General features: G+C 38.9%; 51 protein-coding genes (1 of these 51 cut by a window edge). 18 read left to right on the plus strand and 33 right to left on the minus strand.

The window, feature by feature from the left end; genetic code table 11:
• Nucleotides 1-206: 206 nt before the first annotated feature.
• The 4 genes from DTA23_RS01165 (at nucleotide 207) to nudK (ending at nucleotide 4,388) form a co-directional block, all read left to right on the plus strand.
• Entirely contained in the window at nucleotides 207-1,076 is an 870-nt protein-coding gene (locus tag DTA23_RS01165; RefSeq protein WP_112373590.1) for an SIR2 family protein, read from the plus strand.
• Between the two features lie 524 nt (nucleotides 1,077-1,600).
• Entirely contained in the window at nucleotides 1,601-2,830 is a 1,230-nt protein-coding gene (locus DTA23_RS01170; protein ID WP_112373591.1) for a hypothetical protein, read from the plus strand.
• A gap of 31 nt (nucleotides 2,831-2,861) precedes the next feature.
• The gene (locus tag DTA23_RS01175; protein ID WP_112373592.1) at nucleotides 2,862-3,701 is read left to right on the plus strand and encodes a helix-turn-helix domain-containing protein; all 840 of its coding nucleotides are present in this window, start codon (nucleotides 2,862-2,864) and stop codon (nucleotides 3,699-3,701) included.
• 105 nt (nucleotides 3,702-3,806) lie between these two features.
• Nucleotides 3,807-4,388, plus strand: coding sequence for a GDP-mannose pyrophosphatase NudK (nudK, locus tag DTA23_RS01180; protein WP_112373593.1), 582 nt, complete (start codon nucleotides 3,807-3,809; stop codon nucleotides 4,386-4,388).
• A gap of 24 nt (nucleotides 4,389-4,412) precedes the next feature.
• On the opposite strand, the gene DTA23_RS01185 is transcribed toward nudK, so the two are convergent.
• The 7 genes from DTA23_RS01185 to DTA23_RS01215 all read right to left on the minus strand — a co-directional run bounded on the left by DTA23_RS01185 (nucleotide 4,413) and on the right by DTA23_RS01215 (nucleotide 8,057).
• The gene (locus tag DTA23_RS01185; protein WP_146752990.1) at nucleotides 4,413-4,745 is read right to left on the minus strand and encodes a hypothetical protein; all 333 of its coding nucleotides are present in this window, start codon (nucleotides 4,743-4,745) and stop codon (nucleotides 4,413-4,415) included.
• A gap of 232 nt (nucleotides 4,746-4,977) precedes the next feature.
• Nucleotides 4,978-5,238, minus strand: coding sequence for an Ada metal-binding domain-containing protein (locus DTA23_RS01190; RefSeq protein WP_112373595.1), 261 nt, complete (start codon nucleotides 5,236-5,238; stop codon nucleotides 4,978-4,980).
• Nucleotides 5,239-5,248: 10 nt separating this feature from the next.
• Nucleotides 5,249-5,962, minus strand: coding sequence for a 2OG-Fe(II) oxygenase (locus DTA23_RS01195; protein ID WP_172462286.1), 714 nt, complete (start codon nucleotides 5,960-5,962; stop codon nucleotides 5,249-5,251).
• A gap of 169 nt (nucleotides 5,963-6,131) precedes the next feature.
• A complete protein-coding gene (locus DTA23_RS01200; protein ID WP_112373596.1) occupies nucleotides 6,132-6,563 on the minus strand; it encodes a MarR family winged helix-turn-helix transcriptional regulator in 432 nt (143 codons plus the stop codon).
• Nucleotides 6,564-6,611: 48 nt separating this feature from the next.
• Nucleotides 6,612-7,247 (minus strand): nitroreductase family protein, encoded by a 636-nt coding sequence (locus DTA23_RS01205; RefSeq protein WP_046671708.1) that lies wholly within the window; start codon nucleotides 7,245-7,247, stop codon nucleotides 6,612-6,614.
• Nucleotides 7,248-7,259: 12 nt separating this feature from the next.
• Nucleotides 7,260-7,628, minus strand: a complete 369-nt coding sequence (locus tag DTA23_RS01210) for a DUF1304 domain-containing protein (RefSeq protein WP_112373597.1) — start codon at nucleotides 7,626-7,628, stop codon at nucleotides 7,260-7,262.
• Nucleotides 7,629-7,631: 3 nt separating this feature from the next.
• Nucleotides 7,632-8,057 (minus strand): organic hydroperoxide resistance protein, encoded by a 426-nt coding sequence (locus tag DTA23_RS01215; RefSeq protein ID WP_112373598.1) that lies wholly within the window; start codon nucleotides 8,055-8,057, stop codon nucleotides 7,632-7,634.
• 166 nt (nucleotides 8,058-8,223) lie between these two features.
• On the opposite strand from DTA23_RS01215, the gene DTA23_RS01220 reads away from it, so the two are divergent.
• The 3 genes from DTA23_RS01220 (at nucleotide 8,224) to DTA23_RS01230 (ending at nucleotide 10,923) form a co-directional block, all read left to right on the plus strand.
• Nucleotides 8,224-9,138 carry a helix-turn-helix domain-containing protein gene (locus DTA23_RS01220; protein WP_112373599.1) on the plus strand — a complete coding sequence of 305 codons (915 nt, stop codon included), beginning with the start codon at nucleotides 8,224-8,226 and terminating at the stop codon, nucleotides 9,136-9,138.
• A 93-nt stretch (nucleotides 9,139-9,231) separates the two neighbouring features.
• Nucleotides 9,232-9,993, plus strand: coding sequence for an SDR family NAD(P)-dependent oxidoreductase (locus DTA23_RS01225; RefSeq protein WP_112373600.1), 762 nt, complete (start codon nucleotides 9,232-9,234; stop codon nucleotides 9,991-9,993).
• Between the two features lie 192 nt (nucleotides 9,994-10,185).
• Nucleotides 10,186-10,923: a metallophosphoesterase family protein gene (locus DTA23_RS01230; RefSeq protein ID WP_112373601.1), complete on the plus strand. Its 738-nt coding sequence runs from the start codon at nucleotides 10,186-10,188 to the stop codon at nucleotides 10,921-10,923.
• Between the two features lie 110 nt (nucleotides 10,924-11,033).
• Here DTA23_RS01230 and DTA23_RS01235 read toward each other — a convergent pair whose 3' ends face one another.
• The 13 genes from DTA23_RS01235 to DTA23_RS01290 form a co-directional block, all read right to left on the minus strand.
• Nucleotides 11,034-12,413 carry an IPT/TIG domain-containing protein gene (locus DTA23_RS01235; RefSeq protein WP_112373602.1) on the minus strand — a complete coding sequence of 460 codons (1,380 nt, stop codon included), beginning with the start codon at nucleotides 12,411-12,413 and terminating at the stop codon, nucleotides 11,034-11,036.
• Between the two features lie 65 nt (nucleotides 12,414-12,478).
• Nucleotides 12,479-12,937, minus strand: coding sequence for an IPT/TIG domain-containing protein (locus tag DTA23_RS01240; protein ID WP_172462287.1), 459 nt, complete (start codon nucleotides 12,935-12,937; stop codon nucleotides 12,479-12,481).
• Nucleotides 12,901-13,191, minus strand: a complete 291-nt coding sequence (locus DTA23_RS01245; RefSeq protein ID WP_112373604.1) for an IPT/TIG domain-containing protein — start codon at nucleotides 13,189-13,191, stop codon at nucleotides 12,901-12,903. Before DTA23_RS01245 ends, DTA23_RS01240 begins: the two co-directional genes overlap by 37 nt.
• A gap of 30 nt (nucleotides 13,192-13,221) precedes the next feature.
• Entirely contained in the window at nucleotides 13,222-14,028 is an 807-nt protein-coding gene (locus tag DTA23_RS28295) for a hypothetical protein (RefSeq protein WP_256602550.1), read from the minus strand.
• Nucleotides 13,979-16,477, minus strand: coding sequence for a TonB-dependent receptor (locus DTA23_RS01250; protein WP_256602551.1), 2,499 nt, complete (start codon nucleotides 16,475-16,477; stop codon nucleotides 13,979-13,981). The genes DTA23_RS28295 and DTA23_RS01250 overlap by 50 nt, the downstream gene beginning before the upstream one ends.
• Nucleotides 16,478-16,607: 130 nt before the next feature.
• Entirely contained in the window at nucleotides 16,608-17,606 is a 999-nt protein-coding gene (locus DTA23_RS01255; protein WP_112373605.1) for a fasciclin domain-containing protein, read from the minus strand.
• A 3-nt stretch (nucleotides 17,607-17,609) separates the two neighbouring features.
• A complete protein-coding gene (locus DTA23_RS01260; RefSeq protein ID WP_112373606.1) occupies nucleotides 17,610-18,953 on the minus strand; it encodes a fasciclin domain-containing protein in 1,344 nt (447 codons plus the stop codon).
• The gene (locus tag DTA23_RS01265) at nucleotides 18,943-20,064 is read right to left on the minus strand and encodes a fasciclin domain-containing protein (protein ID WP_112373607.1); all 1,122 of its coding nucleotides are present in this window, start codon (nucleotides 20,062-20,064) and stop codon (nucleotides 18,943-18,945) included. Before DTA23_RS01265 ends, DTA23_RS01260 begins: the two co-directional genes overlap by 11 nt.
• An 11-nt stretch (nucleotides 20,065-20,075) precedes the next feature.
• The gene (locus DTA23_RS01270; protein ID WP_112373608.1) at nucleotides 20,076-21,281 is read right to left on the minus strand and encodes a hypothetical protein; all 1,206 of its coding nucleotides are present in this window, start codon (nucleotides 21,279-21,281) and stop codon (nucleotides 20,076-20,078) included.
• Entirely contained in the window at nucleotides 21,281-22,915 is a 1,635-nt protein-coding gene (locus DTA23_RS01275) for a DUF4397 domain-containing protein (protein ID WP_146752991.1), read from the minus strand. Before DTA23_RS01275 ends, DTA23_RS01270 begins: the two co-directional genes overlap by 1 nt.
• A gap of 103 nt (nucleotides 22,916-23,018) precedes the next feature.
• Entirely contained in the window at nucleotides 23,019-26,483 is a 3,465-nt protein-coding gene (locus tag DTA23_RS01280; RefSeq protein WP_236560125.1) for a TonB-dependent receptor, read from the minus strand.
• Nucleotides 26,484-26,614: 131 nt separating this feature from the next.
• The gene (locus DTA23_RS01285) at nucleotides 26,615-27,808 is read right to left on the minus strand and encodes a FecR family protein (RefSeq protein ID WP_112373611.1); all 1,194 of its coding nucleotides are present in this window, start codon (nucleotides 27,806-27,808) and stop codon (nucleotides 26,615-26,617) included.
• Between the two features lie 60 nt (nucleotides 27,809-27,868).
• A complete protein-coding gene (locus DTA23_RS01290) occupies nucleotides 27,869-28,489 on the minus strand; it encodes an RNA polymerase sigma factor (RefSeq protein ID WP_112373612.1) in 621 nt (206 codons plus the stop codon).
• 217 nt (nucleotides 28,490-28,706) lie between these two features.
• On the opposite strand from DTA23_RS01290, the gene DTA23_RS01295 reads away from it, so the two are divergent.
• Nucleotides 28,707-29,162 carry a DinB family protein gene (locus tag DTA23_RS01295; RefSeq protein ID WP_218565289.1) on the plus strand — a complete coding sequence of 152 codons (456 nt, stop codon included), beginning with the start codon at nucleotides 28,707-28,709 and terminating at the stop codon, nucleotides 29,160-29,162.
• Nucleotides 29,163-29,166: 4 nt separating this feature from the next.
• Here DTA23_RS01295 and DTA23_RS01300 read toward each other — a convergent pair whose 3' ends face one another.
• Nucleotides 29,167-29,553: a winged helix-turn-helix transcriptional regulator gene (locus tag DTA23_RS01300; protein ID WP_112374037.1), complete on the minus strand. Its 387-nt coding sequence runs from the start codon at nucleotides 29,551-29,553 to the stop codon at nucleotides 29,167-29,169.
• Between the two features lie 167 nt (nucleotides 29,554-29,720).
• Between DTA23_RS01300 and DTA23_RS01305 the strand changes: the two genes are divergently transcribed.
• The 7 genes from DTA23_RS01305 to DTA23_RS01335 all read left to right on the plus strand — a co-directional run bounded on the left by DTA23_RS01305 (nucleotide 29,721) and on the right by DTA23_RS01335 (nucleotide 34,460).
• Nucleotides 29,721-29,939: a hypothetical protein gene (locus DTA23_RS01305; RefSeq protein ID WP_112373613.1), complete on the plus strand. Its 219-nt coding sequence runs from the start codon at nucleotides 29,721-29,723 to the stop codon at nucleotides 29,937-29,939.
• A 44-nt stretch (nucleotides 29,940-29,983) separates the two neighbouring features.
• Nucleotides 29,984-30,658: a quinone oxidoreductase family protein gene (locus DTA23_RS01310; RefSeq protein ID WP_112373614.1), complete on the plus strand. Its 675-nt coding sequence runs from the start codon at nucleotides 29,984-29,986 to the stop codon at nucleotides 30,656-30,658.
• A 49-nt stretch (nucleotides 30,659-30,707) separates the two neighbouring features.
• Complete coding sequence (locus DTA23_RS01315; RefSeq protein WP_112373615.1) at nucleotides 30,708-31,175, plus strand: cupin domain-containing protein; 468 nt, start codon at nucleotides 30,708-30,710, stop codon at nucleotides 31,173-31,175.
• Nucleotides 31,176-31,277: 102 nt separating this feature from the next.
• Nucleotides 31,278-31,844: a Crp/Fnr family transcriptional regulator gene (locus DTA23_RS01320; RefSeq protein WP_112373616.1), complete on the plus strand. Its 567-nt coding sequence runs from the start codon at nucleotides 31,278-31,280 to the stop codon at nucleotides 31,842-31,844.
• Between the two features lie 58 nt (nucleotides 31,845-31,902).
• Complete coding sequence (locus tag DTA23_RS01325) at nucleotides 31,903-32,484, plus strand: NAD(P)H-dependent oxidoreductase (RefSeq protein WP_112373617.1); 582 nt, start codon at nucleotides 31,903-31,905, stop codon at nucleotides 32,482-32,484.
• Between the two features lie 122 nt (nucleotides 32,485-32,606).
• A complete protein-coding gene (locus tag DTA23_RS01330) occupies nucleotides 32,607-33,881 on the plus strand; it encodes an adenylosuccinate synthase (RefSeq protein WP_112373618.1) in 1,275 nt (424 codons plus the stop codon).
• Nucleotides 33,882-33,893: 12 nt separating this feature from the next.
• Nucleotides 33,894-34,460, plus strand: coding sequence for a Crp/Fnr family transcriptional regulator (locus DTA23_RS01335; protein ID WP_112373619.1), 567 nt, complete (start codon nucleotides 33,894-33,896; stop codon nucleotides 34,458-34,460).
• Nucleotides 34,461-34,573: 113 nt separating this feature from the next.
• Here DTA23_RS01335 and DTA23_RS01340 read toward each other — a convergent pair whose 3' ends face one another.
• From DTA23_RS01340 to DTA23_RS01350, 3 genes are all read right to left on the minus strand, one after another.
• Nucleotides 34,574-35,809, minus strand: coding sequence for a porin (locus DTA23_RS01340; protein WP_112373620.1), 1,236 nt, complete (start codon nucleotides 35,807-35,809; stop codon nucleotides 34,574-34,576).
• Nucleotides 35,810-36,111: 302 nt separating this feature from the next.
• Nucleotides 36,112-37,647: a RagB/SusD family nutrient uptake outer membrane protein gene (locus DTA23_RS01345; protein ID WP_070565144.1), complete on the minus strand. Its 1,536-nt coding sequence runs from the start codon at nucleotides 37,645-37,647 to the stop codon at nucleotides 36,112-36,114.
• Between the two features lie 11 nt (nucleotides 37,648-37,658).
• Complete coding sequence (locus tag DTA23_RS01350) at nucleotides 37,659-40,901, minus strand: SusC/RagA family TonB-linked outer membrane protein (RefSeq protein ID WP_112373621.1); 3,243 nt, start codon at nucleotides 40,899-40,901, stop codon at nucleotides 37,659-37,661.
• 476 nt (nucleotides 40,902-41,377) lie between these two features.
• Here DTA23_RS01350 and DTA23_RS01355 point away from each other — a divergent pair, with 476 nt between their 5' ends.
• A complete protein-coding gene (locus DTA23_RS01355; protein WP_172462288.1) occupies nucleotides 41,378-41,740 on the plus strand; it encodes a VOC family protein in 363 nt (120 codons plus the stop codon).
• Between the two features lie 60 nt (nucleotides 41,741-41,800).
• On the opposite strand, the gene DTA23_RS01360 is transcribed toward DTA23_RS01355, so the two are convergent.
• From DTA23_RS01360 to DTA23_RS01385, 6 genes are all read right to left on the minus strand, one after another.
• Nucleotides 41,801-42,493 (minus strand): TonB family protein, encoded by a 693-nt coding sequence (locus DTA23_RS01360; protein WP_070565134.1) that lies wholly within the window; start codon nucleotides 42,491-42,493, stop codon nucleotides 41,801-41,803.
• A 68-nt stretch (nucleotides 42,494-42,561) separates the two neighbouring features.
• Nucleotides 42,562-43,425 (minus strand): DUF1735 domain-containing protein, encoded by an 864-nt coding sequence (locus tag DTA23_RS01365; protein ID WP_112373622.1) that lies wholly within the window; start codon nucleotides 43,423-43,425, stop codon nucleotides 42,562-42,564.
• 12 nt (nucleotides 43,426-43,437) lie between these two features.
• The gene (locus DTA23_RS01370) at nucleotides 43,438-44,946 is read right to left on the minus strand and encodes a SusD/RagB family nutrient-binding outer membrane lipoprotein (RefSeq protein WP_172462289.1); all 1,509 of its coding nucleotides are present in this window, start codon (nucleotides 44,944-44,946) and stop codon (nucleotides 43,438-43,440) included.
• A 78-nt stretch (nucleotides 44,947-45,024) separates the two neighbouring features.
• Complete coding sequence (locus tag DTA23_RS01375; RefSeq protein WP_070565125.1) at nucleotides 45,025-48,186, minus strand: SusC/RagA family TonB-linked outer membrane protein; 3,162 nt, start codon at nucleotides 48,184-48,186, stop codon at nucleotides 45,025-45,027.
• Between the two features lie 456 nt (nucleotides 48,187-48,642).
• Complete coding sequence (locus tag DTA23_RS01380; RefSeq protein ID WP_112373623.1) at nucleotides 48,643-49,896, minus strand: FecR domain-containing protein; 1,254 nt, start codon at nucleotides 49,894-49,896, stop codon at nucleotides 48,643-48,645.
• Between the two features lie 11 nt (nucleotides 49,897-49,907).
• On the minus strand, nucleotides 49,908-50,474 hold the full coding sequence (locus tag DTA23_RS01385) for a sigma-70 family RNA polymerase sigma factor (protein WP_112373624.1): 567 nt from the start codon (nucleotides 50,472-50,474) through the stop codon (nucleotides 49,908-49,910).
• A gap of 291 nt (nucleotides 50,475-50,765) precedes the next feature.
• On the opposite strand from DTA23_RS01385, the gene DTA23_RS01390 reads away from it, so the two are divergent.
• Nucleotides 50,766-51,323, plus strand: coding sequence for a MauE/DoxX family redox-associated membrane protein (locus DTA23_RS01390; protein ID WP_070565115.1), 558 nt, complete (start codon nucleotides 50,766-50,768; stop codon nucleotides 51,321-51,323).
• A gap of 167 nt (nucleotides 51,324-51,490) precedes the next feature.
• Nucleotides 51,491-51,904 carry a hypothetical protein gene (locus DTA23_RS01395; protein WP_070565113.1) on the plus strand — a complete coding sequence of 138 codons (414 nt, stop codon included), beginning with the start codon at nucleotides 51,491-51,493 and terminating at the stop codon, nucleotides 51,902-51,904.
• 72 nt (nucleotides 51,905-51,976) lie between these two features.
• Here DTA23_RS01395 and DTA23_RS01400 read toward each other — a convergent pair whose 3' ends face one another.
• The 3 genes in view from DTA23_RS01400 to DTA23_RS01410 are tightly spaced (at most 11 nt apart) and all read right to left on the minus strand, a layout consistent with a single transcriptional unit that may run on beyond the window.
• Complete coding sequence (locus tag DTA23_RS01400; RefSeq protein ID WP_112373625.1) at nucleotides 51,977-53,323, minus strand: RagB/SusD family nutrient uptake outer membrane protein; 1,347 nt, start codon at nucleotides 53,321-53,323, stop codon at nucleotides 51,977-51,979.
• 11 nt (nucleotides 53,324-53,334) lie between these two features.
• A complete protein-coding gene (locus tag DTA23_RS01405; protein WP_112373626.1) occupies nucleotides 53,335-56,556 on the minus strand; it encodes a SusC/RagA family TonB-linked outer membrane protein in 3,222 nt (1,073 codons plus the stop codon).
• On the minus strand, nucleotides 56,553-57,671 hold the 3' portion of the coding sequence (locus DTA23_RS01410; RefSeq protein WP_070565104.1) for a TlpA family protein disulfide reductase. Its footprint extends 255 nt past the window's final position; only the last 1,119 of its 1,374 coding nucleotides appear in the window; the start codon falls outside the window, past its right edge; its stop codon occupies nucleotides 56,553-56,555. The genes DTA23_RS01405 and DTA23_RS01410 overlap by 4 nt, the downstream gene beginning before the upstream one ends.

Raw genomic sequence — 57,671 nt, forward strand, 5'->3', positions numbered from 1 at the left:
TTCAATTTACATCACATTGTTTCCATGCGGTATATAATGAGATTAAGAACGCTTTCGTCGCTGTGGTCATGTACAAAATCCTTCGATTTTTTATTAAATTCGTATGGAAGAAATCTAAATTCAATCGATTAAATGTTATATCAAAAGATGCGATCGATTGACATCTTCATTTAACTTTACAGACGTAAATCTTGATTTACAATACAATGAACAAGTTTGCTTTATTAGTCGGGAACGACATTAATAATATTTCACCAGGGATAAACTGGAGTGATTTGCTACACAACATCAAAGAAAAGTATAAAGTTAGCTCATTGGAAAATGGACAAAAACCGTTCCCTATGTTGTATGAGGAAATATTCCTTAACGCAATTCGAGAAAAGCATATTAATGAAAGAGAACTTAAAAGCTATATATCGGATTGTGTCTCTCAAATCAATCAAAATGAAATCCACCAATTAATTCGGGATCTCTCGATCGAAAATATCATCACAACTAACTATGAATTCAGTTTAGAAGGAGAAACCGCAACAGCAAATGCTGGCCTTATCCGTGAAACAACCTACAGTGTATTTCGTAAACACCAAATCGGCAACACGAACTATTGGCACATCCACGGCGACTGCCTAAATCCCTCTTCCATTAACCTCGGTTATGAACATTACTGTGGTCAATTGCAAAAAATGAGGGATTATGTCGTTAATGGGACAAATTATAATTCGCAAACAGTCTACAAGGCTGCATTAATTAAAAGATTAAGTCGAAAAAAAGATACTAAACTCCAATCATGGATTGATTTATTTTTTACAAAGGATATCCATATCCTAGGCCTATCGCTTGATTTTGTAGAAATAGACCTTTGGTGGTTGCTAACCTACCGCGCCAGAAATAAGTTTTATAGACGAAGTACCTTTATTGAAAATAAACTCTTCTATTATACAACAAAAAAATGGTACGCGCTCTCCAAAGATAAAATGCAATTACTTCAAGCAAACGATGTTGAAATTGTTGTTATTGACGAAACCGATAAAACGAAATACTACAAGAAAGTCCTCGCCAGCATCAAAAAAATATAGGTTATCCAGCAAAATATTAAGTTGAACCTCAAAGCAATTTATAGATTTCTAGCTTGTTATCATGTCATTAATTGAAAAAGAATTTCGCGTTGCCAAACAAAATAAATTTACATTAAGCATTGAAAGCTTGGTGAATCGTCCAAAATCTGAACAGCAAGCTAATTAGGCACATTATCCACTAGTTTATTTCATCTAACGAGCCCCAAATAATGAGACATCCTTACGCAACCGTTATTTCATGCTGAAAACGATTGGCGACCAAAGTCAGTGAAACTACGCAATCAGGCCTTTACCAACTGATGGATCAAACAGGGGGATAAAGCCGGGAACAGCCTTCATCGACACAAGTCAAAAAGACACTTATAAATCAGAAAACCAAATATTTATAACATATAAAAGTATTTTATTAAATCGATTTTGAGAAATAAAAAAAATAAATCATTTTTGCTATCATTTAGCTAAGATTAATAGGAAAAGTCATACCGTAAGGGATTATCATTTATATTTTATTTTTATTGATCTATATGTCATTTAAGAGAATTACCTATTTCTTTTTAGGCTTTTTGTTATTTATTGGTTGTAAAAGAGATATTCATCCAGGAATTGTACCACCGGATCCAGAAGTCATTGAAAAAGATAAATTACCCATACCTACAGGTTTCACAACTGACCTCGGTTCAATAAAAATTAATACAACTGCCAATGCAAACCAACCTGGCGAAGAGTTGCCAGGCTGGATACGCGATATCTCTGGCAATAGTGCGAGTTATTGCCACCCAGATGTTGAATATTTCCCTGCCGGTTTTAAAGGATACAAATATTGGATGGTATTTACGCCATATTTTGGCATAATAGGGTCAGATCGTACCGCCTCACTCTATGAAAATCCGACTGTGGTAGTTTCTAATGATGGAAAAGAATGGATCACTCCGGCAGGATTAATAAATCCTATTCAACGACGTCCGGCACTAGAAGATTCTTTCATCCAAAAAGATGGTAGCCCCAATCAAGGTTATTGGTCCGATGTAGACTGGAATTTCAACGGTGAGGAATTCGAACTATATTATAGAGGTTGCTTTTTCTCAAGCAAAATTTTAAAAAAATGGGGTGCCAAAAGCGCAAACAACAATAAAAAATTAAATGAAGAAGCTGAACGTGTTATTGTAAGGCAGACATCAAAAAATGGGATTGACTGGACACCGCTGGAACTCGTGTATAATAGTAATGAACCAACATCTTTCCAAGATAACCACATCCTTTCTCCAACATTTGTGAGAAATTCGACAAATTTAACGACCAGTTACGAAGTGGATTTCATGCCTAGCTACAAAGCACCAATTATGACCAATATCCTATCGCGTATTTCTACAAATGGATTAGATTTTACAGCATATCGCGACAGTAAGAAAGTTGAATTTATGAACAAACCTTGGCTAGAATTCAGCAAGGGGTATTCGACTTGGCATCTGCAAGGTTCCTATATTGATGGATATTATTTTTTATGTCTGGCAATTGGAAACGTCGACCGATTTACCTCAGATATGAATTATCTCGCCTATTCAAAGGATGGTATACACTTTCGTGTATTCGAAAAACCTTTAGCTGCGGCCAATGTATACCGCTCTTCTGTATTCCCAAAGACATCTTCCTTAAAAAGCATTGAATTTGGCGCCGTAATTGGTTATAAATCCGGAGCCTTTGGCTATCGTGAATTCACCATCAGCAAACAGGTATTGGAAGATGGTTTAAAATAAAATAGTTATATTTAGGTTCAAAGTCATTTCGATGGAGTTATTTCCAACAATAGATATTCAAGAATTTAGAAAAGACCAGCTTGCGGGTAATCAAGGATATTTATACTCGGAATTACGTGGTGAACATCATATAGCGCGTCCACACCAGCATCATTTTTTTTTATTGGTACTTTTTGACCAAGCAGAAGGTGTTCATACGATTGATTTTAAAGATTACCATATTGATCGTCATCAAATCCATATCCTGTTTCCAAAGCAAGTTCATAGTTGGAAATTAGGGGCCAATACAACTGGTTTCCAATTGATGGTCGATAGGGAACACTTCGAGAAATTTTCGCCCAATTTCCATTTTTCATTTGCTTACTATCAACGTACTCCTGTTATCTCACTCTCTAGCGAAACATTTGCTCTGCTTTATTATGAATTTAATGCAATAAGAAAAGAACTTGAGGATCACAATTGCGTTCCTGCAATTATCTACTCTCGCACAGCTGTCGTCGCATCTATAATAAGCAAAGAGGTACAGAAAATAGTACAAAATGAACAAAATAATGACTCCAATCCACGTCTTTTAAAGTTGCAAGAGTTAATTGACATCCATTTTCAGCATGAGAAGTCGGTATCTTCCTATGCGAAACAACTTAATATATCCACTCCGCACCTTACTAAAATCTGCCGTCAAAAGCTCGAAGTATCTCCGAGCCAGCTCATTCAACAACGAACTATCTTGGAAGCAAAACGATTGTTAAAAGCAACCGACTTATCTATCAAAGAAATTTCGTTCAAACTTGGTTTCGTTGACTCCCCTTACTTCTCTAATTTCTTCAAACAACATACAGGTCTGAATCCAAAACAATTTAGAACGCACTGAGGTTCATCAATACTTCGTATAAATTCATCAAGGCTTCTTTTAGTTTTTCCTGCTTAGTTTGGATTGCAATTCTTATTTTTATCTTTTGACTTTAACGCGCTAAAAATGGCAATAAAAGATATTAAAATTGTAAAAACTGAAATTCTATCAGACAACTGGTACACTTTAAAAAAAGTGACTTATCAATACAGCAAACCCGATGGGACGATACAGCAACAAAGTCGAGAAGCTTATGATCGTGGCAATGGAGCCGTCATTTTACTCTATAATACCAGTGCTCAAACAGTCATATTAACAAGGCAATTTCGAATACCAACTTACATCAACGGGAATGAGTCAGGCATGCTTATCGAAGCTTGTGCAGGTCTACTTGATCAAGATTCTCCCCATGACTGTATACGAAGGGAAACAGAAGAAGAAACAGGCTATCAGATCAAGGAAGCAAAAAAGATCTTTGAAGCTTATATGTCTCCAGGTTCTGTAACTGAAATTCTACATTTTTTTATAGCAGAATACACCAATAACATGAAAGTTGGTGATGGCGGTGGTTTAGAAGAAGAGGAAGAGCATATTGAAATTCTAGAAATCAATATTGAAGAAGCACTACATATGATTGATACAGGTGAAATCATAGATGGAAAAACCATTATGCTACTACAATATATTCGATTAAAAAATATACTGTAGACCCCTAATTTAGATGATAAGAGGCTAGTGATTAACTTTCTCAAAGATAAACTTTGGGTCTTGGAAATTGATGGTTGAAGGTATATAATGTGGAATTCCCATATACACTTGCTCCGTACCTGTACCTAAAATATACAGAGACCCTTTTTTTAATAAAGCAAAGGGTCTTCTTTTTTTCTGTCCCCAGCCAAATGGCGTATAATAATAGTCCCCAAGTAAAGTGTCTTTTTGGATATTGCCGCGAATGTCTCCCGAATCAATCTCACCTCCAGGTCTATAAAAGAACAATTTACCATGAAAACGGCTCTCAAAAAGATTAAGATCCAAACGGGCACTGTCACGTTCACTATGAGCCATATAACTCAATACTTTAGTATCTCGCCTCCCCTCTTCACAGCTTATCAACAGCAGAGTCGAAAAAATAAAATAAACAGCAATCGAATATAAACGCATTTTTCTTTTGATCTACGATAATTAATCCCGTCTCAAGATAAACACAAAATTCAACAATATACAAGGAATTTGACATAAGATGCTTTTTCCAAATTTGATTTACTTAGATTCTCTATATAATCAAACTTAATGCGAACTACACTTTATCAAATCTTTTATTTTCTTCCTTCCATTCAACATAGTTCGCTTTTAAGCAGTGCCCACAAGGGCGATATTGATGTTTTAGCGCTTCTTGCTCAGTGGAAAAAAAGACCCTGTTCTCCCGCTTCATCCGTTTTCCCGAAATACAGCAAAGCAATCCATAAATTTTTAGCTTTTCATTGCCACCAAAGTGAATTTCTCCCGCTCGAATCTTGGCGCGCAATGAAGCATCTGTAATATTTTTATGCCATTCCATTGTGTGGGATTTATTTCTCGGCATCATGAAAAATAATACCCAACGCATGGCGTTCACCGGCTGTGACTTCACTCACCCCATGTTTCATATTAACCCTAAAATAACCCGTTCGTCCTTTCTCAGGCCTAAAATTTGTTGCGAATAAAACGAGATCACCTTTTTTAGGTTTCAAAACAATTGCCTTTGATTGAGCCCTCGGAACTTGTTGTGTTAATACAAATTCTCCGCCCATAAAATCGACTCCTGGCTCATTTAACATCAAAACCACCTGCATCGGAAAGTAAACCGCTCCATACAAGTCTTGATGTAGCGTATTGAAACCTCCTTGACCATATTTCAAAATCAATACTGTTGCTTTTTCTTGTCCTTTCAAACGGCAATCCGTCAAAAGGTCTTCATGTTTCAATGAAAATGATATATCGATTTTCAGCGCACGAAACCAGGCATTAGCAATGACGGTAAGATAGGGATAAAGTTGAGATCGAATCGTTTGAATCAACTCAGGTAGAGGGTAGTCAAAATATTTATACTCCCCTAATCCGAATCGATGCCTTTCCATAACGACAGTTTTACGGTAGAGCGTCGAATCGCTATACCCTTTTTTTAATAGATCGCATTGTAAAGCTGTCAACAGGTTTGGTATAACCACATAACCATGCTTATGCATCTCTTCTGTAATCAAAGGCCAATTTAGATCTTCTATCTTTTGAATGATATTTTCCATACCACGAATCTCCACATTACAGTCGTATGAAAAAATCCGAAATATGCTAATATGATGTATAATAAAAGGAACGAGAACATGTATCGCTCAAGACAATCCATAGCACAAAAAAAGGATTAAATACAGGCAGGTGTATTTAATCCTTTTTTGATTTCATATCGTATAAAAACTAGCTATTCCCAACATTATCCACGATTTTTTCTGCCAAAGCTTTAAGCTGAACCATATCAGTATAGTCGAGCTTAAGCGCTTCAAAAATCTGCATGGGAATACAGCTCGCCTTTTCCTTCAATTGCAATCCTTGTGCTGTAAGCTGTATCTTCACGACGCGTTCATCTTCTTTGCTTCGTGTTCGTGTAAGCAAAACTTTAGCCTCCAAGCGCTTCAATAGTGGTGTAAGCGTTCCATTATCTAGAAATAACTTAGCCCCCAATTGATTTACTGTCTGCTCATCATTCTCCCATAAAGCCATCATCGTGATATACTGTGGATAGGTCAAGTCAATCTCTTCAAGAATAGTTCGATATTGCTGCATAATTTCTCTATGTAGCACATACACGGAAAAACAGAGTTGTTTGTCTAATTTTAATAAATCATCCATCTTGCAAATATATTGAGTTTCTGAGGGATTGAAAAAGTTGTTTGCGGTTTATTTGAATTCAACAACAAACTCTTCCTTAGGAACCCGAACCTTCTTCATCGTCGAAATCCAATCTCTCGAAGAGTCCGCCACGCCAACATACATCAATGAAACGCTTTTTAGTCCATGCTTTTCTAATTGTAGAACCTCATCCACGACTTGGTTATCAAAACCCTCGGCGGGTGTGGAATCGACACGAAGTTCAGCTGCCTGAGCCAACGCCAAACCTAAAGCAATGTAAGTTTGTCTTGCAGTATGTGCAAAATTTCTTTCGGCAGCTTCACTCAAATAAATAGATTTCAACTTGTCCGTATAAGAACCAAAGCGTCCCCTTGGCAAATCCCGCTCATCCGTTGTAAAATCATAAACTTTATCAATACGTTCTTCCGTATAACGATCCCAGGCAGCGAAAACAAGCACATGTGAACATTCACGCATACAGTCTGGATTTAGTGCTCCTTTTGCCAGTTCTTCTTTCAATGCCTGATTTTCAACAATCAATATCTTAAATGGCTGTAAACCCGAAGAAGTAGGTGCAAAGCGTGCAGCCTCAACGATTTTATCTACATTTTCCTGACTAACTTTTTTTGTCGGGTCGTATGCTTTCACAGCATGACGCCATTGTAAATCTTCTATTAATGACATATAATTATAGTTTTATTTTAAGAGAATAACGGATAACCACGCCAACAATGCAGGAACTCCTTGTACAAAAAATATCTTTTTGCTCGCTGTAATTCCGCCAAAAACACCGGCAACAAGGACACATCCTAAAAAGAACAGGCGTACATTGTAACTCCAGATGGGGTCATTGATTAAAAAAGACCAGGCTAAACCTGCAACCAGAAAGCCATTGTAGAGCCCTTGATTTGCAGCAAGCCCCTTCGTTGGCTTAAATAATTCTGCCGGAAGAGCCTTTCCAAAACTACGTTTTCCCGCAGTTTCCCAAGCAAACATTTCCATCCATACAATGTATACATGTTCTAAAAGTACGAGTGCTGTAAGCACGTTGGCAATATAATTCATATATTATTCGTTAGTTGATACCGTCAATTTGACATCCATATTACCCCTTGTTGCATTTGAGTAGGGACAAACTTGATGTGCTTTTTCAATCAATTGTTGCGCTAATTCCAGGCTTACGCCAGGTATATTTGCATGTAATTCTGCAGCCAAACCAAAACCACCATTATCCAATTGTCCGATACTCACATGGGCTGTTACCGAAGTTTCGCCCGCTTTTACTTTTTCTGATCTAATCACTAAATTCAAGGCACTATCAAAACATGCCGCATAACCAGCCGCAAAAAGCATCTCTGGATTGGCATAATCATCATTGGCCCCTCCTAGACCTTTTGGCATACGAACAGCTAAATCCAATACACCATTTTCGCTTTTTACCTGACCATTTCGTCCTCCCCTGGCTGTCGCGCCGATGTTATATAACGTTTTCATATTTTAATTTGTTTTGTTTGTACAAATGTATGGCAAGAATTTATATTGTGCAAAATATAATTTTGCAATTTACATTAAAATGAGAATAGCAAAATCTCAAAAAAAGTACAGTGTTACCGAATGTAATCTAAAAGCACTACATTTGATTATTGCAAATAGGGCTTAAATGAAAACAACTTCCATCGAACAATTTTATCGGGAGATCAATGCGAGTATCCCAAAAGAGATCGCAAGAGAGATTGGTCATTTTAATGTGTTCAGTTATGAGGAACTTGCCGCTAAGTTGAAAGATAAACCGATCATGCCCTACAATAAGCGAACGTATTATAAAATCAGCTTAATCACAGGAAAAAACACGGCCGAATATGCCGACAAAGTAATCGAAATCGAGGAATCGGCACTTGTATTTGCTACTCCTAAGGTTCCTTACCATTGGATACCGAAAGATGAGCATCAAAAAGGTTATTTTTGCGTTTTCACCGATGAATTTCTGGCAAGGAATAAAAGTGGTGTGATCATAGATGATTTGCCGATCTTTCAACCAGGCGGCCTTCCTATTTTCCAACTATCAGAAGAACAACGCATTGAAATAGAGGGAATCTTCCTAAAAATGAATAAAGAGCTATCTTCGGATTACGTTTTTAAATACGATCTGTTGCGAAATTATGTGCTTGAAATCGTCCATTATGGCCAAAAGCTGCAACCCAAAAGTATAACAAATCCCACACATAACGCCTCCAATAGGATTACTTCATTATTTGTAGAATTGCTAGAAAGACAATTTCCACTTGAATCTCCGATGCAACGCCTACAACTACGAACAGCTAATGATTTTGCGGAACGACTGGCCATACATGTCAACCACCTGAATAAAATTTTAAAGGAAAATACTGGAAAAACAACCAGCCATGTCATCGCAGCCAGAGTCACACAGGAAGCAAAAATTTTACTGCGACAAACCGATTGGAATATATCTGAGATTGCTTATTCACTTGGCTTTGAGGAGATCGCCCATTTTTCCAATTTTTTCAAAAAGCAAACCAGCTTTGCCCCAAACATTTTTCGTTCCCAAACGTTATAATTTGAATTTCGCAAACATCCATTTGCATTTCGCAAGGAAAGGCTCAACTTTTCGGCGGATCTTTGTGCTATTGAATCTTTAAAACAAATTAAAATGGCTACAAACAAAATAGCATTGGTAACAGGCGGAAGCCGTGGTTTAGGTAGAAACATGGCTGTTAGCCTTGCAAAAAAAGGAATCGATATCATTTTAACCTACAATAGCAATCAGGAGGAAGCGGATCATGTGGTTGCTACGATACAATCTTTAGGGCAACATGCAGCTGCATTCCAATTGGATGCAGGAAATGTGCAGTCCTTTAATGGCTTTATTGAACGGGTTACGCAACATTTGCTACAACAAACGGGAAAGTCTAATTTTGATTTTTTGATCAATAATGCGGGCACTGCCTTATATGCACCCTTTATAGAAACCACAGAAGAACAATTTGATACAGTTTATAATATCCATTATAAAGGGGTATTTTTTCTCACGCAGAAAGCTCTTCCCTATTTGAATGATGGCGGACGTATTATCAATATTTCCTCTGGCCTCGCCCGTTTTGCATTTCCGGGATCATCTGCCTATGGCTCGATGAAAGGGGCAATCGAGGTACTCACGAGGTATCTTGCCAAAGAACTCGGTCCTCGAGGTATTGCAGCAAACGTCGTTGCTCCTGGCGCAATCGAGACTGATTTTGGTGGCGGGCATGTGCGGGATAACAAAGAAACAAATGCGCATATTGCAGCTGTTACAGCTTTAGGACGTGCTGGTGTACCCGATGATATCGGTGGAGTGGTGGCCTTCCTTTGTACAGAAGATGCAAGATGGATCAACGAACAACGCATTGAAGTATCGGGCGGGATGAATCTTTAGTAACGCATCACTTAAATAAGCACATATCTGAGGCTATTCGATATGTGCTTATTTAACAGTATTTCTTCACCAATCCCATCCAGTTCCTCCTCTTTTAGAATAAAAATTATAATGCTATTATCATTTTCTTCTTTACCTCTTAAAGTGTACGTTGACTGACTATCCGAATGATTATGTTTGTAGCATAAGAATATGATACAACTTGCCATAATAAGTGACATTCATGCCAATTTAATTGCATTGGATGCGGTATTAACAGATATCAAAAATAAAGGATTAACACAAATTTACTGCTTAGGTGATCTTGTTGATTTCGCTCCCTGGGGCAATGAAGTCATTGACAGAATACAAGAAAAAAACATTCCATGTCTACTGGGAAACCATGACCAAAGAATTGCTTTTGACGAAGCCATTATCCCTTTACCACACCATGATGTAATAGAGACTTCAAATCGAGAAATCGCCATCAAGCTAAGTAAGAAGGAGATATCGGCCCCTCATAAAAAATGGCTAGCAACATTACCCTACACCATTGAACTAACCTTCAAACTTGGAACGAGTTTTAGGAAAATACTTCTTGTCCATGCCAGCCTCCAAAGCAATGACGAATACATCCATGAATCAACCCAAAAATGTGCTCTATCAACTCAATTAAAGCAAAAAGCAATCGATATTCTGGTGATGGGACATACACACCATTCTTATATTCAACAGGATGGAGATGTCTTGTTTATCAATTGTGGTTCCGTCGGACGTAGTAAAGAAAAAGACAGAAAAGCAACTTACACAATAATAACCTTATCTGAAAAAGAAATTAATGCCGAGATCATTAAAGTAAACTACCCAATAACAGCTGTCGCAAATGCAATTTACGACAGCAATATCCCCGATTTCTACGGAGACTTTTTACTTGCGAATAATACACTTTAATCATTGTCAATTTGCTAGAATAGCTAAATCCCCGACATATACTCTGCATTATTTTCAAAGAGAGGGTCTCCTAAAAAACAATACGGTTGCATCGGGGATTTGTATAGTTATTATTTCAGAAACAGTTTCCGAATAGCTTTATTACCAACATCCAGAAGATAGATATTACCATCTTTATCTACGACTATGTCTTTTATCAGACCAAACCGCGCTGTAGACAAAGTTCCATCCACATATCCATTCGTTCCCTTTATCAAAGTAGTCACTTCCCGTGTTGACATATTGACCTCCCGAATAGCATAGTTGTAGTTATCAGCAACAATCAATCTGTTATTTAATCCTGCTGTGATACCGCCTATTCCGTTGAAATATGTGTTCGTTCCAATCCCATCTTGATAACCTGCATCCGAACCTCCTACCCAACGTTCCCCACGTGTAACACCCGGTCTTACAATTTCAATCCCGTTATTGCTGCTCGTATTCTGATCCGAATAATACAAAACTCCTTGACTATCTACAAAGGGCTTTGCCATTACCCAACTAGGTCCAGGTACCTTAGTATAACCTCCAGCCAGGTTGACTTTGTTTATTCCCTGCGCAAAACCAGCTACTGCCACATATAAATTCCCTGACAGATCTAAACACATTGCACCCGGAGAAAATCCTTTTGCGTGTATAGTGCGTTTGCCCGCAGCTGTAATTTTAAAAATCTGATTTGATCGCTGATCGCTGACATAAATATTATTTTGCGTGTCAACAACTATTCCTGTAGGATAGTCGAATACAGCATTGGCACCATCTACCTGCAAAATAGATACACTTCCAGTCGGAGATACCTTTTTAACTTGTTTATTCTCTGGATCTGCGACATATAAATTTCCCTGCGCATCTATCGCCATTCCAGCTAGGTTATTGCCGAATACTGTACTTCCTGGCCCCCCTACGAATGTCATTACACCTGCGCGACGGAACGGTTGCGGTGCTAAAGCATCCTGACCGCCAACGATTACCTTCACCTCGCCTGTTGCAACACCCTGTGGTGCCTCTATAACCAACTTATTCTCACTAGCACTTGTCACAGGGGCCGAAACACCGTTGAAATAAACCCTATTTTCGGCAGCATTTGTACTAAATCCAGTGCCCAATAACGTTACACTTGTTCCCGCCAAACCATTGTCCGGACTTATAGAACGAATACCAAGCGTCTGATCTTTAAACTGTGGTCCTTCCACGGATTGATCGTTGACTACAACCCTTACCTTTCCAGATCCAGTTCCGCCAGGAATGATCAACTTCAGCTGATTTTCACTACTTGAAGAAATAGCAACTTGCTTCCCATTTATAAAAACCTGATTTTCGTCAAGTTCTTTACTAAATAATAGCCCGCTTATTGTCATTTCAGCCCCTTTAGGGCCACTCAAAGGAGAGACAGCGCCGATTTCAGGCTTGCCTACAACCGTAAATTTTCGGACCCGAAATCTTCTGTTCATTGATATTCACGGATAGAGGTCCGGTACTGACACCAGCTGGAGCCACTACCACAATTTTTTCAGGACTAGACTCCAATACGACCGCGATCTTTCCATTGAAAATCAACGATATTCCCCGAACTGACTTTTTCGAAGCCTTCACCCATTAGGGTAACTTTGGTTCCCGCCCCACCTGTTAATGGTTTAATACTGCGGACGACCTGATAAGTAAAATTCTGTCCTTGAGACTTTTTACCATCCACACGAACTTCTACAGTACCATACCCCGCATCTTCTGGAATTTCTGCAACGATTAATTTATCTGTAACACTCACAACTAAAGCTTTTTTGCCATTAACATAGACTTCTGCAGGTTTATCTGTACTACCAAACCCCTCCCCATCAATCCGTAGCTGGGTGCCGCCTGTACCATTTGTCGGAAAAATTTTTGAGACTGAAAGATCTTGATAGGTATACGTACCGACATCAAAACTATTACTTCCATACTTCAAGACAATTCCGCCACTTTTGTCACCTTTTGGCACACGTAAAACAACCGATGTTGAAGTAGCGCTAATGACCTCTGCTGCCCCCCTGCAACTGTTGCAGAAAATTCTGTATTTGCCCCGCTGAAGCCCTGTCCTTCAATCGTAACTAGTGTGCCAGCTTTACCAGAATTAGGGTAATAACTATCCACTTTAACCGGAATTTTATCGACCAATTCTTCCTTTTTACTGCAACTGATCGTCGCAATAGCCATCCATATAGATATGATGACTAGATTAATTGTATTTTTCATTGGAATAAATTCTTTATAACTATATATCCGCTATCCTTTTAGGTTTTTGCCAAATGACCAAATTAGAATGTATATCGAACCCCACATTGTATTTGTGCTCTTGAGTTTAAAATAATCGATGCTATAAGGCTGCCCAGGATCACTAAAGGTAAATACGGGCCAGCTATCAGCATTTTGCCTCGGCGGAAATAATGATGGGGTAAGTCCCACACTACTCGTCGAATTAAATGTATTGGGCGAAAAATATTGAATACCCCATTTCTTGGAGATTAGATTAGTCAAGTTCATAACATCCACCGAAAATGTTATAAATCGTTTCTTTGACTTCTGAAGAAAGAGATCATGTGCAATTCGTAGATCTGCCTGTACATTCCATGGCGTACGTCCCATATTACGCTCTGTAAAATCTCCTCTACGAGAGCTTAGATAATCATTACCATCAATGAACCGATTAAAAGCATCTGCTTGCTGCTGAGCAGAAAGACCATTTGCAAGATCTTTAAAGTAATGAATTGTTTCCGTCTGTCTTGGAATATAAACCAAACTTACTTGTTGCGGCAAACCTTGTATGCTATTATTGACGATACCATAGGTAAATGGACTTCCAGATTGCGCACTGATATACAAGGTAAAATTCGTACGTCCTACATTACGCCAAATTTGTTCGTAATTTATACTCGAAACGATACGGTGACGGATATCGAAATTACTGTAAGCTAACTTTGGATTATTAGGAATAAGTGACTGATTTAGTTGCCAGTTACTTTCCATAGAATTACGTACGCCATTACTTAAATCCTTCGATTCTCCATAGGTATAACTCAGTGTAGCATTCATTTTTTCTTTGATCGTTTTTTCCAATGGTCCCTGTTATACTGTAGCGGTAGCCTTGATTGGTATTACTCAGAAGATATACATTCGAGAAACGATTATCCACAGTACCGCTATAAACAGGTTGTTGTTTGTTGACGTCATATCCATACCATAATGGGTTATCCTTGTTGTTCAGCTGCTGAAATAGAACATCTTTAATATTCTTTGTATAAATACCTTCAACCGTAAATTTCCAGCTTTCAACCTTGTAATCTATACCCAAGCTGGACCGCAGCACCTGCGGCAGTACAAAATTGTTATCGACCAGATCAACCTGCGTTTTTCCGGTACTTGGATCATTAATGACAGCGCCATTCTGCGCTATAAACTCACCTATTCCATTCGGACTTGGCTTTATAGGGTCAGACCCAGGTGCAAATGGTTTCTGATCTGCTTTTTGATCGAAAGCGCCGTAACTGTTCCCCGTATTATAGTATGCATAAGCCAGCCAAGCAAATGGTATACGCCCTGTAAACAAACCGGCACCACCCCGGACAGTCAGTTGTTTATTGTCCATTGCCTCCCATCGAAAGCCAATTCTCGGAGACAACTGTATCCTATTTAGAAACTCATTTCTTAACCGATTCGGCGGTGTATAGGTGTAGGTTGTACCAAAAGTGGGGTCAGACCACATGTCATTGACTTTATCACTTCGTGTCGGCATTGTTGGCAAAGCTGCCAAATCCGCACGGAGTCCAGGTATGATTTGAAAACGATCATTTATACGGATTTCATCCTGAATGTAGAGACTATACATATCAACGGAGAAGTTAGCCGCGGGATGATCCAAAATGTAAGAGTGTGAATTATCCTTATAGTTGTAACTTCCTCTTACGCGATACGGAACATTCGCGACGAAATCTGCAATACTATTGTAATCAACCCGGCCATTCCAGCTGTTAACAAACCCATACCGAATGCGATAAAGCTCATTATGTGTTCCAAATAACAATTTATGCCTGCCTTTTGTCCAATTTAGATTGGCCGTAATCTCCCAGGTACCTTGTCGCATGTTAAATATACTAGCTTCACGATCAGTTCCAAGATAAATTGTTGTGCCCGGTGTACGCCCTTGTATCTGTACTTGAGGTAAGGAGGGATCACTTAAAGGGTCACGTCGATCATTTACCTGTGTATATCCCAACACAATATTGGAAGAAAGATTATTACTGAATCTACTTTTCAATTCTGCAACGGTACTTGTTTGGTTGTTTTCTTGTTCAAAGGCCATACTACTGAACCGAAAATCCTGTTGATCCCGATCCATATGAGTTGCCTTACTAAAGATTGTATTGTTACGGATTGCCAACTGATGTTTGGCATTTATATTCCAGTCTAAACGATTGAAAAACTTGGTTGACCGGGACCAATTTGTATAATTACCTGCGGTTCCAATATTAAAAATATCACCATAGCGTGAACGAGCGGCTTCGGCTATTGCTTCTACATCGCGCTGCTCCAAAATATGAGCTGTTTCGATAGTCCCAACACGCAACTGCGTAGGATCTTGGCGCCTGGTAAACTCCTCATTACTGAAAAAGAATAATTTATCTTTTATTAAAGGAAACCCTATTCGGAAACCTGTTTGATAATCATAAAAATCTTTATTCATTTTCCCCAAAGTTCCCACCCGGTCCTTACCCGTTAACGCGGCATTCCGTCCATAGGCGTAAACCGATCCTTCAACTTGGTTTGTACCACTTCGCGTGACAGCATTGACCGAACCGCCTGTAAAATTTCCGATCTTGACATCGTAGGGAGCCAAATATACTTGCATATCCTGAATGGCGTCTATTGATATGGGGTTTGTTCTTGTACTGCTCCCCGCCATTCCTGAGGTCCCGGTTTGTCCGCCAAGAGAGGGGCTAAAACCTATTGCATCATTATTGATGGCACCGTCTATCGTGACATTATTATACCTAAAGTTTGTACCACCGAAACTATTATCGCGACTTCCTTGCGGTGTAAGCCGAGTTACATCGGTAATCGAACGGTTGACTGTAGGCATATTCCTTACTTGCGCGCCACTGAAATGATTTCCTGTCCCTACTGTCCCAGCCCTTGTATCACCTTTCCGGCCAGTCACAACGACCTCACTAAGTGTTTCATTACGCTGTTGCATAATAAAATCCGTCTGCAAGGTTTCTCCCAAACGCACAAATATATTTTCTTTACGTTCTGTTTGTAATCCAATGCTACTTACATCAACTGTATATGGACCGCCAATACGAATATTATTTAAAGTAAAACGTCCATCTTTATCAGTCGATTGCACATAACGGGTCCCTGTTGGTGTGTGTATCACAGTAACGGTCGCCTTCTCCACAAGAGTTCCACTGCTACTTTGCACCTTTCCGTTAATTGTACCCGAAGTTTCCTGCGCAAAAGAATTGAGCGCTTGCAAAAGAAACAAAAAGAGTAAAATTAGCTTTAGTATTGACATTATAGGGTAGAAAGTCATGGTTGGCCTTCCTATGCATATACTGTCATTTTGATATCTATTCATTGCTATGTTTCATTAATTCGTTAGATAAATCTTCTTATTACTGTGTTAGCCGGAGCCCCTGATCAACAATATGTAGTACCCCATCTCCGGTAAGGATATCCTGTTTCTGTAATAAGACATCATTTGTATTCCCCAAACCCCGAAGTGTTATGCCGCTGAAAGAGCCCGGAGAACTGGTATTTGGAACCAACTTAATGTCAACACTGTTACCATCTAGCATGGTTTGCTTAGACATATTTGTATTACCCGTACTCAAGATATAGTCGTACACAAAACGACGGTCATGGAGAATATGATAGCGGACTATTTTTTTCAGATCATCTAAATTGGCCAGCTCCACATCCTGCACGGATTGAAATCCCAGCAGATTCATAGCAGCATTATTCGGTGCAAAAACCGTATAGGCTCCCTGATTTGTTTTTTCGGATAAAATGCCGGTCCTTTTTATAGCACGAGCAAATATGCTGATACTCGCATCTGCGTTGATAGCATCGACAATCTTATCATGTACATAGGGAGTCATAACGCGGTCGAGCACTTGAATCAGTCCATTAGATGCAGGCAAATTTTGTGTCAATATACGTGCTCCATTCAGTGTCAGTACTGTATCGGCGCCTTTGACCCAGTGTGTGGCATAGACCTTACCGCGACGTGTTTTCAATTCTTGATTAAACAGAAAAGGAAGCTTATTGAGCTCATATTTTCCATCCAGTATGTGATAATTAGCGATATTAGAAACTATTGCTGCGCGTTCAGACAGCATGCTCACCACAGTTGGATAACCCGCCTTTCCAAAGGCATTGTCGGATGGAACAAGCAAAGTATAGGGACCTTCGCCCTTTTGCAGCTCTTTATCCATATTACTGACGCGCAATGCAGCATTAAATACCGATAAATTAAAATTATCGGCAACGACCAAGTTGACCTTATTATTGTCAAAATTCGTCGTGTTTTCTTCCTTTTTACAAGCAAATAATAGATTGATCGTCAGCAAAAATAGGCTACACTTGCTATAACTAAAATTATGTCGTCTCATCTTTTATTTAAGTTTAAATCCTTTTGGAAGCAGTAGGTTATCAACAACGTGGATCGGTCCATTAACCGTATTTATATCTGTCTCAATAATATTGATCGGTGCTTGCTCGGTTTCTTTGATTTTCATTTGGATCTGGTTTCCATTTTTAGAAAAAGCTAAAGGCATCTTATAAGCGTATTGAACCTGACTACTCCCCCCTATATTCACATAGTAATCGTTTAACAAGGCAGGATCCAGATCATTACTATAAAAGACTGTATTATTGGACATCGCTATGCCATAAGCAGGATCCTCAGTTGCAAACACTCTGCCCCAATTGCGATGAAAACTGAATAAAGTATCTGTCGGATATGATCCACGTGGTTCAAAATACAAGTCGTCGTATCTTACGTCTCCCCGTTTAGCATTAAAAGCTAGAATATCGGCCACGCTATTAAACCCTGCTTTTCGAAAGGCATCATCTGTTGGTGCAAATGTGGCTGTCAGGTTGAGATTAGGTAACTCATTGTAAAATGGATCCCTATCGATATCCCATCCTCGTTGATAGGAAACTCTGGCCTCTGGATAATAGCTCAAAAACTCCTCTTTACTCATACGATATCCCCATAGAGGCTCAATATCATCCAACATTTTTTCATAAAACATTTCCTCGGATAAACGTTGGGATTCCACAAAAAAAGTAAACCTTCCGTCGGCTATTAGCGCCTCCAATATGGTCATAGTAGGCTTTTCGATCACTTTTTCCAACATATAGATACCGCCATTTGTCGCGGGCTCATAAGCTAATTTTCCTTTAGACTTACCATTGACTAGCAAATCGCCATCTTTCACAGCGAGATAATGACGATAAGCATAGATGTCGTAACGTCTGCCGACTGGCTCGGTATTATCATAAAAAGGTACTCGATAATTTTGATTTTTTAACATCGATCGAACCATGAGACTATATTTACCAAGTTTAATTTGGTTAAGATCTCCTAAAAAACTGTAAAATTGAACGAAATCGGCAGCTTCCTCAGTAGTCATTTTTTGAATAGTCTCTAGTGTTATTCCAACTTGCTTTAACGCATTATCGGTTGGCGCCAATACGGTCACTTTTGTATTGACTCCAGCAGCCTTACTCAGTGCTACAATGTTACTTTTCTGCCATGCTGCTAAAAAAACTTTTGCTTCGTTATGCGTTGTCAATAGTTGCGTAACATCCTGTGAAGCTTCGTTTTTATAGGGAACTTCCTCCCCCACAAGCTCCGGCATGAACTCAGTTTTTTGGCAAGATAGCAGTACAAACACAGCAGTAGTACATAACAACAGTATATACCAAACGGCATTTATTGATTTATTTTTCATCTTTTCCTTTTTTTATCGCTTGATCTGGGCTTACCAGCCCTTGATCTAAATCATGTACCAGACCATTACTACACAAATAGTCCATTTTAGCGCCGACAGCATACGTTACATCGGCGAGTATAACCGAATAGAAAGTATCATTGTCGCGGAGTCTCATATTATAACTCAATTTCCAAGTCGGATAGACTTCATTGGCAAAATATTCCATATAATGTACTTTATCTTTCAAGTGGTATTTGTAATTACCGTTCGAATTAATGATCGTAAAAACCTGTGAATCCGATATAAAAAAATGTTTATCGTACATGATGTAGGCACCAAACAATACCTCAGGGACGTAATTCTGTGGAACAGCACTATCCAAAAATTCCATCGTAATCCCTCTCTTTTCTAGGGCCTCATTTGTTGGTGCAAATACCGTAAAAGGGCCTTTTCCAGCAAACTGATCCCACAGACCAAATTTCTTCAGTCCAGCCACAAAAACGGTATAGTCTTTCTTGTCACTGAGCCAATCCTGAATATTTTTTTCAAATTGTGGTTTCATAACCTTATCCAGCACATGCAACACCCCGTTGGATAAAACCACGTCTTTGCGGATCGCTTTCGATCCGCTAAAAAATAGCATATTCACGGGATTAGTAGCTCCAGGTGAGATAGAACCGATTGAGGCATACAATTCGGAACCTTCGAGTGTTGCATACCTAAAATCCACTGAGTTACTCGGAATATCGCTCACATAAAGTCGCCTTGGGAGAATATGATAAGAAATCAGTCTCCGCAAGCTATCCTTATTCATTCGATCAAAATCGGTTGGGCGAAACACACCGATCTCATTAAAAGCGAGATCGTTTGGAACGAGAACTGTAAATGGACCTTTGCCATTTAGTTCGACATTCAGACCAGTTCTCTCCAACGCTGCATCAAAGAGGCGCATTTCATAATTATTACGAATAAAATCGGCTGCCGGTCGTATATTTTCATTAGGTTGGGGCACCGTGAGATTATCATGTTTGCAGCCTTGTAGCAACAAAATAAATAAGCACGCAGAAAACCAGCCTATAGCATGAAGCAGTGAAACCTTCTGTTCTATTTTGCTATTATATTGAATCATTTCTGCTAATTTTAGTAAATAGGTGGAGCATATTTTCGTTGTATAGTCGTTAGGTAGACGCGACCATTGACAATTTCGATCGTATTGACCGTTGCGAAAGTGCGTGGATTATCCTTTCCCGAATGTACGTTGACCAACAAATTTGGAAGCAGTGTTCCGTTTTCATTACTGGTCAATCCTACTTTTCCATTTAGGAGACAATTAAGTACAGCCCAGTTGCCACCTGTATTTGTCTCACTGTCATAAAATGGATTCGCGACGGGATCCATTCCAGGTGTAAAAAAGTCAAATCGTTGCCAAATAGCTGTGCGGATACCGTTGGATTTACTACTCGCCCATAACGGAAAACTTGCATAGGCGTTCACTTCATTTGAACTTGTATTACGTTTAACGGACGTCAAAAAACGCCCTTGGTAACCATTTACTTTCGCAGCATAATGGCTGAGCTCTTCCTGACTTTCATAAAGTGACAAAAATACATTCATATCATCCTTAACACCATTTTTGAAGCTTTTCAACCGATAATCATCATCTTTTAAGCTTGCATCGGCTTCCCAGAACCCTTTTGCACTCATATTGTAAAAGTTTACGTACACCAATGAATCTGATAAAGGGAGTTTATAGAAATTTTCATGTCTCAATAAGACTCCATGATCCTTCTTTAAAAAATCCCTTTGCAAAAGATGGAGTGTATAAACTTCTTTGCTTTGAAGATTGATCACCGTATCGATCAGAATGTCATTTTTCAAACGATCTTCCAATTCGAAGAAGGGTACCGTATTTTTTGGACGATACGCAAATACGACCCTTACTTCGCCTGAAGGCACCTGAGCCCAGCTACTTAAGTCAAATCCGTTTAAAATAGGACCGACTAGGACATTTTCCTTTCCTGGATATTCGGGATTGCTTGGGTCTGTACTGTTCCCGATGTGAGAAGGATATGGGGGAGCATAAGGATCTCGTTTATCCAAGAAATCACCTATAATTTCCGCTCCTGTAAATTTTCCATCAGAACCTATTTTTGGATTGATAAGCATACAGAAATAGGGTACTTTATCATCTTTGCTACCCATAGTCTGTACGTAATTGACATTATTAAAAACACGTAGATAAGCCGGCTCGGCAATCTGTGTATATTCAATTTTCGTACAGGAAGCAAGCAATAGTATAAAAATGGCCAGTAGCCAAATACGACTTGATATATTTTGCTTTTTCATTATTTATTATGTTTGATAATGATCATTCGCGCTTTTTCTTTATCGGACGATCCCGAACCACTTTTTCCAATCAATGCTACAGTATAAATCCCTGGCTCAAATGCTGGCAGAGGCCTTCCAATGGTTGTATACAGCGATTTATTTGCTATAAACTCCGTCGATTGCAATACGTCAATATCGTCGGCCCAGATACCCGGTATTACGTCTGGTTTAGAACGATAAGCCATTATTGCGTAGGGATTCGCCATAATATTTACATTGGTATAAGGCATATTAATCGAAGGGATCCCAGGTTGCAGATTTACATTGCCACTGTTTCCGAAAGGCTGTCCGTTAGGTAGCGTAAAGGTGATATAAGGATTGCTTGCCGATAGATTTAAAAAGCGATTAAAGAAGAAGAATTTAAAAGCTAGCCGGCTGTATGTCCCATCGTCTTCAGCCGGTAAAGGGAGCGTACCACTCAGATCATTGGAAATGAGAAGCAACTGAGCCTTTCCATTTCCATCAGGATAGAGCCATAACGTATAATTTTGATTGCTCCGCAATTCCTGTTTAATCGTCGCAAGTACGTTTCCAGTTGCATCTATAGCCTCAATATCATATTGCTTCTGGGTAAACACACTATAATTACTTCCTTTTCCAAATCCGATACCACTGGCAATAACCTTTCCATCGACCCTAAACCCTATCGATTGATCCTTATATGCATTTACACCTTGTATCCTCAAATAACTTTGATTCGTTGGCGCAGCAATATCTGTAATGATCTGAAACGAATTTTGATAGGCTGAAACTGTCTCATTCAGCTCATTGGAGAAATAATTAAATCGCTGTGGAGTGACTACGATCGTATAAACACCACCAGGTTGAAAATCCTGAATCGGAGCATAAGTAAAATTAGTAGACTTCGCATAATCTTTTGGAATGGTGGAAGTCGGTAAATCAATGAGCCCGTACTCAAACCGACCTGAGCCCAAAGAAGGAAGGGGTCTGCCATCTGCTACCAATATCTTGAATTGATAAGTCCCATAAGGCAACTCGATGTAATCAGAACTAATCTGAGAAGCTGCTATTGCACTGGTTTTTTGATTCACCAATGTACCATCGGCATAGGCTAAAGAAATTGGACCAACGAGATTTTCTTGCGGACCATTCATTCCAATAGCTGGATTTTTAATTGTCCCACCGAGATTAACAATGCGGATTTTAAAATGGTCTGGCTTAGTGGGACTAGTCATAGCACGCGTTAGTGCAACAACTTCCGGTTGACCATTCATGAATAAGGAAGGAAGCAAAAAATAATCCTTAGGTTGCTCATAACTATTGTCAACCTTGACTTTAAAATCATGGTTCAAACCAAAACCCTGATAAAAGCGAGCTGCAAACGTAAGGTCTGCCTCTTCTTTCTGGTCAAAAAGATCTTGTGGAACTGTCCATATCTTTGTCAAACGTCCGTCTATTGGGAAATATGAGGTTCCGGGATATTTATGATTCCCCGGATTTAACGGATGCAACACAACAAAACTTGTCAAGCTGTCGCCATTAGCAATAACCTGATTAAAGTCAGATAGATTAACAATTCTAGTATTTGAATTTGGCCGGTTTTCAGTTACAGGACGATTGTCATTAATCACATCCAGTTTTTCCTTTTTACAAGAAACAAAGGATAAAAAACATAAAGCTGTAACAGCAAAAAACCGACAACTCACGCGTTTACACATACTGATTTTCATTGGATTAAAATAAGTTATAGGTAAAACCGATCATAATTTCCGCACCGCGCTTATAACTTCTGTTGATATACTCATTTCCATACCACTTTCCTCCGGTTTGCGGATTCGCATAAACAGTTTTAATAGCAGGATTCATTATATTTTTGGCATAGCCTTTAAACAAGATCCGTTTATTTAGCTTTTGGGAAAAAACAAAATCAAGGTAAGGCACGGGCTGTGTATACAGATCTGGTTCCCCTGTCAGATTAATTTGGACTAAGCGTTCCCCAACCATATTAAAGGTCACAGTGAGATCGGTTCCTGATTTGTCGTTATCATAGTTTAACCAAGCATTAATCGAATAAGGAGCCTGCTCAAACAACGGACTATTTTTTGGGGTATATCTATCCAGTGAACGATTTGCTTCATAACGCTCCGCAGATTTTTTAATTTCACTTTGAGCCAATAAAAGATTGGTACCCAAAAACAAGTTTTTTAAAGGATCATATAATGTTCCCAAATTCTTGACAACTTCAAATTCCAATCCCCATACCTTACCAATATTACCGTCATTCTGAAATTGGATGGTTGGAAATTCAGGATAAGTAGCAGCTAACCCTTGGGTTTTTAGATTAAAGACCTTAACCAATTGATTTTCTATACGCTTTCCAAAAGCCGACACGGCAATAACCTCTCCTTTAGCAGCAAACCATTCCCATCGAAAATCCGCATTTTGGGTATATTGATTTTTCAAATTGGGATTACCAACAACTAAGCCCATTTGAAAGGCATCAAATTCAAATACATTGGTAATCTCACGCAATTCGGGTCTCGCCAGAGTCGTGTTGAAGGCCCCACGAAAATTCATATTGTCATTCAACGTATAGGTTGCATTGACAGAATAGAATGGTTTATATTTTGTTTTATAGACAGAATTGGGATTAATCGGATCCAGAGGAATACGTGTACCATCTGGAGATGTTGCGGTCAGTGCAGGGTCTAAAAACACATTCGCAGTATCCACTGTCGAACCAATATTTGTCATCTCAAACCGAACTCCTCCGGCCATGCGGAATCGTTCAGCAATCTTGAGATCCAGCATACCATATAATGCATTGGTTTCAAAATAACCTTTGTAGTTATTTGGCGATTTTTGGCTATTGTATAGAAAACCACCTACTGGCATCATACCTTCACCCTGCCCCGCTTTTGGTAATACAACACCTACAATTTCATTGCTTACCAAACGGTCTAAATTGCCCTGAACATCATATAATGGAATTGATTTATTGCCAGTGAAATTAGACCCTGGCAGAAACAGCTGGTTTTCTGTAAATTTACGATCCCTAAATAAATAATTGAACCCCGTTTTAAACAACTGCTTTTCACCCAATAGCCTGAAAGGAAAACTCAGATCAGCTTTAGCATTAAAATTATCTTCGTTCAAATTTCGCCATCTCCGACCATTAGGTTCAGCTTGAATAATACCATAATTTCCGAATCCGTTTACATAGCCCGATGTAAGTGCATAGAGATGTTCAGAATATACATAGTCATCAAAATGAGCCTGCTCACCTATAATGGGACGCCGATACCATCCTCCACCCCGAGGTTTGTAGTCTACAAGACTAGCAAATCTAAAATCCGGATCATTCTGTGTGGACTTTGAAGTTGCAACATTATAACTCAAACGAGGCGAGAGCTCATTTTTCAAAAACTTATGTTCACCCTGTAGGTTAAAGGTATTCAGATTACGGAAGGTCTGTTTAAGCGAATGAATAGTACTTCTGACTTCGCCAGGCAAGCCCGAATACTCATAGCGTCCATTTAAATTTGTTGCAATAGACTCTCCTCCCCAGCTTCCCAAATATTGCATACTGACCTCATGCTGTGGATTAAAACGGTAGGTGACCCCTACAAGTGTACCATAGTTTAGTGTTTCGGTTCCTGTATTTTCGCTATAAGTTTGATACTTCCCCATAAAAAGACTATTCGGTGTAATATAATTAGGGATATTCCTAAAACTAAAAATATCAGGATTACCAGTCACTACCCCTTGATAGATGCTATACTGGGTCAGTTCGCCCTGATAAATATCAGCGGTTCTTCTATAATAATTTCCTCCGACAATAAGCCCCAGTTTGTGTTTTCCAAAAACATCATAACTATTACCGAATGTTGCCGAGTAAAGCTGATTCATAGGTGCACGGCGGTATCGAGTTGTCATAACAGGATCGAACCCTTTCATAATTTTATTAACCCGGTTTACCTCCTGGTATCCTGAGGGACTATAGTTGCTATTGGCGATCATATCCTGGATGGAACTTAATCCATTGGGATATTGCGTTGCAAGATTTAAAAAATCCGAGGAAAGGTCTTTTTTATTGATTCGTGTCCCCAATAATCCCATCTCACTGTTCCAAAAGCTGTTGTAATTTCCTCCCAAACCGATGTTCGAATTGAGCCCGGTTTGAGCGATAAGCTCAAATGTCATTTTCTCAGGTACAGATTTCGTTTTGAGCTCAACGATACCCGAAGCAGCATCGGCAGGTTTATCTGGTGTTACTGTTTTATAAACGGTAATATTATCCAATAAGGAAGCCGGAACAAGGTCCAATGGGATGGCACTACGGTCAGGATCAGAAGAAGCCAATCTTACGCCGTTCAACTGACCGATCACAGATCGATCACCTAGCCCTCTTACCGCAACATATTTGTCATCAGTCACCGTAACGCCCGTGACGCGTTGCAATGCTTGTGTCGTTGTAATACTTGCGGTACGCTCGATCAATTCGGCCGAAATAGCATCCTGTACAATAGAAGCGCGTTTACGTTCTTCCAGCACGGCCGTTTCAGTGTTCATTTTACGCCTTGCCTGAACGGTGACCTCTTCCAATGCTGTAGCAAGAGGGCTCAATCCAATAACAAGGTTTTCCTTTACATCATTAATTTCAATTTCCTTGGTCTGATAGCCCAGATAGGAAAGAACGAGAACAGTAGGAATTTTAGAAATCGATAGCGAAAAGTTTCCATTTGTATCAGAATTCGTTCCTCCAGATGTCCCTTTAACACGGATAGAAACGCTGGCCAATGTCCTTTTTGTCTGTTGATCAATAACTCGACCAACCAAGCGCTGCTGCAATACATCGGCGGGCTCTTCCAGCACAGTCCGAAGCGCCGTAACAACAACCAGTTTATTTTTCACAACATAACCGAACGGTTGTCCTGCAAAACATATATTCAATGCTTCTTCAACAGTTGCATTGTTTAGATTGACATTAACGGGTTTTGCTCGGTTAAAGAGCCCATTATCGTAAAAAAAGTCATAACCGCTCTGCTGCCTTATTTCTTTTAAAATAGCTGGGATATGACTATTTTGTTTGTTAAGTGTAATACGTTGACCGTAAGTAAACGCACTGACTTTCACCAACAAACAAGTTAAAAATACCATGGTGATTTTCATAACACGCATGCATTGATAAAAACTCATATATTTGTTGTTGTTAATATTATTTGATGATCATTGAATCGCAACATGATCGATAAGCTTAACACATTGACCAAAGGTGTTACCAGCACCTTTGGTTGTTTTTATGCGGCTTATCGTAAAAATTAGATAGGTCAATCTATCACAATAAGCCTCCTTCCATTTAGCGTTAATTTTACTTTTCCTGTTGTTTGCAACATATCAATAATGGTAGATAGCGGCTGAGAACGCGATACCATACCATCAAATTTCAACTTCTCAAGTCGTTCGGGACATGCTACATCCACGTTGTACCACCTTGAAACTTTACGCAGCAGACTTACTAACTCTTCTCCTTTAAAAACAAAGTCACCATTTATCCAAGCTACTTCCTGAGAGATATCGACATTTTCTACACGCAGGGCTTCATTTAACAAGGCCCGCTGCCCTGGTTTTAAGAGCACCGATTCATTTCTTTTTTTCGAACTAACGCGTACAACTCCCTCCAATAAAGTTGTTGTTGTATAAGGTTCGTCATCATATGCGTTCACATTAAAATGCGTACCAAGCACCTCAATTTTTTGATTTGCTGTCTCCACGTAAAAAGGAATTCGCCCTCCCATTCCCGTCTCAATTTTTGCAATTTCAAAGTAAACCTCTCCGGTCATGTGAACATGCCGTTCGTTTTCACTAAATTTCAAAGGATAGGTCAACGTCGAATTTGCATTGAGAAATGCTTTGGATCCGTCGGGCAATATAATTTGATATTGGTTTCCGCGATTGGTCGTTATTTTATTCACAGCAGTGCTGGCTGCTTCCCCTTGTTCAACGGCTTTATAAACCAATTCACCGTCTTTATTCTTTTGTATTTCTACCCCGCCTTGCAGTGCTACCACACTTCCATTTTTTATATCAGCTAATGAAACAACGGAGCCATCTTTTAGTGTTAATAGGGCATCATCCTTTCCTGGAGCACCAATATGCTGCACGTTTTTTGGCTGTTCTTCAGCAAGCTGTTGTTTAAATAGAAACAGTGAGATAGCGCCAACAGCGACTAGGAGCGCCGCAATTTTTAACCAGACAGCCATACCAATTTCTGTAAAGCGGTGTTGGTTAGCGCGCTTTTTTATTTGAGACTGCAAACGATCATAGTTTGTTTGAACGGATAGTTCACCCGCATAATGTCCCATTGCCACAATGGTCTCCTGCAACTCCGCTATGGACGCTTTATGTTCAGGATGTTTTTGTAACCATTTTTCCCATTTTTCGATATCCTCTTTATTCGTTCCCTTGCAATAGTTCACAAAAGATTCGTCCAATAATAACGCTTGCAAATTAAGTTCGTTCATATCACTCTAATCGTAATTTATACAATAGAGTGGTCAGGGTCATTTTTTCACTACTCGTTTTTAAGAAAAAATCAACAAAAATGAAGAAAGTAGCCCTACGGCAACTTTAAGAAAGATTTCTTGTTCACTAGAAAGGTTATTTTTTATTTTTTCTAGGGATTTATAAATGGTATTATAGATCGTATGGATCGAAACCTGATTGGCATCAGCGATTTCCTGATAAGAAAGATCCAAAAAAAATCGTTGGTAAATCACCAGCCGTTGTTTTGTTCCCAATTGCTCCATATGCTCCTCAACCAACTGTGTTACGGTATTTGTTGTTACCGCACGTATATGTTGTTCTTCAACAGAGTGATGGATTGACGGATCATGGATTTCTTCCACAAAATCCAAATCTGTCAGTTGTAGTGTTTCCTTGCGAAAAAGTTTTTGAAAGAAAACCGTAATAATATAATTATGATGATTGCGTATTTTTTGATTGTCAGTCTTCTTTTCCCAAAGGTGTAGAAATACATCATTCACACTATCCTGAATACGCTGTACCGACATTTTCTTTTTCGTTCCCAAATAGGAAAGATAATGGTAATAATGTTTGTATAAAGCATAAAATGAATCTTCACAGTCCTCTTTCACAAATTGGTCCCAAACATTTTTTAGATCTCTTCCGGTTAGTGTAAACATAGTTTCGTGGTAACAATGACTTTATACAAAAAAAGAAAAGTCTTATTAACAAGAGGTTAACTGAAGATGAAGAATCGGAAAATTGTATGTAAATTGGACAGATAGTCGATTATAATTCCTCGACGATGCTGTATAGTGTAAACGTATAATAAAACAAAAGCAGTAGAACAACTGATTATTAGAAAGATAAATTACAAAATGGAAAGACGTATATTTATTGCAGACAGGCTTCGCGAAGTTTTTTTTGAATGGACGTTGGATTGCCAACACCAACTATCAGGAACAACTATTGAATACGATCTGGGAACAGGCCATATTCAAAATAAATGATCTGAATTCCATCGCTGCGCTAACCTATCATATCAATTATTACCTAGAAGGTCTATTAGCTGCATTTACGTATGGAAAATTGGAAATTAGTGATAAATACAGCTTTGATATCCCGCCTATCCAATCCAAAGCAGACTGGGATACACTAGTAGATCGATTCCTGAAAAATGCCAAATTATTTTGTGACTGTATCGCATCGTTCGATCAAAACCTCTTCGATCAGCCATTTATTGATAAAAAGTATGGATCTTACCTCAGAAATATCGAAGCTGTAATCGAACATAGCTATTATCACCTTGGTCAGATTTCACTGATCAAAAAGTTAATTCTTCAATCGGAATAAATTGTTATTTCGTTAATGCAGCGAGTTCTTGTTTCACTTTCTCTCGGTATTCCAACCCCCAACTGACCAGTGATTCGGTAACGGGGAATACACTTTTACCATAGGCGGTAATTTTATAGAACACTTTCACGGGGTCTTCACTGGGCTGGCGGGCGACTAACAAGTTTAATTCAAGGTCTCGAAGTTCTTTTGTCAACACTTTTGCAGAAATTCCCTGAATCTCCCGTTCCATTTTTTTGAAATAAATTTCCTGCAACTCCCGATTAGCCAAATAACGCAATATCATCAATTTCCATTTTCCGCCCAAAATATCCAGCGCGTCACGTATAGCGCGCAATTCTTCTGTACAACTCGCCTCCCGCATTTGATTTCCTTCCAAAACTTGTCCCATATTGATTTCCAACGACTAGTTACCACTTGTTAACTACCAACAAATATATAGCAAACGAAAGGTAGATTTGTCATATCAACTATATAAGATGAAAGAATGCTGATATAACATACATTATTTCGGCAGGAATTTTTCATAGGGATGCCATCATTTAAATAAATAGCGATATGAACGCGGTTATACTGGATAAAGACAATCAATTGATAAATGCGGAGGTTGAGCTTCCTCAACTGAAGTCCAACGAAGTGAAAATTAAAATATTAGCTTCAGCACTCAACCCCATAGACTACCAGATGCGTGAAAATGAATTTGAACGACGTTATATTTTTTCACCCATACTTGGTAGAGAAGGGCAGGAATTGTCACAGATAAAGGTTCAGATGTAAGTGAATACGCAATTGGAGATGAAGTATTTTTTGCCTGTGGCAGCATGGGCAGTAACGGAACCTATGCAGCATACATTCAGTTACCAGCCGGCCTCGTTGCCCCTAAGCCAAAAAATATTTCGTTTGAGCAAGCAGCAGCACTTCCTACCGCTGGCATCACCGCATTGCAGGTTTTCGACCGAGCAGCAATTAATCCGCAAGATCATATTTTCCTAACCGGAGCGTCTGGAGGCGTGGGTCTTTTTGCATTAAAATTACTCCTGGCTAACGGCATTAAAAATATCGTTGCGACAGCAGGAAGTATGGGCAGTATTGAAAAATTACGCCAACTAGGACTGCAAAAAGACAGTGTCATCAATTATCGAAATGAGAATTTAACGGAAATAATCAAGCTTAAAAGTAATCAGCAAGGTATTGACGTCGCTATTGATGCGGTGGGGCAGCATCTCTCGGAAGTCGCCGCCGCAGTATTAAAACCCTATGGAACTTATATCGACATCACACATTTTACGACCGCGGCAGCAAGAGACCAACTATTTAGTTCGGCCGCACAGATCATCAATATATCCAACTTTATCCATGCGCAAAGACTGAATTATCCCTATTTCAAAAAGGGGTTGGATCGAATCAGACACACTATTGAGCAAGAAATTATTCAACCTGCCCCTATTTATCTTATCGGTAACTTAAGCCCGAAACAATCGAAAAAGGGCATCTAATGCTCAAAAACAACCAGACTCAAGGCAATAAATTAATTATACAAAATCAATGAGAACTATACCTAGACGAATCGTGACAGGCATACGTGCCGGCAAATCCTTTATCGAAGCGGATGCATTGGTTGATAATGTATCAGAGCACTATCCCAATCTTGTTATTTCAGATATCTGGCAAACCAGCCAAATGCCGGCCAAGTTTGAGAAAGAGCATCCCATAGAAAACAGCGCTATACCCCAAGTCATCAAAAATGGCACGTACTTCCGCTATGTACAGATCCCACCCGATCGGGAACTTGGTATAGAAACGACGATTGGTACCCCTCATCCCCTCATGCATCAGACAGCAAGTTTAGATTACATCGTTATTCTTTCAGGAGAGATTTACTTGATTACAGACACAGAAGAAACGCTTTTACAAGCCGGCGATATTGTCATCCAACGCGGCACCAATCATGCTTGGAGCAATCGCTCCGATCAAATGTGCCTGCAATTGGCCATTCTAATTGATGCGAATTAAAAATCTACCCTGTTGCTCAATCGGCAAACTAAACATTGAACCGATTAAAACACATCGAATTTATCTTGTAGGAACACCGCAATTTTTCTAAGTTTGGACTTCATGATAGCAACATATTTTCGGTCTTTGCGTCTGTTCGACGAAGAAGAGATCAATCAGATTGTTCAGCTTTTTGAATACAGAAAGCTGAACAAAAACGACTTTTTTGTTAAAGAGAATCAACCTTGTCATGAGGTTGCATTTATACAATCAGGGATCTTCCGTTCTTATTATAGCAGTGCGAATAGGGAAGATATTACCTATTGTTTCCGCTTTCCCAATACATGGATAGCGGCCTACTCCTCCTTTATCACGGGCGGGCCAAGCGTGGAGACCATGCAGGCCCTTACCCCTGTCGAACTGTGGACGATCAAAAAAAATATGATTGATAAGCTTGCTAAAAATAGCCTAAAATGGACAAAATACCTTAAAATGATTGCCGAGGAACAATATCTTGAACTTGAAAAACGCGTCTTTCAATTACAAAAAGAAACCGCATCACAACGTTATGCCAATTTACTCAAAGATCATCCTGATTTTATCCAACAGCTTCCTTTACAATACCTCGCTTCCTATTTAGGCATTACACAACGTCATTTAAGTCGTATTCGCAGCGAAATTTCTTTTTAGACATTTGTCCTGTAAAGACGGTAGCCCTATTTCTATTTTTGTGATGTAATAAAACATCATGGAGAAAAAAATACTGATTATCAATGGCCACCCGAATCGGGAATCTTTCAATTTTGGCATCGCAAATGCCTATCAAGAAGCTGCGGCAGCGTCCGGAGCTACAGTACGAACAATCCATATTATTGACCTAGATTTCAATCCAAACCTTGAATTTGGTTATCGTAAACGGACAGAACTTGAGCAGGACCTACTTCTTGCCTGGGAAGACATCTTATGGGCCGATCATTTGGTCTGGATACATCCCGTTTGGTGGGGCGGTCTTCCAGCCTTGATGAAAGGCTTTATCGATAGACTTTTTTTACCTGGACGGGCTTTTCAATATCGCGAAAACTCTCTTTTTTGGGACAAATTACTCAAAGGAAAATCTGCTCGGATCATTACAACACTCGATCAACCAAGTTGGTATTATGCTTTAGTTTACGGCAGACCAAGTGTTAATCAATTAAAAAGATCAACCCTCCAATTTTGTGGAATATCGCCTGTGAAAGTCACTTATATCGGTATTATCAAAACTTCCGATCCTATTAAGCGAAATAAATGGATACAAAAAGTACAACAGCTCGGACACAAACAAGCTTAAGCGCAATCCAAACGCATTAAGACTGCTGGCCAAATGATAATGAGGAGCACTTTTTGCCAAATGGCAATTGGCCTCCGCCTTGCAAGCCCTAGCTTTGACCATAATTTCAAGACAAACGCAACATGGACATTCTAATTGGGCTCCAATGGGGAGACGAAGGTAAAGGAAAATTCATTGATCTGATCGGAAGCGACTATGATATTATCGCTCGGTTTAATGGCGGCGCGAATGCCGGACATAGTATTTACTATCAAGGTAACAAAGTTACGCTTAAACTACTCCCATCAGGCATCTTTTCACCGCATGTCAAAAACATTATCGGCACCGGTGTGGTGGTTGACCCATTAGCATTTAAAGCAGAAATCGAAGAACTAGCGCACATTATGCCAGATCAAGATCTCGTTGATAGAATTTTGATATCCCAAAAAGCGCATCTCGTTTTACCGACCCATCGTTATTGGGATATCTATATGGAACAGTCCCCACTGTATCGCACGATAGGAACGACCAAAAATGGAATTGCGCAAAGTTATTCCAATAAAATACTCAGACAGAACCTTCGCGTTGGTGATATTCACTCGGATAGTTTTGATACTGACGTATATCAAAATTTAAACCGTCAATACAAAGAACTACAGTTTTTGGGGCAAGAAATGCCTGCATTCGAAGAGCTCTACCACACTTTTATTCAAGGATGCACTTCCTTAAAACAAGTGCCAATTATAGATACCGAAATCTTTTTGAATAAGGCAATCCGAGATGGGAAGAAGGTATTGGCGGAAGGCGCGCAGGCAACTCTGCTTGATATCGACCATGGAAGTTATCCCTATGTGACCTCATCAAATACGATAGCCTCCGCAGCCTGTGTAAGCTTGGGTGTGTCGCCTAAAGTGGTGGACAAAATTTATGGCGTTACAAAAGCCTATTGCACCCGTGTGGGGAATGGCATTTTCCCAACAGAGATCACAGGGCAAGCTGCCAATGATTTACGGGACAAAGGAGCTGAATTCGGTTCCAATACCAAACGTCCCCGGCGTGTCGGCTGGCTGGATCTACCAGCATTAAAATATGCCATCATGTTAAACGGAGTTACGGAACTCGTTCTTACGAAAGCCGACATTTTGAACGAAATGGCTGACATCCCCGTCTGTACCCATTATGAAATAGATGAACAAAAAATTTCGTTAGCATTTCCCCAATCTTCTGAACAAAAAATTAAACCGATCTGGAAATATTTAAAAGGTTGGAATACCGATTTCTCTAATATCAAGCAGGCAGACTTACTTCCAGAAACCTTGGGTACATTTATCTCCTTTTTAGAAGAAGAGTTACAAGTTCCCATAACGTATCTTTCAACAGGACCACAACGTGAAGATTTGATTAACTTAGCGAAGTAATACAAAGGTAACATGGAGCAATTACTGGAATACATCCGAAAATTTGGACAGCTCGATTTGCGTGAAGAGAATTTAATTCGACAGGCATTCGAAAAAAAGAATATTTCAAAGTCAAGCTATTTTGTCGCTTGCGGTAAAGTAAACAATAGCATTGCTTTTGTGGAATCGGGGGTATTCCGTTCGCTCTATTACAACAGTAAAGGCGACGATTTTACGCGTTATTTTATTTATGAAGGTCGTTTTATTGGGGATCTTCAGAGCTTCTTGGATCGAACACCTTCCAACGACTATATAGAATCCCTCACAGATAGCGAAATCTGGAGCCTTGATTTTGAGAATTTTACGCTTCTTGAAAAGGAAATTAAAGTTTGGCCGTTGTTGATGGCCAAACTTTATGCTTTTGTGGTGGAAAGTAAGCTAAAAACGGCAAATACCATGATGAATCTCGATGCCAAAGAACGCTATCTCCTGTTCTTGAAGCTTTACCCGGGTTTAGCCAATCGTGTTCCATTAGCCATGTTAGCGTCCTATTTAGGGATTACCGCATCATCACTGAGCCGGATTCGGAAAAACATCTAAGTGTCGGGAGATCTCTAAATCAAATGGCCTAAACAACCTACTATATTGGTCAAACTAAATATTGATCCTCCCCCTTAACACCGATACTCGCGAAAAAACAGCACTGAGCCAATTTACCAACGATAAAGCAGCCTTGTAGTGAAAACATTATCTTTCAGATCAGCCGAAAAGTTTGGTAAACTTGTGGTTTCGTTCGTTACATGCTCATTATATACAGTCAGTTTTATCCTATTGTTAATCTGATATGCAAGACCATAGCCCAGCGTACTAAACTTAACATCGCCATCGGCCGTAAAATTATCAGGCATGCCGATTGTCGTGCCACTTGCTTTCGTATTTGGATCATATACGTCATACGCTATCAATGCAGTAATACCGGTCTTCGCAATCTCCTGCGTAAACCAAAGATAATATCCATTAAATTTACGTTGATAAAGGTCTGTTGTCGGCTGGGTTGTAAAACTTCTGCTGGCGTAGGGTCCTTTAATATCGACACCACCGGCAACTCCAGGCTGGTCTCCTGCCACATATTCGGTTTTGAAACTGGATTTCCCGAAGCTATTATCAAACTCTACCTGTAAGTTTGCTCCATAATAGTTCCTGCCGATGGCTTTACCTTCATTCTCATCACTGGTATGCGCTGTATAACCATTGCTATTGGGCGTATAGTACGTTTTCGTATCATTACGCACTGAACCTTTATAGAACGAGCCGCCAAAGCCCAAATGAAGTTTTTTATCGGCTAAACTATCAAATTTAAAAGCAAGATTACCGATCAGGTCCTTTTTAGAATCATAGTCCTTAGCGGAGTGACCACTACCGTTCACCAGGGCTAAATCTAAATTTAAGAATTTAACTTTACCCCCAGGATGATAACTTACCATCCCTCCAAGATCACGTTCGCGTGGCATCAACGTCTGGAATACACGTGCCCGTTCCGGAAAGTCACGATAGCCCGATGAGTATACAATGGAATATCCAAAAGGTCTATTGAAAAGTCCCGCAGTTAAACTAAGGCCTTTTTGACTTGGGTGACGCAATTGAATAAAGGCATCCATTAGTTGTACACCGTCTTGAGTAGCATCCAATTGAAAGACAATACTCGAGTAAGTATCCACCCGATCAATTTTAAGACGTCCCCTGCGGATCATAAATCTGTTATCCGAATTCTTTGAAAAATCCCCACCTGAAAAGGACGTAATTCCAGGAGATTGTGCCTTTTGAAACTGTGTTTGAAGATACCCCGTAATCTTGATATCATGTGGATCATAGCTGGAGGGCGCATTATTATTTTGCGCAAGTGCTACAACGGGTCCTATCAGAGCTAAGAGTAAAAGTGCTTTTTTCATGAGAATTTTAAATAAATTATCCTTTTCGCTTGTGGTGATATGATACGAGCAGAATCATTTTTCCTTCTTCTATTCCATCATCTTTCAACGGCGTAAAAATAGATTCTCAATATTAAGTTAATATTAATAAATTGTTAGTCTATTAATTTATATACATAAAATTAACGATTTAGTAATATATCACCTTGGAGGTCGTTTCCAGACATTGAGAACTCATACGATCTCGATTATATTTTAAAATAAAAATGGCCGATACATGAAATTCACGTATCGGCCACCTAACTATTGATTCCTTCTTAAAATTATTCCAACCCCTTATTATAATCGCTTTCACGAAGAGGTATAGCCCAAGTCCATTTATTTTTATCTTCTGGCTTAATTGTAGTAACCAATGAAGTCAAGAAATTACCACCGCTAGCAAAGTCTTTTCTCACGATAGTATCGCCCCAACGTTTCATATCAAACCAATCGAATCCTTCGCCCCATAGTTCAACCGCGCGATAAAGTTTAATTTCATTAAGTAGATCTGTACCTGTTTTTGTACAAACATAATTCACATCCCTTCCTGAAGTAGCGTTTAATGCATTAAGAACACCTTGAACTTCGCTTGCTGCCTTATTTTGGAAAAATTTTGCTTCAGCTTCAATGAGATACATTTCGGAAGCCCTAAAATGATTCACATGGCCGATACCAGGTATATCATTTGCTTTAAACTTGAAATTCATATACGCAAAAGGAACTGCAGTAGCTTGTAAATCTGGAAACAATTTAAATGCCCTTGCTTTCATAGCTGTCCCCGCAACCCCAGTCGCAGTAGTATAAGCTTCGCCCTTTGGATCCAAAAACAAATCTCTACGAACATCAGTCGTCGGGATCTTATCGAACAATTCTCTACTGATACATTTTGGTGTTGTTCTTACGGCACTAGCTGTTGAGTTATAAGCAATGTAAGACTGGAATGAATAGAAGTACAATGTTTCGTCAGAGGCTCCATAACTACTCCATATCCACTCGCCATTTGGAGTAGAAAAACCGTTTTTATAATCAGCGTTACTCATCAATTTATAATTTTTACGAGCAAGAACTGCATATTTTTCTGCATTAACGTAGTCCTGTTTGTTTAGTGCTGCCCTTGCATAAATCGCGTAAGCCACATCCTCATTCACTTGGAAATTTTTATCGGATTCTCTATCCAATTTAGACGATTCATATAGCGCTATCGCGTCATTCAAATCTTTATAAATTAAATCATATGTCTGTCCTAAAGTAGATAAAGGCATGTCTCCTGTTGATACGTCGGTTCTTAGAACTAAGCCTCCAGTTTGACCATTATTGGAATCCTTCCATCTATTTCCGTAAATCTGAGCTAACATCATATAACTATAAGCTCTAAAGGTTAATGCTTGTGCTTTTATGAACTCTTTTTCAACGGCTGGTCCCTCCGCCCCATCAATACTAACGACAATTTGATTTGCATTACCTATAATCTTGTAATAATAATACCAAGGATAATAAAGGTAAATACTCGTTAAATTTTGATTGTAATTTGCATTAATGATGTCAGCCCAACCACTTAAGTTAACAAAAAAGTTATTTCCGGGATAATTCCCGTAATACATTTTGATTGTTCCTTCTCCATTAAAGCCCTGACTTCCCAAATATTGTTGGGTCATCATCTTAGCTAAGCCATTTACAGCTAACTTGGCATTTTTTGTTGTTTCAAATACCGTAGGAGTACTTACAGAGTCTGTAGGAAGTGTCTCTAAATAGTCCTTTTTACAGGAAGCTAGCAACAACACTCCTGCAAATAATACTTTAATATAATTTATATTTTTCATCCTTTTATTTCTTATAGTCCAACTTTTACTCCAAAAGATACAGTACGCGGAGTTACCCAAGCATTTGTACTAGTACCGTTCCATTGCTGTTGCGGGTTCATTCCTTTGCGTTTCGTCATTGTTGCCAAGTTTTCGATCCCCGCAACAATTCTTACTGAAGACAAATCTATTTTACTAACCAATGTTTTTGGCAAACTATAGCCCACCGCAATATTTTTGATAACTAAATAAGAGCCATCCGTTAAAAAACGATCACTTGAATAGTTGTTCATATTGCTCTGTGAAAAGTTAATTGCTGGAATACCATTCGGATCCAATCTATTTATAGAAGTCGCAGTCATACCTTCAGGAATTCCATTCCATGACTTCATAATATCTGTATGCATAGCACTTGGCGTACCAGACATAGACATTAAACCTGCATAAGACGAATCAAATACTTTACCTCCGATAGCGTAAGTAAATAAAGCCGAAAAACTAAAATTCTTATATTCAAAGTTGGTATTGAAACTTCCATTCATCTTAGGAATAACAGATCCCGACCAATCCCTTACACCATAATTGGATGGATTGGTAACATAATATTTTCCGTTAATCTCGATTAATTCAGCAGCTGGTATAGCTGCCTTTTCAGGAGCTGAACCATTTACATTAAATCTTTGTGTATCTGGAAGATACAGAGAACGCCCGGTCATTTGATCTACACCTGCAAATTTAAACATCCAGAAATCATATCTTCCACGTCCTTCCATCCATTTAAAATTACCAGTGATAATACCATTTTCTCTATTCTCTTCTGGTAATGCTAATATTTTGTTGGTCAACCATGTTGCATTCGCCCCAATATTCCATTTCCATCCATCACCTTTCAAAACATCGACATCAAATGTTAGCTCAAAACCGCGATTTGACATTGAACCGATATTACGTGTAATTGTGGAAACAGCAGAAGAAGTAGATGTCGCACCGGCAGATAGCGGCAAATTAACGTCAAATATCAGATTTTGTGACTGCTTATTAAAGTATTCAAAGCTTAAATTTGCACGCTGAAATAAACGTGTCTCAATAGCTGCAGAAAAAGAACTTGAAGTTTCCCAAATCAGATCCGGCGACGCATTTTGTTTTTTATAAAGAGCCGCCATATTTGCATTTTGATCTATATCATACAAAGCTAAGTGCGCATATTTATTAGCACTTTCATCATTTCCAACTTCTCCATAAGATGCTCTTACTTTCAAATCATTGACGATATGAAGTGCATCTTTGAAAAAGTCTTCTTTGGAAACTATCCAACTTCCACCTAATGACCAAAAGTTACCCCAACGATTTTCAGGACTGAATCTAGAAGATCCGTCTCTTCTAAAGGAGGCCTCAGCAAAATACTTACCATCATAATTATAGCGAGCGCGAGACAAGAAACTTTCGACGCGATAGTCTTCTTGGTAATCATACAAAGAAGTAATCTTGGTAAAGTTAACCATGTCAGTTTTTCCCGCAAACGTCTCATCTGTTTTATAACCATACAAGTAGCTCCAATTATCGGAATAATTTTCATGGCCCGCTAAAACATCAACGTGATGCTTTCCAAAGTCCTTATTCCAACTTAACAGTTGTTGTAGCGTATAATTTTTGTACCGATAAATATTTCTAGCAGCGCGACCTTGTCCATTACCATCTCCTATCACTGCATTATTATAGGTACGGCGTTCCGAATTACGAAGATTCAAATCACCATTTAGCGTGAACGTAAAATCTTTCAGGAATTTAAATTCGAGGAATCCTCGACCGTTTACAGTATTTCTAATCGTTTGATCGCTGTTCAATTCATTTTCCCAAATAGTATGCCTTCCAACATATTGTAATCTTGTGGATTCACCATTATCGAATTGTTTATCTCCTAAAGCATCTAATGCATAGGTACCATCAGGATTATGTAAATGAATCGGATAAATTGGTGCAATTGAGCGTGCATAATTAAAAGGATTTGTGAAAGAACCAGCATCATCCGTGGAACCGCTTATTCTATCTGAAATTTGGTGTGATCCTGCTAAATTGAAGCCGTATTTAAACCAATTTTTAGCTTGCAATTCCGCATTTAAACGACCTGTAAACCTCTTTAAACCTGAATTTTTAATATAGCCCTTTTCGTCCAAATATCCAGTAGAATAAAAGACTTTTGCTTTATCCGTGGCTGTATTCCCATCAATATTATAATTTTGACGATGTCCTATACGATCTACTTCACTAAACCAATCCAAGTCATCTCGATATCCACTTTTAATTTGCGCATCGGAAACTAGCTTACCATTCGCGTCAAATAATTTATCATCATCTTTATCATAAATGTTTAGTTTAAGATAGTTACTTACCAATGACTTTGAAGCCTCATCATTTGCAGATTGGTTTGTCGGATATTTGGTTGAGCTACTTGTCAATAAGTTATTTCGATACCCCATCCACATAGCCTCCATGAATTGTCTATCATTCACTCGGCTATATTCTGCAATACCTCTTGAATAAAACCCTTGATCAGTGGAAACATTCACTTGTGAGCGTCCAGCTTTTCCTTTCTTTGTTGTAATAATAATAACACCATTACTTGCCCTACTACCATACAAAGCTGAAGAAGAAGCATCTTTCAATACCGATATACTTTCTACGTCATTCGGGTTTATATCGGAGATATTACCACCAAAAGGAACACCATCGACAACATAAAGAGGGTCATTCGAACCATTTAGTGATGAAAATCCACGAATCCTTATACTAGGTTCTGCACCTGGCATACCAGAAGTATTGTTCAGTTGAATACCAGCAGCAGATCCTTCTAAAGCTGCAAATGCATTGGTAACCGGTCTCTTTTCGATATCCTTCGCAGAAACAGATGTTACTGATCCAGTTAACGATTCTTTTTTTGCAGTACCATAAGCGACTACGACAACCTCATCTAATGCTGTATTCTGATCCTCTAGTGACACGTTGAATAATGACTGTCCATCTTTAACGATTATACTCTTATCAGAATGACCGACATACCTGAAAACCATCACTTTACCAACAGGAACTGATAAAGAATATTTTCCATTTGCATCTGTTTGAGTAGCAATGTTTGATCCTTGAACAGCAATTGTCACACCGACTAATGGTTTACCATCAGCTCCAGTTACACGACCGCTTACTTTCTTCTCTTGCGCAAAAGCAACAGAAGAAAGGATCATACTCCCCACGAAAAAACTGAGTAGTTTGTGTTTCATATGTTTATGTTTGTTTAATAGTAAGTAGTTTATCTAACTAAAAAAGATAAAAGCACCAAAAGGACTTTTAATATATGTTTTTCTAAAAATTATGAGTCTATTAGACTAATACAGTTAGTGTGCAAAACCAAACATGAAATGTTAAAATTTTGTTAAAAGCAAAGATAAAACAATCTTTTAAAGATGCAACAAGAAGTTAGAAATAGAATTAAAAAACTGGAAAACAAACGATATAAATCATAGTATTTCACACAAAAAATAACACACAAAAACACTAAATACCAAACAATTACACAAACAACTCACCTTAATCCAAAAAAGTAAATATTTTTTTCATGAAGTAACAATAAATACTGCAATATTTTGTATTTTTCATCATAAAACTATCATTACAATCGATAACAATATAAAAAAAAACACATAACTACTATCAAAAAGACAAAACAATAGTTCAAAACAATCAAAGGCAAATAAAGATGAACTACAAAAGCTTAAATCCAATATTATATACAAAAAACTTAGATCAAACTATTCAGTTCTATACTGAAAAACTCGGGTTTACATGTGTTGAAAAAAACGAAGCATTGGACTGGATTTTATTGCAAAACGGAACGATAGAAATCATGTTCTCCCATCCTGTTGAAAGCATTGCTTTTGAAACAGCACAATTTACTGGTTCCTTTTATTTTAACGTAGATGATATTGATAATTTATGGGAAGAATTGAAGGATAATGTCAAAATATGTTACGAAATACAGACTTTCGAATGGGGAATGCGAGAGTTTGCTATATATGATAATAATGGATATGTATTTCAGTTTGGGCAGGAGATAGCATAAAAAAACCACTTTAGGATATAAATGAACTAAAGTGGTTTTTTAACACTACTCTAACGTGCTTTACATATGCCCTTTGTAAGATTTAAAGTCAAGAGACAAGGGGTAAACCACTTCAGACACAACATCTACACCTTTTTCTTTTGCTGGAATCCATTTTCCTGATCTCAAAAGGGCTCTTTTTGCGTTCTCCAAAACCTTATAGCCCGGGTCATTTTCGAAAGCAACATTGGAAATCACACCCTTTGTATCTACTGTAAAACGCAAATTAAAAGTTCCTTTTACCCCAGCGTTTAATGCCTCCTTAGGATACTCAAAAGTATTAGAAAAGTTTTTATTAAAAGCTTTCATTCCTTTTTCCGGAATAGCGACATGATCCTGGCTATCAGCAATTTCTTCTGATGAAAGAACATGATATGGCAATCTAACCCAAGAAGCCACTTCTTTATTATCCTTAACCGCAGGTGTCCATTCTCCTGAAACTTTCAAAATACGGATAAGACGTAATGCAATTTGGTCTCCAAGATCTTTAACGATATCTGCAGAATCTATCTTCCCTTTTTCATTTACACGAAATTCAACGATCACATCACCAGAAATATTCTTATCAATTTCGGATGTTGTCAACACTAGGTTCTTACTTAGATCTTTTACCAAATTATCGTATCCAATCTTTGGTGTAGCCTCTTTATTTTGCGCCTTGCATACCAGCACCACCCCAAAACCCATGAATAAAGTTAAAAAAGACTTTTTCATAAGATAAAAATTAAATAGTAAAAGCAGAGGAAAAGACATTACTCTTCCTCTACTTATTAATTGATTAACTAATCTCTCGGTCCAGTGTAGACAAATTTCTCTTCAAAAGTACGTCCGCCTCCATTTGAAGTCCAGTTTACTGTAAGTGTTTTAGTCGCTGGATCGTATTTACTTGTTGGCTTAGTAGCAATTGGTAATAAAGTTGTCATTTCTACTGTAATATTGTTCGTAGCTTGATCAATAGTATAATTTACAACATTTGAATATGTTCCCAAAAGTCCTGGTTTCAATTGACATTTATTTCCGCCAATTGTTACAAGTGTTACTGTCTTATTTGCATTTGGAACAAGAGCAGTGTTTGCAGAAGTTGTATAGGCATAAGTTCCGTCGAAGAAATTTTTACCAGAGATTCCAACAACCATTTTACCAAAGTTTCCAGAGATATTTCCAACTGAAGCAGATTCAATAGAAAATCCAAGCGCATAGCTTTTATCAAAAGTAAACATACTGGGCTTTAAATCAACAACAAACTTACCTACTCGTTCCCCCTTCTTTATGACAACATCGAATGAAGAAATACTATACTGTGAAGTAGGAAGTGCTACAAACTCATCGTCCTGATCATCATTGTATTCGTCAATTAATGAATTATCTAGCTTAACCTTCACATTAATATCATTCGGGGCAGTATTTGAACCTGCATAATTTACTTCTAATACCAACTGCCCTGTTGGATTCATATCAAATGATAATAAATATAAGGGTAGCTTACTAGTAGTACTTGATTGAATAAAACCAGGATTCTTAAATTCGATAATATTTGATATTGCCCCTGGAGCATCTGGCCCAATCAAAACTTCATCTTTCAAACAAGATGAAAATATAGTGGTAATAACCAATCCTAAAGAAATATATTTTAATATTTTTTTCATGTTATTTTAAATTTATCTAGCCCAAAAAATCTTCGAAGTATATTTATCTATTGAAGGAATATTTGCACTATTATAGTTAAACTCAGTATTAGGATACATCACTCGCGTAGGCAACTTATCTGTAGCTGTAGCTTCAGAAGTTATTGAAACAAATGTATTATTTCTGTTTGCAATATTATTAGGATAATATGCATTTGTATTCGGGTTAATCAATGAAGGATACCCTGTACGGCGATATTCGTTCCATGCCTCATGTCCAAACAAAAAATTGAAAGCAACATATTTCTGTGTAATTATGGCTTGCAATTTTTGTACATCCGAAGTGGCGCTTGCTATATTTACTAAATAGTTATTGGCATTTTCTGCTTTATAATTTGTTAAATAAGCTGTTAAATCGGCTGCAGAAACAGTTGTTGCATCCGCTTCATTTCTATTTAAATAATTATACGATGCTTTAATCCCCTCATCAAATAAAGTAGCCACAGTACCAGAAGTTATCCCTTTCAAAGCAGCTTCCGCTTGTAAGAAATAACTTTCCGAAGCCAACAAAATTGGCTGACCAGCCGCGGGGCCTTTTAATATTCCTTTTCCTGTATAGGATGTTGAAGAAGTACCTAAAAACCAAGAACTTGGTGCTTGACCACGACCAGCATCAGATTGCTGGTATCCCAACTGATTTACAGGCGTAGACACCCCTGTCTTATAAATTAAATTAGCGCGAGCTGCATCAGATATTTTAGTACCATTATAAAATGTCATAATATAGGGCGTTGGCGCATATTGACTTGCAGCTCCTACAGCCGCTCCATCATAGGAATAAGCCCAAGCATTCCACATTGGATTTTGCTTACCGTCATTTTTAGTAAAGCCAGGATTAACAATCACATCAGCTGTTACAAACCCAACATCATCTAGTGTTGTTTTCGTAAATTGAACTTTATCTTTAGCACGCAATAACATTTTTAATTTCAACGTATTGCCTAATTGCGCCCATTTAATACCATCTCCTTTATATAAAAAGTCTGTATTTTTAAATAAAGTTGAAGATGTGCTCGTCTTAAAATAAGCTACCACGCTATCTAATTGTGTACCCAAATCCTTATAGATATCCGTTGCTTTATCATAGGCAGGAGTAAGACTTGCTTTCCCTTTTAAGGCTTGTGAATAAGGAATATCATTATAAGTATCTACCAGATTCACATAGTTATAGACTTTCAATAGTTTTGCAGCAAAATATAAATCCATTTGACCCTGTGGCTTGGCCGTATTTTCAACATATTGAAGATCATTCAATATATCATAACTTGTTGACCACAAGGAGTTAAAATCAGTCGTAGTAAAATTATAGGAGATAATTGATCCCCAACCAGAAACTCCACCACCGTTTGCACGATAACCGACCAGTTGTGTACCATAGCTATTATATGTAGGTACAAGGCGTGCTGTAGCTACTAAAGCCTGTGGAAAAACAAGTTGAGGAGTAGACTCTGTAGGATTATTGGGGTTATCATTGATATCCAATGCCTTGGAACATGAGGCTAAGCTCAATCCCAAGCAAGCGTATAGTAAAAATTTATTTCTTTTCATTTTAAGATCAAATTAGAGAGTTAAGTTCACAGAAAAACCGACATATCTTGATGGAGGCGTTTGACCCAAATTAGTCAAACCAATTGCATTACCATTTGACGAGCCATTTCCATCAGAATATTCTGGATCGGTATAAACATTTGATTTTGGCGTCCAGATAAATAAATTACGTCCTTGAACACTTACACGAGCCCCTTTAATTACGTTTTGACCTGCCAAAAATGATTTTGGGATACGATAACTCACAGACATTTCGCGAATTTTCCAAAATGCCGCAGAAGTAATATAATTTTCTTGGATACCCGTACGAGGCCCAGCAATTGACCAATATCCTGGTCCACCGTCGCGTACTGTAATATTTGTATTTTCCACGTATGATTGAGATGCCTCATCCCAATATGAAGAATTAGGAATAACAAAGCGGTCTCTGTTATAAATTCCGGTGTTATAGCCTGCGCCCGAAAAATCAAATGTACTACCACCCGCGTTATAAATATAATTACCTGTACGGTACTCTGCTTGCGTATGGAATGATAAATCTTTCCAAGTCAAATCTAAATTAAGGCCAAGTGTGTGCGTAGGCATTGCTTTACCTAATATTTTGAGTGTACCATCTGATGAAGGATATCCAGTAACAGGGTCAACGATAATTCGACCTAAATCATCACGTTTGTAATAGGTACCTCTCAATACAGGGAAATCTTCTCCAGCTACCGCGTAAGAACCGGCACCAGCACTCGACCCACTAGTATAGGCTCCCAATTGTAAAACTTCAAGTCCTTCTGCAATAGATTCAACTTTATTATTAAAATATGCATAATTTCCACCTACACTTAATTCCCAATTATCTGTACGAATTGGGATTACATTTAATTTAGTTTCAACTCCTTTACCTGTTGTTGTACCCGCATTTACAAGATAAGACCCATAACCTGTTGCTGTAGAAATTCCCGTCGGCACAACGTTATCAGTTGTGCGATTATCGTAATATGTGAAATCCCAATTGATGCGTCTTTTTGCCCAAGCAGATTCAAAACCTACCTCAAAAGAACGCGTCATTTCAGGCTTCAAACCATCTTGTACTAACTGATTACCAACAGTATGCCCTCCAATTCCATTATATGGATAACCTGCTCCTTGTGAAAATGTTGGCAAAAGACGATAAGCACCAAAGTCTGTTGATGACCCTAAATTCACTTGTCCTACTTTAGACCACGATGCTCTCACTTTTAAGAAATCTAAAGCTTTAAAATCTTTCAAACCTTCGAAGGCATCCGTTGGGATAAACGATAAGGCTGCTGACGGATAGAAGAATGAACGGTTATTTGGCTCCAAAATAGAAACCCAATCATTACGTCCTGTTACGGTCAGGAATAGGTAATCCTTATAGCCAACGTCAATTTTACCCGTTAAACCAAATGTACGTGCCAGGTAATTCGCTTGATTAGCACTTGGGTTGTTGGTACTATTACCCAAATTATAAATCTCAGGAACAGCTAAACCAGATACGCCCGCAGACATTCCAGAATATTCATTTTGAATAAATTGAAAAAGTGCAGTATAGTCAATTTTGAAGTCCCCAGTTTTATTATAGGCATGCGCTATAAAATCCGACACAATTCGAGTAGAATAATTAAATCCGTCCGTAACGCCACCTAAAATATTTTGATATTTATAGGTAGACGTTCCAGCCCAAGATTTTGTAAAATCTGAGAAGGTATATACGCCAGTCGTATTTTTATAGGATTGATTTGATGTAGTAACACCGACACGTCCCAAAACATCAAACCATTCAATTGGTTTATATCTTAATTCCAAGTTACCAATAAAATAATCATTTCTAGTCCGGCTACGATAATTATCTGCCATAAAATAAGGATTATTATAATAGGCATTGAAATAACCATCAGGGGAAGCAAATGGATTATTTTGCCAGTCTTTATAATCGGTCAATGGAATTTGGCCAGGCGTATTTAAAACTCGCTCATAAATATTTGCTGCAGCAGAAGTCGTGTTGTACCTATTTTGAGCGTAATATGTCGAGTAGGTCAAATCAAGTCCTTCCACCAATCTACGCGTTCCAGAAAGCCGTGCCGAGGCTCTATTGTATTTATCACCTGGAATTGTACCCGTTGAAGTCAAATATTGACCTGACAAACGTAATGAACTATTTTCACTCTGCGAAGAGATCGACAAGTTAGTCATATTGGTTACACCTGTATCCCAGAAACCGTCTTTTCCTTTTTTACCTGCATAGCTATACGGAATACTTTGGATGCTACCATCTTGTAATGGATCCCCAATTGGTCGAATTACGCCGTCATAAATTGGACCGTATTGCTGATTTTCATGCGGGTTATAGATCTGCAAATCATTGTCAGCTCCCGATCCAAATTGCTTTTGCATCTTCGGAAGAAAGTTTACAGATTCGAATGTAGTCGTATTCTCAAGATCTATTTGGAAGCCTAGACTACCTTTACCTTTTTTAGTTGTTACGATCAAGGCCCCGTTGGCCGCTTGAGAACCATACAATGCTGCAGCATTTGCACCGTTTAGTACAGTAACATCCTCGATATCATCTGGATTTAAGTTACCCAAGATCGATGAAGGGACGATAACGTTATCAACAACGATGAGGGCTTCGTTGTTACCTGTAAGTGAGCGCATACCGCGAAGCATAACCCTAAAATTAGGATTAACCCCCGATGTAACACCTTGTACCAGTAAACCGGCAACTTTACCGGTTAAACCCGTAACGACATTGGACGGCTTTGCTTGCATTAAGTCTTCAGCCTTAATTGTAGTCTGTGCAACACCGACAGAACGACGGCTAGCAGTTAACCCCGCACCAGTTACAACGACTTCATCCAAAACAGACTCATTGTCACTAAGTTGTATATTATACAAACTGGAACCTTGTGCAACTGTGATTGTTTTGTCTGAATAGCCTACAGAACGAAAGACTAAAATTTTTCCAGTAGGAACATTAATGGAATAGTTACCGTTTGCATCGGTTTGTGTGGCTTGGTTAGTACCTTGAATAACAATAGTAACGCCTGGCAACCCCTCGCCATTTGTACCTGTCACTCGTCCACTAACCTTCTTTTCTTGGGCGAATGCTACCGAAGTGAGGATAGCACCACCCAATAAAAAACTGAGTAGTTTGTGTTTCATATGTTTATGTTTAATTAAGTATGTTTATTTAAATTCTTGGCAATAAAGCACCTTGGCTAGCGAATTTTTTACTTCTCAATAATTATTATAAGCTATGTTAGTTAGTCATACATCTTTTAAGTCAGCAATGTCAGCTGTTAAAAAATGTTAAATACAAATTTATAACTTTTTTTAACTTTTGCAATGCAAGCATAACTTTGTGATAACATTTATTTCACAATAAAGTATAAATAATTGAAATACAGGATTTTATTTTTCAAAATACATTAACACAAAGTAACATACTTATCATACCAATTCTATTTATGCATGTTAATTAATTCATTAATTCACTTATTCAACCTCATCCTCTGATCAGACTTCCATTTTTAAACATAAATTTCTCGTAAAATTCAGTCCAACCTTAATCCCCTAAGCCCCCTTATCTGTACACTTTACCTGACTCATAAATACCTCTCATTTCATCGCCGTACGACTTTCCTTATGATCTTCAGGGCAAAAACTTATCATCCCTTTTTTCTCATACATTAACACCCCAGCGTCGCGTATCACAGCATAGACCTTTTCCCGACTGGTCTTGTAGCACACAGTCGTACTTATGAGCTTATTCGGTATGCAGTTCATATTTTTGACCGTAAATCCATGCCAGCGGCTCATCTGCCAGACAAATTCTGTCAGTGGGACATCTTTGTATTCCCGGACAGCATTCGCCCATTGCGAAGCTTGTTCAAAATCCCCATTCGTTAAATAAAATAAACTATCCCTTCGTATTTCTTCACCCTTCGGTAAATAGGATTTGATAACCGCAACTTCATCCAAACATTGAAGCACCTGTCTTTTGCTTGATCTGCGATCAGAAACTAAAACTTCTCCATATGATACCGTTGCTCGCGTAAACTGGGCATAAGAAGCTAATTCAAACCTCCCGTAATCACTCAAAATTTTCCCATTGCTAGTTTGTATTACCATCACGCCCCCAAACAGTTGTCCAGGAATATCTATAAGCGCCTCGCCCTCGATAAACAGATGTGTACTATCTCCTTGCGTCAACGGATAACGAAGAGTTGATTGGGCATTTAGCCGGACCCGCATACCGTACGGAAATTCTATAACACATTGCTGACGAGCAGCTGTTCTGATCACGATATCCGTCTCGTTGGCATTTATTTCCCGCCCACTGGATGATTTATCAAATTCCAATACCCCCTCGGCGGTCTTGGCGAGCGAAATACCGTTTAAATCAAGCAATACTCCGGTTGCATTCGTATCCAATCGAATGATAGATGAATCAGCAAGCATTATTGTACCTGCAGATTCAGACAATGGTATTTCCGTACCAGAGGACATACTAGCACATTCCAGACCGATTTCAGCCCTATAATTCCTGTGTTTTGAAATCAAAATTACACTCGACACTAAAACAAATAAAACCGCTGCTGCAGCACACCCCCACCATAATTGCCTTTTCTTTTTCCTAGCTAACCGATCTCCCGCAGCCCGGATCTGTTCAAAATCAGGCCGCCAATCGAATGACAGTTCGTTTGACCGATCATTAGACATTTCTTCGATCACCTCGGCAATCATTGCATCAAATTCCTCTTCACTAAAAATTTTCTCCGCTGCTTCTAATTGATCGGATTCTGTCAAACTGATACTCGCGTCCATACGATTTCTGATCAGTTCTTTTACATATGTTCTGTTGTAAATCATTTCACCATGTATTAAACAAATAAGCCCATAAGATCTTTCAGCTTTTTTCGGATCACCTTAAGTGCCCTCGACAGTTTATTTTTCACCGTCTGTTCTGCCATTCCATAGGCTGCCATTAATTCTTTATTACTCCTGCCTTCAAACTTCGATTTAATGACGAGCTCCCGATCCTGGGGAGGCAATTCTTCACAAGCCTCCAAGATCAGCATCTCAAGTTCGTTGTAGGCAAATCTATCGTCTGCGCATTGACCACTAGCCATGTCCAGACCATTATCGAGCGAAATCTTATTATATTTTGCCTTATCTCTAATGTAATAAAGAGCTTTATTTTTGGCTACGCGTTGCATCCAATATACAGGTGCTTCTAGCTTTGCGACCAATTGCCTTTTTTCCCAGATTACAATTAATGTCTCATTCAATACATCCTTGACTAGATCGTCATCATCATAAATAAAACGACGGATATACTTTTCCAGACTCCCGCCATAATGCGCAAAAATCTGCTCAAGCGCTGCATTAGGCTTTGAGTCTAATAATTGAAAAAAGTAACGATCGTACATATTTGTTTCTTTTGCCATTCGTCTATCCTCTCTAACATCATTTTCAATAAATTAAAAACTTAAAAATCAGATACTTATAAAAAACACAGCGTATTAGCAGGTACGAACTAGCCTTTATTGCTAGTAGTATATAGAAGAATTAGAAGATTAGATTTTAAATCAGTAATAAGACAAAGGTAATAAAAGCTATATAACAAACCAAGAAAAACAACATACAATATACTGATTATCAAATAGTTGAATTCAAAATTCGACCAAATACTCTTATGCTTCTTTTATAGATTAGGAAAGACAGTAACAACTAAAAAAATGAACGCAAGAACAGCACATATCACAATGGAAAGCATCCGAATCGGATTTATGGTCTTTTGGATCTATGTGGCTATAGACAAGCTCATAGAACCCAGTGCATTCCAGGATGCTCTTCTCCGGCAACCGTTACCAAGCAGCTGGGCAAAACCTCTTTCTCTTGCACTTCCTACTTTTGAATTCACTACCGGAATCCTTTTAGCCGGTCGGTATAAAAAAATAGGATTACTGCTATCTATAGCTTTATTATCCTCTTTCAGTGTCTATATTGCATTGGGACTACTCAATCTATATCCGCAGAAACCGTGTGGCTGCGCATCCGTATTTGAAAGTTTGTCGTGGGAATGGCATTTGGTGGTAAATATGGTCCTTTTTACGTTATCCATATTGGGATGGTACTTGACTGGCCCAACCAGCCCCATGGAAAGGCACGAGAAAAGGAACCTATCAATTGCCTTTACCTTTACACCGCCCGTTCATTTAGGTATTGTCATACACTGTCTTTATCACACTTCTCAAAAACGCTTTCCGCGAAAATTTGCACTATTTCCGGCTTAGCCGGTATAGAAATAAATTATGATACGTGATGGACAGCCCGTAAAAATCGATCCCGAGGTATAAAACAGACTAAAACACCTCGTTAAAGCAAGGTTTCAGTCATCAATAAAAAATTTGAGTTTTTTGTGGAGGTAAACTTTTTTTGCTCTTATAAAAAAGGCCTCGGTATGAAAGCAATATCTTTCATCAAAAAGCATGCAACGGTGATGTTAGCCGGAGCTGCAATAATTGGATTCAGTTCTTTTAAAGTAATTAAACTAAATAACGAAAATAAAGATACTGATCTAATATTTACGTATGTTCCGCCAGCTGGTTCTCCAGCCCCCTATTCGGATACAAACGTAAAAAATACTGCAAATTGGCAGAGGAGTTCTACCAGCTGCTCAGATTCGGAAGATCAGGATGTCGCTTGTTCAATTGCCGTACCATCTACCAGCACGATGAATAGTGGAAATAATATCGATCCTTCCAAAGTAACGATCGAGACGTTTCAGCACAGCACCAACAACTATGGTGTGTCTCCTTCTTCAGCGTCCACACCGGAGTACAATGATCCATTGAACAAACCTTTGGATCCATAAATCGAAAAGCCCATAGCCCCTAATTTCGGCTATGGGCTTTCAGCACAATGATACATTGGATTGATTAAGTTCTTATCTTAGAAAAGCATCTAAGTCTGTAGGAGTATTTAAAATTAGCTTTGATGAATTCGGACTAAGCTCCACCCGCTCCCCTTCTATCATCCGAACCATTTTAATGGCTGTTCCTTCGAGGTTCAAGCGTTTAATATCTGATAAACGAATTCCCCTCATCAACAGTTCTTTTCGTCTTTCCAGCAATACAATCCCCAAAGCTTCGTTGTTATCCTGTGCTGCTTTTGGCACAAATACCTTCGTACGATCCCACCGATTTTTTAGCAGGAGATTAACATCCTGCATGCTCGCTTTCAAAGTACCTTTCCGGGCATTGCTTTCCGCGCGTATCAGAAGCATCTCTGCCGTTGTTAACCCCGAAAACATCCACTGTATGGAATGGGAATAAGTTCCTTTAAATTTAAAATACTTGCCGGAAGCACTAAAAAAAGCTATCCGTCTCAGATCGGCACTGTCATAGCTATTCATTAAATTAGAATCGATTAAAGCACGCGTTGGGATATAGTTCTGAAACTTTTGACCCATTTCAGAATAAAAGATCGTTTCCTTCGTAAACTTCGAAAAGGGCACCGAAGCGCTAATCTTTATTCCGTCTTCAGGCTGATTATAATCCATTAGCTCATTGAACAGCTTCAACGATTCGTCGGCGGCATTTCCTGCTTGTTCGTAAAGGCCCATGGACAGGTAAGCCCGGGCTAATAGTGCATATGCGCCTGCTTTTGAAGGCCGTGATTTCAGCAATGGGACATCATCTAAATTTTCCGCGGCCGTTTGAGCATCTTTCAATACTTGCTGATAGCATTCACCTACCGTAGAAAATTCACTCTTCACATTGAAATCAGATTTAAAACGCAAGACAATGCCTTTCTCCCCATTCTGTCCCTCCGGATCAAACGCTGGAGCGTAAGTCCATAATAACTGAAGTAAATAGTAAGCCCTGTAAAAATGGGCCGAGCCATAGACATTTTTCCAGTCACTGCTGTTGACATCGGTCCTTTCAATTTTGTCCAATATTTCCAGGCAAAAGTTGGCATTATATATAGGCAGGTAGGCAGAAGACCAATCATTGGGATATGCATAATCGAAAGCTTCCCATTTGTACAGCAACTTCATTTCCGGTAAAAGAGCCTTATAATTGTTGTCCAGCAGAAAATAATCATCAGCTGCCGATTCAGCATATGAAGGTGTTCTCCGCTCATTCATATAGCCAAAATCATCCAGTATCTCCTGCAGGTCCCGTATCGATGCCGGAACCTGATAGGCATTGCTATTCTTTGGATCAAGGTAATGGCTGCAGGAAGTACATGCAACCAGACAGCATAAAATAAAATATATCGTCAATTTCATACAGCAAATGGTTAAAAGCTGGCACGAAGGCCAAGTGAATAATTTTTCTGCAAAGGAATCGCTTCGGGATTATCTGGATCAAGCCCGCGCCGGTTTGCACGCCAGATAATTCCTAGATTGGCCGCATTGGCAAATAATTGTATATTATTGATCCCTCTGTTTATTTTAGGCAAATTATAGGTCAGGTTGATAAACTGGAGTCGGATATGGTCGCCCTTTTCAACAAGGATCTCACTAGCGCCATAAAACGCATCCCGCCCGGGCATAGTCAATGGAAATTCAAAAGATGGCACGTTGGTATGGTCTCCTTTTTGCTGCCAACGATCATAATAATCGGGATGAACCGTTCCATAATTGATAAGAGCACTTGAAGTGAACGAAGATCTCCGAAAGTAATAGCCCATGCGATAACTCAAATTGAAAGACAGACTCAGATTCTTATAGGAAAATGTATTCAACCAGCCACCATAATGAACAGGTATGGCAGAACCAATAAAATAGGCTGAACCACCCTCCCCCGCACTTCCTATTGAACCTTCATTAATTGCAGTATAGTCCGTCGATATTTCCCCATTCCATACTCCCTGCGGATTTCCGTTATCGTCAAGTCCTTTCCAGATAAATGCCGCAAGACCATACAGTGGATAGCCAATAACCGGATTGATCTGAGTGCCAGAAGCATTTACCATACGATAGAGCTGACTTTGGTCATTGGGGTAGTAATAAGCAGTTGTTTTGTTATTATTGTAATTATAGATCAGCGACGACTGCCATCCCAATATACCTGATTTTAGGTCATAATTTAGCTGTACATCCAATCCTTTTCCTTTCATTGCCGCTACATTCTGGATGATCGTTCCCCTAGCGCCCCAGCTCGTATAATCATAATTGGTCTCGCCATAGAGATCGGATCCATTTTTAATATAGTATTCTATCGAACCAGAAAGCGGGAAATCTTTTAGCGCGAACTCCAGTCCCGTATTCAGCTGCATCACTTCTTCCCAGCGCAAAGAAGGGTTGTTGATTGTTCCGATCCTTCCATAAGGCAACGAACCATTGATGGTTGAATTTGTCGCCGAACCGCTAATCGGTAAGGCCGACCTGCTCAAATCAACATTACCACTATAACCCAATGTTGCTTTAAGCTTTAGATAATTTAAAGGAAGTTTCTCGAAAAACGATTCTTTGGACAGCACATAGCCCGCGCCTAAAGACCAAAGCGGCTTCCATTTGTCATTCGTCGCTACACCATAAATATTCGAGCCATCTCTTCTTATATTTCCACTGAGCATATAACGATCTTTCCAGGTATAATGAAAATTTCCGTAAACACTTACAAATCTATTCAGTCTGGTTGGAGACAAATTTAGACTTCCCATTATTGTACCCGAACTTCCGAAAGGTTTCTTGAGATAACTCGTTGTAAAATCGACTGGAACCATTGATAGCGGATCTTCACGATAACCATAATAGACCATGCTATTGCCCCATGCCTTTGTTTGCCGCATCTCCAGTCCGACCATCGCAATGAAAGCATGCTGGCCTACCTTTTTATTAAAATCAAATTGACTTCTAAAAGCATAAGATTCTTGGTTATTGCCTGTTTTCCATAAAATATCCCCATAAGGTACGATGTAAGTTACCTTTCCTGTGGTTTCATTGATCTGACTGAACGCATTCACCATATCGCGCACAAAATAACTTTCTTTCATATAATGATTATCGATCAGTCCGTCTTGACGCTGACGCTGGTAATTGGCTTTAAACATGCCACCCGAAAAAAGCTTAATACTGATACCAATATTTGCGATATATTCCTGGATCGTATTCGTTTCTGTATTGTATTTAAAATCCTCGACAGGATAGTAATTCCAGTCGAATAACCGTCCTTTTCCTACTGTATCCAACACTGTTTTTCCATAGTTTTCATAAAATGCCGCTGGGCTGCCGTTCTCATCAAACAAAGACAGATAGGGTACCACATACTGGTTGCCCACACTTGCAAGTGTAGCATAAGATGGAATATTGCTATTCCTGTTTTTTTTATTGGAATAAGATGCTGACACATTGACGGTCAACCATTTGTTCAAGGTCATCGTATTGGCAAGCCTAATGGTTGTACGTGCAGCCGGCCGGCTATAATTATCTTTCTGCCAGTCCTGCCCCAGCGCAAGAGTCCAGCTATTGGATGCGCCCCCTCCTGAGATATTTAGTCCCAATTGCTGCGTCTGTGCAGGTTTATAAAAATAGCTGCAATACTGCTGCCTCAGGTCAGACTTTAGGTAAAACGCTTTACGAGACTGATATACATCATCCGAGATTTCATTTTTACGCCTTTTATCCAACCAATAAATGATAAGCGAAACAGGTGGCCCATCCCAGCTGTTCAGCCGGCTATCAAACTGGCCAGCAGCAAACAGCATTTCCTCTAGGTCAATATAATCCTTATTGCCCACTATAGCCAATGGAGAAAGATCAGGCTTTTCCTTAACACTGGTGTTGAAATTTAGATCAAGGCGTGTCTTTCCATCCATTTTTGACCTTTTTGTAGTTAGTACAATCACTCCATTTCCACCCCGGGCCCCATAGATCGAAGTCGCCTCAGCATCTTTCAGGACTGTCACGGATTCAATATCGTTCGGATTGATATTATTGATATCCCCTTCATAGACAGATTCATCCAATACGATTAAGGGATCCAGTGGACCGTTTATGGTACCATATCCACGTACGGTGATTCCCAGTTTATTCTGCGGATTGAGATTGGTTTTTCCTTTTTGGAAAACAAGTCCATTTGTTACCCCTTCTAAGCGATCCAGGATATTCATTCCAACCTGCTTTTCCAGCAGATCTTTTTTCAGTACCGTCACTGAGCCATTGATCTGGTTGACCTTCAGTTTCTGATAGCCTGTACTTATCTCAACTTCCGCCAATTGATTTGTTAGCTCTTTTAGCACCACAACGAGGTTATCATCGTTTCCGCGAGCTATTATAGTTTCCGGCTGGTATCCGATCAGGGAAAAGCGTATCGAATCATTTAGTCCGGCCTTTACAGTAAATTTCCCGGCATTGTCCGAGCGCACAGAGCTACTTTTTGAAACCACATTTACATTTGCCAGCGATGTGCCACTGGAATTCAGAATCTTACCTTTCCATAATCTTTCGCGAGTCTGGCCTGCGGCAAAATGAAGGAGGATAAGAATATAACAAAAGACTTTTAGCATATATTTCATTTTCCACTCCTTTCTTTTAATGCTTTTGCGTTATTTTTATAAAAAGAGAGATCCAATATTTCTATCATCGCGTTAAATTCGCGAATAGAACCTAAAGACAAGACCCTGCCCTTTGGAGAAATAAGGACATAATGGGGAATGCTTCGATGTTGAAAATATTGATTTAATATAGTGTCTTGATAAATCTTAGGCATATCCATTGCGTACGGAAAACGACTATGATAGCGTTCAAAGAAAGCTGCAATACTTTCTTTGGTATCCCTATTGCCTTTTTGATTAACTAGGACAATCGCCACATTGTCTTTCAAAGTTCGATGTAGGCTATCAATTTTTGGGAATCCCTTAACACAGACGTTACACCAGGTCGCCCAGAAATCCAGTAGGATAAATTTCCCTTTTGATTGATGAAAGTTAAATGCAGCAGTATTACCATCTTTAAGTCCGAGATACGAAGTAGACCAAAATTTATCCGGTAACCTATCACCAACCTGGAGCCCTTTTATTTTATCCAGCCCATCGGCCCCGCTGTCCTTGCGGGGCGTCTGAGCCGATAAACTAAACATAGAAATCATCAGAGCTAGTAAAGCTAGAGCTCTGATGCTCTTCAATGCCTTAAAAGAAAATTTACATGATTGAAAAACTAGGCTTAAAAACATCCATGTCAAAATCATTCGATATGCGCTCTTAAAACTTGTACCTATTGAGAAACATTTTAAAGCCTGCTGAGCGACTTGACGCACCAAAGCAAGCTGAGTACTGGCCCGTGTTACTTTAACCTCACAGATCAGATTAAAACACGTTAAAATCAATAGCTTCAATCTCCATCCATCTATCGATTCGAAATCTTTCGTACGCTTAAAAGCTCCATTTTTCTGCGTGTGGCTTGTGCAATGCTTTAGTCGTTCTTGTGTATAACAAGGGCTTAGGAAGGGTGAACCTAGGGTCGCGCTATAGTCAAGCTTGTGTGTTTCTTGTGTCGACCTATAGTGGAGCATCTTTTGAGCAATTCCTGCCGAATTTTTACATTTCATCGGATTTTCATCGGGTCGGCATCGGGTTTTGATCGGTATGGCCCGATGAAATCCCGATGAAAACTCGATGCCAATAGCATGAAA

The sequence above is a fragment of the Sphingobacterium multivorum genome, assembly GCF_900457465.1.
In the GTDB taxonomy this organism is placed as follows: Bacteria; Bacteroidota; Bacteroidia; order Sphingobacteriales; family Sphingobacteriaceae; genus Sphingobacterium; species Sphingobacterium multivorum.

What these genes read in the sequence shown, in the direction of transcription:
- DTA23_RS01245 (WP_112373604.1), bottom strand. Translation starts at nt 13,191, where the DNA reads ATGAAAAATACAATTAATCTAGTCATCATATCTATATGGATGGCTATT.
- DTA23_RS01405 (WP_112373626.1), bottom strand. Translation starts at nt 56,556, where the DNA reads ATGAAATATATGCTAAAAGTCTTTTGTTATATTCTTATCCTCCTTCAT.
- DTA23_RS01285 (WP_112373611.1), bottom strand. Translation starts at nt 27,808, where the DNA reads ATGAACGAACTTAATTTGCAAGCGTTATTATTGGACGAATCTTTTGTG.
- DTA23_RS01175 (WP_112373592.1), top strand. Translation starts at nt 2,862, where the DNA reads ATGGAGTTATTTCCAACAATAGATATTCAAGAATTTAGAAAAGACCAG.
- DTA23_RS01210 (WP_112373597.1), bottom strand. Translation starts at nt 7,628, where the DNA reads ATGAATTATATTGCCAACGTGCTTACAGCACTCGTACTTTTAGAACAT.
- DTA23_RS01310 (WP_112373614.1), top strand. Translation starts at nt 29,984, where the DNA reads ATGGGCAGTAACGGAACCTATGCAGCATACATTCAGTTACCAGCCGGC.
- DTA23_RS01270 (WP_112373608.1), bottom strand. Translation starts at nt 21,281, where the DNA reads ATGAAAAAGCAAAATATATCAAGTCGTATTTGGCTACTGGCCATTTTT.
- DTA23_RS01195 (WP_172462286.1), bottom strand. Translation starts at nt 5,962, where the DNA reads ATGGAAAATATCATTCAAAAGATAGAAGATCTAAATTGGCCTTTGATT.
- DTA23_RS01330 (WP_112373618.1), top strand. Translation starts at nt 32,607, where the DNA reads ATGGACATTCTAATTGGGCTCCAATGGGGAGACGAAGGTAAAGGAAAA.
- DTA23_RS01265 (WP_112373607.1), bottom strand. Translation starts at nt 20,064, where the DNA reads ATGATTCAATATAATAGCAAAATAGAACAGAAGGTTTCACTGCTTCAT.
- DTA23_RS01365 (WP_112373622.1), bottom strand. Translation starts at nt 43,425, where the DNA reads ATGAAAAAAATATTAAAATATATTTCTTTAGGATTGGTTATTACCACT.
- DTA23_RS01350 (WP_112373621.1), bottom strand. Translation starts at nt 40,901, where the DNA reads ATGAAACACAAACTACTCAGTTTTTTCGTGGGGAGTATGATCCTTTCT.
- DTA23_RS01215 (WP_112373598.1), bottom strand. Translation starts at nt 8,057, where the DNA reads ATGAAAACGTTATATAACATCGGCGCGACAGCCAGGGGAGGACGAAAT.
- DTA23_RS01385 (WP_112373624.1), bottom strand. Translation starts at nt 50,474, where the DNA reads ATGGCAAAAGAAACAAATATGTACGATCGTTACTTTTTTCAATTATTA.
- DTA23_RS01345 (WP_070565144.1), bottom strand. Translation starts at nt 37,647, where the DNA reads ATGAAAAATATAAATTATATTAAAGTATTATTTGCAGGAGTGTTGTTG.
- DTA23_RS01375 (WP_070565125.1), bottom strand. Translation starts at nt 48,186, where the DNA reads ATGAAACACAAACTACTCAGTTTTTTATTGGGTGGTGCTATCCTCACT.
- DTA23_RS01315 (WP_112373615.1), top strand. Translation starts at nt 30,708, where the DNA reads ATGAGAACTATACCTAGACGAATCGTGACAGGCATACGTGCCGGCAAA.
- DTA23_RS01340 (WP_112373620.1), bottom strand. Translation starts at nt 35,809, where the DNA reads ATGAAAAAAGCACTTTTACTCTTAGCTCTGATAGGACCCGTTGTAGCA.
- DTA23_RS01360 (WP_070565134.1), bottom strand. Translation starts at nt 42,493, where the DNA reads ATGAAAAAGTCTTTTTTAACTTTATTCATGGGTTTTGGGGTGGTGCTG.
- DTA23_RS01290 (WP_112373612.1), bottom strand. Translation starts at nt 28,489, where the DNA reads ATGTTTACACTAACCGGAAGAGATCTAAAAAATGTTTGGGACCAATTT.
- DTA23_RS01335 (WP_112373619.1), top strand. Translation starts at nt 33,894, where the DNA reads ATGGAGCAATTACTGGAATACATCCGAAAATTTGGACAGCTCGATTTG.
- DTA23_RS01165 (WP_112373590.1), top strand. Translation starts at nt 207, where the DNA reads ATGAACAAGTTTGCTTTATTAGTCGGGAACGACATTAATAATATTTCA.
- DTA23_RS01190 (WP_112373595.1), bottom strand. Translation starts at nt 5,238, where the DNA reads ATGGAATGGCATAAAAATATTACAGATGCTTCATTGCGCGCCAAGATT.
- DTA23_RS01280 (WP_236560125.1), bottom strand. Translation starts at nt 26,483, where the DNA reads ATGAGTTTTTATCAATGCATGCGTGTTATGAAAATCACCATGGTATTT.
- DTA23_RS01355 (WP_172462288.1), top strand. Translation starts at nt 41,378, where the DNA reads ATGAACTACAAAAGCTTAAATCCAATATTATATACAAAAAACTTAGAT.
- DTA23_RS01205 (WP_046671708.1), bottom strand. Translation starts at nt 7,247, where the DNA reads ATGTCATTAATAGAAGATTTACAATGGCGTCATGCTGTGAAAGCATAC.
- DTA23_RS01380 (WP_112373623.1), bottom strand. Translation starts at nt 49,896, where the DNA reads ATGATTTACAACAGAACATATGTAAAAGAACTGATCAGAAATCGTATG.
- DTA23_RS01400 (WP_112373625.1), bottom strand. Translation starts at nt 53,323, where the DNA reads ATGAAATTGACGATATATTTTATTTTATGCTGTCTGGTTGCATGTACT.
- DTA23_RS01185 (WP_146752990.1), bottom strand. Translation starts at nt 4,745, where the DNA reads ATGGCTCATAGTGAACGTGACAGTGCCCGTTTGGATCTTAATCTTTTT.
- DTA23_RS28295 (WP_256602550.1), bottom strand. Translation starts at nt 14,028, where the DNA reads ATGAATGCTACACTGAGTTATACCTATGGAGAATCGAAGGATTTAAGT.
- DTA23_RS01255 (WP_112373605.1), bottom strand. Translation starts at nt 17,606, where the DNA reads ATGAGACGACATAATTTTAGTTATAGCAAGTGTAGCCTATTTTTGCTG.
- DTA23_RS01225 (WP_112373600.1), top strand. Translation starts at nt 9,232, where the DNA reads ATGGCTACAAACAAAATAGCATTGGTAACAGGCGGAAGCCGTGGTTTA.
- DTA23_RS01390 (WP_070565115.1), top strand. Translation starts at nt 50,766, where the DNA reads ATGAACGCAAGAACAGCACATATCACAATGGAAAGCATCCGAATCGGA.
- DTA23_RS01260 (WP_112373606.1), bottom strand. Translation starts at nt 18,953, where the DNA reads ATGAAAAATAAATCAATAAATGCCGTTTGGTATATACTGTTGTTATGT.
- DTA23_RS01230 (WP_112373601.1), top strand. Translation starts at nt 10,186, where the DNA reads ATGATACAACTTGCCATAATAAGTGACATTCATGCCAATTTAATTGCA.
- DTA23_RS01170 (WP_112373591.1), top strand. Translation starts at nt 1,601, where the DNA reads ATGTCATTTAAGAGAATTACCTATTTCTTTTTAGGCTTTTTGTTATTT.
- DTA23_RS01325 (WP_112373617.1), top strand. Translation starts at nt 31,903, where the DNA reads ATGGAGAAAAAAATACTGATTATCAATGGCCACCCGAATCGGGAATCT.
- DTA23_RS01220 (WP_112373599.1), top strand. Translation starts at nt 8,224, where the DNA reads ATGAAAACAACTTCCATCGAACAATTTTATCGGGAGATCAATGCGAGT.
- DTA23_RS01300 (WP_112374037.1), bottom strand. Translation starts at nt 29,553, where the DNA reads ATGGGACAAGTTTTGGAAGGAAATCAAATGCGGGAGGCGAGTTGTACA.
- DTA23_RS01395 (WP_070565113.1), top strand. Translation starts at nt 51,491, where the DNA reads ATGAAAGCAATATCTTTCATCAAAAAGCATGCAACGGTGATGTTAGCC.
- DTA23_RS01305 (WP_112373613.1), top strand. Translation starts at nt 29,721, where the DNA reads ATGAACGCGGTTATACTGGATAAAGACAATCAATTGATAAATGCGGAG.
- DTA23_RS01320 (WP_112373616.1), top strand. Translation starts at nt 31,278, where the DNA reads ATGATAGCAACATATTTTCGGTCTTTGCGTCTGTTCGACGAAGAAGAG.
- DTA23_RS01200 (WP_112373596.1), bottom strand. Translation starts at nt 6,563, where the DNA reads ATGGATGATTTATTAAAATTAGACAAACAACTCTGTTTTTCCGTGTAT.
- nudK (WP_112373593.1), top strand. Translation starts at nt 3,807, where the DNA reads ATGGCAATAAAAGATATTAAAATTGTAAAAACTGAAATTCTATCAGAC.
- DTA23_RS01235 (WP_112373602.1), bottom strand. Translation starts at nt 12,413, where the DNA reads ATGAACAGAAGATTTCGGGTCCGAAAATTTACGGTTGTAGGCAAGCCT.